The sequence below is a fragment of the Thalassotalea nanhaiensis genome, assembly GCF_031583575.1.
GTDB lineage: Bacteria > Pseudomonadota > Gammaproteobacteria > Enterobacterales > Alteromonadaceae > Thalassotalea_A > Thalassotalea_A nanhaiensis.
On record NZ_CP134146.1, the window covers coordinates 3,344,943 to 3,402,613 of the forward strand.

At 40.0% G+C, this 57,671-nt stretch carries 44 protein-coding genes and 1 other RNA gene (2 of these 45 cut by a window edge); 24 read left to right on the forward strand and 21 right to left on the reverse strand.

What is annotated here, in order from left to right:
* Positions 1-1,887 carry the 5' portion of a glycoside hydrolase gene (locus RI845_RS14475; RefSeq protein ID WP_348386878.1) on the reverse strand. The gene continues 672 nt to the left of window position 1, outside the view, so 1,887 of the gene's 2,559 nt are visible here — the first part of the coding sequence; the start codon lies at positions 1,885-1,887; its stop codon lies beyond the left edge, outside the window.
* A 409-nt stretch (positions 1,888-2,296) separates the two neighbouring features.
* On the opposite strand from RI845_RS14475, the gene RI845_RS14480 reads away from it, so the two are divergent.
* Together RI845_RS14480 and RI845_RS14485 are read left to right on the forward strand one after the other, a co-directional pair.
* Positions 2,297-5,134 carry a cadherin repeat domain-containing protein gene (locus RI845_RS14480; RefSeq protein ID WP_348386879.1) on the forward strand — a complete coding sequence of 946 codons (2,838 nt, stop codon included), beginning with the start codon at positions 2,297-2,299 and terminating at the stop codon, positions 5,132-5,134.
* A 75-nt stretch (positions 5,135-5,209) separates the two neighbouring features.
* The gene (locus RI845_RS14485; protein ID WP_348386880.1) at positions 5,210-8,011 is read left to right on the forward strand and encodes a TonB-dependent receptor; all 2,802 of its coding nucleotides are present in this window, start codon (positions 5,210-5,212) and stop codon (positions 8,009-8,011) included.
* An 85-nt stretch (positions 8,012-8,096) separates the two neighbouring features.
* On the opposite strand, the gene gcvA is transcribed toward RI845_RS14485, so the two are convergent.
* Positions 8,097-9,014: a transcriptional regulator GcvA gene (gene gcvA, locus RI845_RS14490; RefSeq protein ID WP_348386881.1), complete on the reverse strand. Its 918-nt coding sequence runs from the start codon at positions 9,012-9,014 to the stop codon at positions 8,097-8,099.
* Positions 9,015-9,123: 109 nt separating this feature from the next.
* Between gcvA and RI845_RS14495 the strand changes: the two genes are divergently transcribed.
* The 8 genes from RI845_RS14495 to RI845_RS14530 all read left to right on the forward strand — a co-directional run bounded on the left by RI845_RS14495 (position 9,124) and on the right by RI845_RS14530 (position 20,671).
* Positions 9,124-11,091, forward strand: a complete 1,968-nt coding sequence (locus tag RI845_RS14495) for a tetratricopeptide repeat-containing sulfotransferase family protein (RefSeq protein ID WP_348386882.1) — start codon at positions 9,124-9,126, stop codon at positions 11,089-11,091.
* A 254-nt stretch (positions 11,092-11,345) separates the two neighbouring features.
* Positions 11,346-13,718 carry a TonB-dependent receptor gene (locus RI845_RS14500; protein ID WP_348386883.1) on the forward strand — a complete coding sequence of 791 codons (2,373 nt, stop codon included), beginning with the start codon at positions 11,346-11,348 and terminating at the stop codon, positions 13,716-13,718.
* Positions 13,719-13,747: 29 nt separating this feature from the next.
* Positions 13,748-14,548: an SDR family oxidoreductase gene (locus tag RI845_RS14505; RefSeq protein WP_348386884.1), complete on the forward strand. Its 801-nt coding sequence runs from the start codon at positions 13,748-13,750 to the stop codon at positions 14,546-14,548.
* Positions 14,549-14,561: 13 nt separating this feature from the next.
* Positions 14,562-15,551 (forward strand): NADPH:quinone reductase, encoded by a 990-nt coding sequence (locus tag RI845_RS14510; RefSeq protein ID WP_348386885.1) that lies wholly within the window; start codon positions 14,562-14,564, stop codon positions 15,549-15,551.
* A 280-nt stretch (positions 15,552-15,831) separates the two neighbouring features.
* Positions 15,832-17,409, forward strand: a complete 1,578-nt coding sequence (locus tag RI845_RS14515; protein ID WP_348386886.1) for a BCCT family transporter — start codon at positions 15,832-15,834, stop codon at positions 17,407-17,409.
* 8 nt (positions 17,410-17,417) lie between these two features.
* Positions 17,418-19,286, forward strand: a complete 1,869-nt coding sequence (locus RI845_RS14520; RefSeq protein WP_348386887.1) for a CocE/NonD family hydrolase — start codon at positions 17,418-17,420, stop codon at positions 19,284-19,286.
* Between the two features lie 44 nt (positions 19,287-19,330).
* Positions 19,331-20,242 carry a BKACE family enzyme gene (locus RI845_RS14525; protein ID WP_348386888.1) on the forward strand — a complete coding sequence of 304 codons (912 nt, stop codon included), beginning with the start codon at positions 19,331-19,333 and terminating at the stop codon, positions 20,240-20,242.
* A 6-nt stretch (positions 20,243-20,248) separates the two neighbouring features.
* Complete coding sequence (locus RI845_RS14530; RefSeq protein ID WP_348386889.1) at positions 20,249-20,671, forward strand: acyl-CoA thioesterase; 423 nt, start codon at positions 20,249-20,251, stop codon at positions 20,669-20,671.
* Between the two features lie 192 nt (positions 20,672-20,863).
* Here the strand turns inward: RI845_RS14530 and RI845_RS14535 are convergent, their stop codons facing one another.
* The 8 genes from RI845_RS14535 to RI845_RS14570 form a co-directional block, all read right to left on the reverse strand.
* Complete coding sequence (locus RI845_RS14535) at positions 20,864-22,951, reverse strand: PKD domain-containing protein (RefSeq protein ID WP_348386890.1); 2,088 nt, start codon at positions 22,949-22,951, stop codon at positions 20,864-20,866.
* A 316-nt stretch (positions 22,952-23,267) separates the two neighbouring features.
* Positions 23,268-26,156: an aminomethyl-transferring glycine dehydrogenase gene (gcvP, locus tag RI845_RS14540; protein WP_348386891.1), complete on the reverse strand. Its 2,889-nt coding sequence runs from the start codon at positions 26,154-26,156 to the stop codon at positions 23,268-23,270.
* Between the two features lie 97 nt (positions 26,157-26,253).
* Positions 26,254-26,643: a glycine cleavage system protein GcvH gene (gcvH, locus tag RI845_RS14545; RefSeq protein ID WP_348386892.1), complete on the reverse strand. Its 390-nt coding sequence runs from the start codon at positions 26,641-26,643 to the stop codon at positions 26,254-26,256.
* A gap of 162 nt (positions 26,644-26,805) precedes the next feature.
* Positions 26,806-27,894 (reverse strand): glycine cleavage system aminomethyltransferase GcvT, encoded by a 1,089-nt coding sequence (gcvT, locus tag RI845_RS14550; RefSeq protein WP_348386893.1) that lies wholly within the window; start codon positions 27,892-27,894, stop codon positions 26,806-26,808.
* A 290-nt stretch (positions 27,895-28,184) separates the two neighbouring features.
* Complete coding sequence (locus RI845_RS14555) at positions 28,185-29,417, reverse strand: FAD-dependent monooxygenase (RefSeq protein WP_348386894.1); 1,233 nt, start codon at positions 29,415-29,417, stop codon at positions 28,185-28,187.
* Positions 29,418-29,505: 88 nt separating this feature from the next.
* Positions 29,506-30,708: a 2-octaprenyl-6-methoxyphenyl hydroxylase gene (gene ubiH, locus RI845_RS14560; RefSeq protein WP_348386895.1), complete on the reverse strand. Its 1,203-nt coding sequence runs from the start codon at positions 30,706-30,708 to the stop codon at positions 29,506-29,508.
* A 167-nt stretch (positions 30,709-30,875) separates the two neighbouring features.
* Positions 30,876-32,201, reverse strand: a complete 1,326-nt coding sequence (gene pepP / locus RI845_RS14565) for a Xaa-Pro aminopeptidase (RefSeq protein WP_348386896.1) — start codon at positions 32,199-32,201, stop codon at positions 30,876-30,878.
* 18 nt (positions 32,202-32,219) lie between these two features.
* Positions 32,220-32,789 carry a UPF0149 family protein gene (locus tag RI845_RS14570; RefSeq protein WP_348386897.1) on the reverse strand — a complete coding sequence of 190 codons (570 nt, stop codon included), beginning with the start codon at positions 32,787-32,789 and terminating at the stop codon, positions 32,220-32,222.
* A gap of 199 nt (positions 32,790-32,988) precedes the next feature.
* On the opposite strand from RI845_RS14570, the gene ssrS reads away from it, so the two are divergent.
* From ssrS to RI845_RS14615, 9 genes are all read left to right on the forward strand, one after another.
* A non-coding RNA gene (ssrS, locus tag RI845_RS14575) (6S RNA) lies at positions 32,989-33,171 on the forward strand.
* Between the two features lie 309 nt (positions 33,172-33,480).
* Positions 33,481-34,116: a 5-formyltetrahydrofolate cyclo-ligase gene (locus tag RI845_RS14580; protein ID WP_348386898.1), complete on the forward strand. Its 636-nt coding sequence runs from the start codon at positions 33,481-33,483 to the stop codon at positions 34,114-34,116.
* A 103-nt stretch (positions 34,117-34,219) separates the two neighbouring features.
* Positions 34,220-34,876, forward strand: a complete 657-nt coding sequence (gene rpiA, locus RI845_RS14585) for a ribose-5-phosphate isomerase RpiA (protein WP_348386899.1) — start codon at positions 34,220-34,222, stop codon at positions 34,874-34,876.
* 380 nt (positions 34,877-35,256) lie between these two features.
* Positions 35,257-36,486, forward strand: coding sequence for a phosphoglycerate dehydrogenase (gene serA / locus RI845_RS14590; RefSeq protein ID WP_348386900.1), 1,230 nt, complete (start codon positions 35,257-35,259; stop codon positions 36,484-36,486).
* 50 nt (positions 36,487-36,536) lie between these two features.
* On the forward strand, positions 36,537-37,121 hold the full coding sequence (locus RI845_RS14595; RefSeq protein WP_348386901.1) for a GNAT family N-acetyltransferase: 585 nt from the start codon (positions 36,537-36,539) through the stop codon (positions 37,119-37,121).
* A gap of 15 nt (positions 37,122-37,136) precedes the next feature.
* Entirely contained in the window at positions 37,137-37,961 is an 825-nt protein-coding gene (locus RI845_RS14600; RefSeq protein ID WP_348386902.1) for an SAM-dependent methyltransferase, read from the forward strand.
* Positions 37,962-38,091: 130 nt separating this feature from the next.
* Positions 38,092-38,349, forward strand: a complete 258-nt coding sequence (locus RI845_RS14605) for a hypothetical protein (RefSeq protein ID WP_348386903.1) — start codon at positions 38,092-38,094, stop codon at positions 38,347-38,349.
* Positions 38,350-38,390: 41 nt separating this feature from the next.
* Positions 38,391-40,307 (forward strand): tetratricopeptide repeat-containing diguanylate cyclase, encoded by a 1,917-nt coding sequence (locus RI845_RS14610; RefSeq protein WP_348386904.1) that lies wholly within the window; start codon positions 38,391-38,393, stop codon positions 40,305-40,307.
* Positions 40,308-40,339: 32 nt separating this feature from the next.
* The gene (locus tag RI845_RS14615; RefSeq protein WP_348386905.1) at positions 40,340-42,181 is read left to right on the forward strand and encodes a GGDEF domain-containing protein; all 1,842 of its coding nucleotides are present in this window, start codon (positions 40,340-40,342) and stop codon (positions 42,179-42,181) included.
* A 39-nt stretch (positions 42,182-42,220) separates the two neighbouring features.
* On the opposite strand, the gene ruvX is transcribed toward RI845_RS14615, so the two are convergent.
* From ruvX to RI845_RS14660, 9 genes are all read right to left on the reverse strand, one after another.
* The gene (gene ruvX / locus RI845_RS14620) at positions 42,221-42,655 is read right to left on the reverse strand and encodes a Holliday junction resolvase RuvX (RefSeq protein WP_348386906.1); all 435 of its coding nucleotides are present in this window, start codon (positions 42,653-42,655) and stop codon (positions 42,221-42,223) included.
* Between the two features lie 147 nt (positions 42,656-42,802).
* Positions 42,803-43,357: a YqgE/AlgH family protein gene (locus RI845_RS14625; protein WP_348386907.1), complete on the reverse strand. Its 555-nt coding sequence runs from the start codon at positions 43,355-43,357 to the stop codon at positions 42,803-42,805.
* 85 nt (positions 43,358-43,442) lie between these two features.
* The gene (gene gshB, locus RI845_RS14630) at positions 43,443-44,402 is read right to left on the reverse strand and encodes a glutathione synthase (RefSeq protein WP_348386908.1); all 960 of its coding nucleotides are present in this window, start codon (positions 44,400-44,402) and stop codon (positions 43,443-43,445) included.
* A gap of 57 nt (positions 44,403-44,459) precedes the next feature.
* A complete protein-coding gene (gene rsmE / locus RI845_RS14635) occupies positions 44,460-45,191 on the reverse strand; it encodes a 16S rRNA (uracil(1498)-N(3))-methyltransferase (RefSeq protein ID WP_348386909.1) in 732 nt (243 codons plus the stop codon).
* Positions 45,192-45,392: 201 nt separating this feature from the next.
* Positions 45,393-46,580, reverse strand: a complete 1,188-nt coding sequence (gene metK, locus RI845_RS14640; RefSeq protein WP_348386910.1) for a methionine adenosyltransferase — start codon at positions 46,578-46,580, stop codon at positions 45,393-45,395.
* 246 nt (positions 46,581-46,826) lie between these two features.
* Entirely contained in the window at positions 46,827-47,303 is a 477-nt protein-coding gene (locus RI845_RS14645; RefSeq protein ID WP_348386911.1) for an arginine repressor, read from the reverse strand.
* Between the two features lie 183 nt (positions 47,304-47,486).
* Positions 47,487-48,554: an ACP S-malonyltransferase gene (locus RI845_RS14650; RefSeq protein ID WP_348386912.1), complete on the reverse strand. Its 1,068-nt coding sequence runs from the start codon at positions 48,552-48,554 to the stop codon at positions 47,487-47,489.
* Between the two features lie 10 nt (positions 48,555-48,564).
* Entirely contained in the window at positions 48,565-50,784 is a 2,220-nt protein-coding gene (locus RI845_RS14655; RefSeq protein WP_348386913.1) for a dehydrogenase E1 component subunit alpha/beta, read from the reverse strand.
* A gap of 66 nt (positions 50,785-50,850) precedes the next feature.
* Entirely contained in the window at positions 50,851-52,038 is a 1,188-nt protein-coding gene (locus RI845_RS14660) for an acyl-CoA dehydrogenase (RefSeq protein ID WP_348386914.1), read from the reverse strand.
* A 153-nt stretch (positions 52,039-52,191) separates the two neighbouring features.
* Here RI845_RS14660 and RI845_RS14665 point away from each other — a divergent pair, with 153 nt between their 5' ends.
* Entirely contained in the window at positions 52,192-53,028 is an 837-nt protein-coding gene (locus RI845_RS14665) for a LysR family transcriptional regulator (protein ID WP_348386915.1), read from the forward strand.
* 15 nt (positions 53,029-53,043) lie between these two features.
* On the opposite strand, the gene RI845_RS14670 is transcribed toward RI845_RS14665, so the two are convergent.
* Entirely contained in the window at positions 53,044-54,156 is a 1,113-nt protein-coding gene (locus tag RI845_RS14670; protein WP_348386916.1) for a PilT/PilU family type 4a pilus ATPase, read from the reverse strand.
* Between the two features lie 13 nt (positions 54,157-54,169).
* Positions 54,170-55,213 carry a type IV pilus twitching motility protein PilT gene (locus tag RI845_RS14675; RefSeq protein ID WP_348386917.1) on the reverse strand — a complete coding sequence of 348 codons (1,044 nt, stop codon included), beginning with the start codon at positions 55,211-55,213 and terminating at the stop codon, positions 54,170-54,172.
* Between the two features lie 36 nt (positions 55,214-55,249).
* Here RI845_RS14675 and RI845_RS14680 point away from each other — a divergent pair, with 36 nt between their 5' ends.
* The 4 genes from RI845_RS14680 to RI845_RS14695 all read left to right on the forward strand — a co-directional run.
* Positions 55,250-55,933, forward strand: coding sequence for a YggS family pyridoxal phosphate-dependent enzyme (locus tag RI845_RS14680; protein WP_348386918.1), 684 nt, complete (start codon positions 55,250-55,252; stop codon positions 55,931-55,933).
* 71 nt (positions 55,934-56,004) lie between these two features.
* Complete coding sequence (gene proC, locus RI845_RS14685; protein WP_348386919.1) at positions 56,005-56,820, forward strand: pyrroline-5-carboxylate reductase; 816 nt, start codon at positions 56,005-56,007, stop codon at positions 56,818-56,820.
* Between the two features lie 74 nt (positions 56,821-56,894).
* On the forward strand, positions 56,895-57,443 hold the full coding sequence (locus RI845_RS14690) for a YggT family protein (RefSeq protein ID WP_348386920.1): 549 nt from the start codon (positions 56,895-56,897) through the stop codon (positions 57,441-57,443).
* A 92-nt stretch (positions 57,444-57,535) separates the two neighbouring features.
* A protein-coding gene (locus RI845_RS14695; RefSeq protein WP_348386921.1) for a DUF4426 domain-containing protein crosses the window boundary here: on the forward strand, positions 57,536-57,671 show its 5' end (the start). 308 nt of this gene lie beyond the right edge of the window; only the first 136 of its 444 coding nucleotides appear in the window; it begins with the start codon at positions 57,536-57,538; its stop codon lies beyond the right edge, outside the window.

A 57,671-nucleotide genomic window follows, 5' to 3' on the forward strand; every position in this document is an offset into this window, starting at 1 on the left:
TACCACATCAGTTAAGGTTTTAGTATCAGAGCCAAAAGCGTTTGTTGCTGTAAGTGACACGTTAAAAGTTCCAGAGTGTTCATACATCACTTCAGGTGCAGCTTCAGAACTTGTTTCAGGGGTACCTCCTTCAAATAGCCACTCAAAGGTTTCTGGGGAATTTGAAGTTAAGCTTAAAAAAGACACAGTTCCGCCTTCTTCAACTAACGTTTTATCTTGACTAAAACTCACCACAGGTGCGGTATCAACATCGACAATATCAGCCACAAAACTCACAATTGATTTTGCTGGTAAGCTATAGTCACTCGATATGAGCGTAGGTGTTTTTAAAACTAAATCATTCTCAGCGTTGGTAATATACGTTGAAAATGAACTGACCATTTTACCTTGCGGTAAATCAGCTAAGTCAAAAGATAAAGTTTCTGCGCTTGTGCTTGCATTGGCAGCCACAATAACTATTTTATTACCATCAGGGCTCTTATAAGCTGATGCCATAACCCCATTTAAATTATCAACGTTTGCTAGTCCAATACGCACATAGTCAGGCCTAATGAAACGGCTGTAGTGACCTAAAGTCCATAAAATTTTTGATGTTCGAATAGAGTCAGCGTCTAATTCACTGTTTACTTTTATTAAACCATCTTTGTAATTATATGGCGTTACTCCTAACCACCAATGCCAGGCACTTACATTAAGGCGAGTTAAATCTCGATGAATGACTTTAGCAATATGCATTGCATAATCCATATCATTGACATTCCAGCCGTTACCTTCAAAGTTACGCACATCACCTGTACCACCTAAAATGGAAAACTCACTCATCCAAATTTTAGCTTCTGGCGATGCAGCTTTTACATTTTCAAGTACCAAATTGCGCAATGTGCCCATCCGATCAGACCAAGCATCAGAATGGTAGCCGTGCAAAGATATTTTATTACTTATTTTTGTACGTATTGTTTCATTACCAAGTAACTCATCTATATAATTTTTATATAGACCCAAGCCCTTTCCATTCATGCCACTAGTGTAATTTGAACTGCCATTAGTAAAATCTTTATAATAACTATCACTAAGCGCTGCTGTATATTCCACAACTTCGCCAGCATCTATTTCTACTTTATCTGTAAGCTCTGCTCCTGCAAGTGCACTAAATAATTCGTTATAAACTGAAACTACATCGCTCATATTATAGCGGTTAGCTTCTTGACTCTTACCTTGCCATTCCCATGTGGGCTCATTGATAGGGCTTATGTAATTTACTGGAACATTAACATCTTCGCTCCTTAAGTACGTTAGAACATCGACCAAAAACGTCGCATATTCATCCGTCATATCAGGATCTAAATTAGTTGAATCGACACCTGTGCCATTATTAGGGTGAGCTAATCCATTTTTGGTCGCCCACACTGGTGGACTATTGGTGAAAGCGACAAAATTCTGCACTCCCCGCTCATGCGCTTCTTGCAAGAAACGAATTTGACCAAGTTGCTTAGTATTGTCGATTGGTGCACCCGGGCTAGGTTGCAATAATTCTGCCCGTCGATAAGGTTTCCCTAAGTTATCCAAAGAAATTAAACTATTATTGCCCTGTTCAGCACTACCCGCGCCAATATTAAAACGCCAAGCAGATAGTCCAATACCTGTTTCTGCAGAAAAAAGCGTATCGGCTAAAGACTCAATATCCGCTTGCTTACCTTCTGCTTCCCACTTATTAATCATAGGATTGAAAGTCCAAGCGTCCGATGCGCCAAATCCATCAATCACTTGAAAGGTTTGCCCATACTTAACAGATATTTGGGTTTGTGCACACAACGTAAAGGTTACGGGCAATACAGTTAGCCCCAATATAAAACCTTTTAAATGGCTATTCATTATTTTAACTTTCATAGTTTTTCCATTAACAAATCAACACAATGGGATTCAGGCAATAACCCAATGAAATACATTTAAGTATAGTTCTCATCAAGTTAGGAGATATAAATATGATATTAAAGAAAAAATAACAATAGTGTTTGGATAAAAACTAAACAGTATTTGAGAAAAAATCACCTATCAAAAATTGAACCTCTTTTCAGCTCAAAACATAAATAATCAGCCTTTCTCAACTGTTCAATAAATACGCTACCTGCGAGCTATTCTGACTAAAAAACAACCAATAAAATACCACTAATATTCGCTGTAAAATTGACTTAAAAATAAAAATCACTGGTTTGACAATAACTTAAGGATCTATCAGTGTCAGAAAAGAAAACTAAGGCTAAATAATTAAAATAATAGTAACTGAGGCTACATAACCATGAGAACAATATTAGGAAAATATACGTGGATACTGCTCTCCAGCATTCTTCTAATCGCATGCGGAGAGGGAGGGGATGACGTTTCTTTTAATTACGACGAAGATAAAGTTATCTCTGAAAACCAATCAAATGAATATGTAGAGGAAGCTAGAGCTCCTGATGGTTTTAAAGTTATCTATTACGTGGATGCTGGTGATGGTACTCCGAGTAAATTAGAAGTTCGGGAAACATTTGGTACACGCAGTAGTGTCGAAGATCAGGCCTATGGACCAGACTTAGTAACCGGTTACAGCTGGGGTTATACCTCGGAAACTGCGCAATATTACGCAGATGCTGATAACTACGGCAGTATTCGTGGTGACGAAAGAGATACTGCAGGTAAAGGGGTTGAATATGCCTTTGAATTAGACAGTGGCAGTTATACCGTGGTGTTTGGTTTTAACGACCCTTGGGACGCAGAAGGTACTCGCCACGTTGATATTATCGCAGAAGGTAATGCTCTCGAAGAAGGCTACTTCATTGCGGTAGACAATGATTACAGACGTTTTGACAATGTCGAGGTTACTGATGGTGTTTTAGAAGTTGCGGTTCAAAGAACAGCAACAAACTCTGATGGCGACGCAGACCCACAAATATCTTGGATAGAAATTTGGGGAGAAACAGATGAAGAAACGGCTACCCCGGTGCAAAAAATATGGATATCCGGTGAATTCCAAATCAATCATTGGGAACTTAGCCAAGCACCAATCATGACAGCACAAGCCGAAGGCTGGTACGAAACTACCGTACATTTTCAACAAGCAGGTATATTTAACTTCATCGACCAGAACTTCACATGGGATTCAGAATATTATGGTGTAGACGGCGAAGGAAATGTAGTTTATTCAACAGATGGCGGCTCGATGAGCGTTGATGCTGCGGGTTATTACACGATCCGCTTTAACATCGATACATTAGAATACAGCGCTACGGGAACAGACCTATCAGCACTTTCCGCTCAAGATAATATGTACATTTGGGGTAAAGGTTTTCCACAATATCCTGATCATGATTGGTGGGATGAAAGTACGTCGTACTACGATATAGCAGACGCGATTCCTTTAGAGAAGAATTTTAATGGCATGGGGGAGCATGTATTTGGCATAGCTGATTTAGAGTTTTCAGATGCGGTTGAACTTCAGTTTGTAAACTCTACTGATGATTCGATCGCTATGCAGTGGGGCTTCAGTAGCCTCGACGCCCTAAACAACAACTCGGGCGAATTTTATTGGCACAAAACAGTTCAAGAAGACTGGCAATACCTTTCGTATAACGAAGCAGCAGGCTTATACACAGTCATTTTTGACTATGCGGCTGGTAGAGCAACATTAATTAAACAAACAACTGGTATCTATATGGTTGGCGCTGGTACTTACGGCGATTGGGACGTTTCTCAAGCTGTAGCAATGACAGCCTCAGAAGAATGGCCCGGTTGGTATTACGTTGAAATCCAATTTAGCAACGAAGACTCAGGTGATGAAGTTAAACCTTATGGTGATTATAAATTCGTAAGCGATCGTAGCTGGGATAAAGATGATTATGGATTAGTCGATGCTTCAACAAGTGACTCTGGTTTAGTCTCCGAAGGAGAAAGTTTAGATGAAATGGTAAATGGAGGTGGCGATGCCATTCCTGCCCCACCGCCAGGTTATTATGAAGTTTGGTTTGCCCCAGAATCATTAAGCTATGTACTCTATGGAATCGATTCATCATCAACCAACGTTCGAACAGAAATGTACATAGTTGGTAAAGGCTTTGTCGACTACCCGGAACTTGACTGGTCACCAGACAACGCTATTCCAATGACGAGTAATTTCCAAGATCGTGGCGAATATGTTTTTGGCTATGAATGTTTGCAGTTGAGTGACGCCGTCGATATCAAATTCCTAGGTCAACAAGCTTGGGCAGAGACAGAGACAGACTTAGACGTTGGCTTTGTCATTGGCGGAGAACAAACCGCGCCAATCATTTGGACACAAGCCGATGTTGGTGATGGCAGTGCTGACCTCAAGTTAGTTGATCAAGCGGGATTCTACAATGTAAGTTTTGACTACTTAGCTAACCGCATTAATGTAGTGCCTAATAACGCTTGTGGAGGCACCGTTCAACAATACTACTATGTTGGTCATGGTGTGCCAGGTGACTGGGATGTATCTCAAGCGGAACCTATGCTTATAGATCCCAATTGGCCAACTTGGTACTACATAGATCTGCGCTATAGTGCTGACGATTCTGATTATAAGTTTGTCAGTGAGCAAAGCTGGAATGGTGAAAACTGGGGATTAATTCCTGGCTCCGACTCAACAACTTCACTAGAAAACTCAGCTAATAGCAATGCAATTCCTGTTGCTGGCGAAGGCTACTTTAACATTTGGTTTGAACCAAGCACCGGTACATTAGACATTTACGACCTAACTACAGATACCACTTATGCTGAAATGTATATCATCGGTAAGGGATTTGTCGATTACCCAGAACACGATTGGGACCCAACCACAGCGATTGCGATGGTGGCCAATTTCCAAAGTGGCGGTGATTATGTATTTGGTCTTGAATGCCTTGAACTCGGTGCTGCCGTAGACCTTAAATTTATAAGTGAAAAGTCTTGGGATGGACTTGATGCTGGTTTCGTTAACGGTGGAGAACAAACGGCCCCCATTACTTTCGCACAGATTAAAACGGGTGATGGTTCTTCCGACCTGAAACTCGTCGACCAAGCCGGGTTCTATGACGTGAGCTTCGACTATCTGCTCAACAGAGCTAGCGTCACTTTAAATGAATCAGGTACGTGTGATTAATCACCATTCTTAACCAAGATTAAGACATAAATTAGAATCATCGAATACTAGTTCGGTGATTCATAGGAGCAAATAATGATATTTAATAAAAACAATAATAAAAGTGTTAGTAGCCTGTTTTGTTTAAGCTTACTGACAATGAGCATTAATAGTGCTTTAGCACAAGAAGCTAACGACACAGAGCCAGAAGTAAATGATGACGTTGAAGTCATTGAAGTTACTGGTTACTTAAGCAGTGTAAAAAAATCAATATTATCTAAAAAAGCTGCTGACAGTATATTAGATTCAATTGAAGCTGAAGATTTAGGTAAATTCCCTGATACTAACATAGCGGAATCACTGCAAAGAATCACCGGTGTATCAATCGATCGAAACGGTGGCGAAGGAAGTAAAGTCAGTGTTCGTGGCTTAGGTCCTGAATTTAACGTAGTTACCTTTAATAACCGAATTATGCCAAACCCTGATGGTTCGCGCTCATTTAGCTTTGATATTCTTGCCTCTGAAATGGTCTCTCGTGTCGATGTTTACAAAACCTCAAAAGCCGAGCTTTCTGACGGTGGTATTGGTGCAGTAATCGATGTAAGGAGCTTAAGGCCACTTGATTTAGATGAAGGAATTACAGGTGCAGCATCGGTTAAGGCGATGCACGACGAATTATCTGAAGAGACAGACCCACAGTTTTCTGGCGTGATCAGCTTCAAAGATGATGATGGAAATTTTGGTATCTCTGCTTCAGTTGCTTCCCATAAACGAACGGCACGCTCTGACTATATGGGTACAAGCGGTTGGTGGCCAATGGAGTACGACCTAGATGGCAATGGTGCTAAAGAGCTTGTTGCGTGGGCTCCTCAAGGTATTTCTTATGGTTTAGAAGAAGCAGATCGAGAAAGAACAAGTGGTATGGTTGTTGCGCAGTATGCACTGTCAGACGACTTAGTTTTTACCCTTGATGGTTTATATTCAGAATATGATACACAAGCGGATTATAACCAAATAGCTCATTGGTGGGGCGGTATTAATAATAACAATGCTGGTCCTGGTAGCGTTAAAATTGATGAAGAAGGTACATTAGTTTATTGGGCAGGTCACGCTGCACCAACGGAGATGGTTCATTCAACCGGTAACCGACCAACAGAAACCTATATGGTCGGATTCAATGTTGAAAAGCTCTTTGCCGATGATTCCGTATTAACATTTGACATGTCTTACGCTAAATCTCAAAACACCGCTGGTGGTACGCAAAGTTTTGCCGTAAGTGGTTTTAGAAATACCACGGAAAGCTCTAGTTTATTTCAGTTAATTCCAGGCGATACAATACCGTCACTCACCTTCCCTGTTTATGATGAAGAAACAGGCGAATACACAGGTGAATATCAACAAAACCCGGCGGCACTAACCGATCCAATGTTATTGGCTAACCATTTTATGGTGGTTGAAGGCGATGATAATGAGGACACTATTAAAGACTTAAAGCTCGACTGGACCAAGTCACTTGAGTTTGGCGTAATATCGAGTGTAAAGGTTGGCGCATTTTATCATGAAAGAGAATTCCAGCGCACAAGGTTAAGAAGTGCTGATGAAGTAAATAATGGTACTTCAACGGGTTTTGGCGATGATATTCCTGATCATATTGGTATTTTAGTTAAACCAAGTGATTTCTTATCTGGCGCTGATGGCTCATTCCCTACCGCTTGGTTAGAAACAGATAACGATGCATTACGTGCTTATTATGAATCTGACGATTTTATTAAAAATGGCGAATATTACAACCAACGAGTGGATGAAAATGGTGACCCTATTCCTAACCTTGACTACACTCCACACGTTGAATTAGCGAATAGCCCAGGGGTAAAAGAAGAAAATATCGGGCTTTATATTCAGCTTGGCCTTGAAGGTGAAATTGCATCTATGCCTTGGTCGGGCAATATCGGTGTTCGAATGGTTGAAACAGAACAAACATCGACTGGTTGGGGTGAAGAAATCATTAGTATTACGCCTAACCCAGACGACCCGACAGTGAGCATACTAGAGACTACTGAAGCGAAACCACTTGAAGTAGTGAATGAATACGAAGAAGTGTTGCCTTCAATGAATTTAAAACTAGAGGTTAGAGAAGATGTTGATGTGCGATTATCTTTGTCAAAAACTATTACTCGACCTGAGCTAAACAAAATTGGCGTTGATGTAGGCTATAATACCAGACCAACCCAAGGCGGTTTCTTCGGTGCATCTGGTGGTAACCCTTACTTAGAACCTTATACAGCAACCAATTTCGACATTGCAGCAAACTGGTATATCAATGAGTCATCTTATCTAGGTGTCACCTACATGCACAAAGATATCGAAGACTTTATAGTTACCGCGGAAAAAGAAACCGTTATCTCAGGCTATGACTTTCTTGAAACCAGGCCATTTAACTTAGATGATGCATCAATTTCGTCGGTAGAAGTAGCAACCAACATAGTGTTTGATTTTTTACCTGGCGCATTTAGTGGCTTAGGCGTGCAGATGAATTACACCTTTGTTGATGATGATGACGCTTTTGTCGAGACAGATTCATATAGTTTCGGTATTGATGGTTTATCTGATACTGGTAACTTTATTCTTTTCTATGAATATGAAGCCGTGCAAATTCGTGCTTCATATAACTGGCGTGAAAAATACCTTTGGGGCTTTGAATATGAAGAATACACAACTGACTATGGCCAATGGGATGCCAGTGCAAGTTTTGATATAAATGAGAACTTTTCGATTTTTGCTGAAGGGGTTAACTTAACGGAAGAATCGGTCAGTAATTATCAAGGTTCGGAAAATCGTATAATCGACTACACCTATTATGGCAGAAGGTTTTCGCTTGGTGTACGAGCCTCATTCTAAGAACCTTATTTAATAACCAATAACAAAAGGAGCATCATTTAACAATGATGCTCCTTTTTATTTTAAAACAATTATTATTTAGCTATTATTCAGCTCTCAAACTAGCAAGTTCTGGTGAAGATTCAATTTGTTCAACTAACCACTCTTTAAAAATCTTTACCTTTTTTAAGTGGGATCTTTCTTTTCTACAAACAAAGTACCAACTATCTGGGTGTTTACAGCGGAGCTCTGGAAATGGCTCTATCAACATATTGTTGGTAAGTTCATTAGATACGTAAGGTTGCATTCCCATTGCTATTCCTAGCCCTTGTAATGCTGTTGTTAGAGCATGATCATAACTGTCAAACCTTAAACCTGCATCAGGTTCAACCCCTTGAACACCAGCTTGCTTTAACCATAATGACCAGTCAATACTTGAAGGGTAAACTTGCAGTATCGGTGCATCAGATAAATTTTCAGCAGTAGATAAGGTTGGAAAATTATCTAAAAATGATGGTGAACAAACAGGGAACAGTTCAGAGGTAAACAGATAACTAAATTCCAGCTCACTATTTGTTTTAGAGCCAATTTTGATACACGCATCAACATCACTATGATCAAAATCAACATCTTCATAAGAAGTATGAATACGAACATTAATTTCAGGATGCTGTTTATTAAATTTATTTAGCTTTGGAATTAACCAGCGAATAGCAATTGTTGAATAAAGTTGAATGGTTAGGGTATTACTGTCCTGAGGTTTCAATAAAGCTGAGGTGCCATCAGCGATACGTTCAAATGCATCTCGAAGTATTGGATAGTACTTTTTTCCTGCTTCAGTAAGCTCAATTGTACGAGTTTTTCGGTGAAAAACCTCTATATTCAAATAAGATTCTAATTGTTTAATTTGATGACTTATTGCCGAAACCGACACACATAATTCATCTGCAGCACCATTAAAGGAGCCATTTCTGGCAGCCGCTTCAAAGCATTTGAGCGAGTTTAGCGGCGGCATCTTTCTCATCTTTCAATATCCTTTGTTGAAAATAACTAAACGATTAGTTCATTAATTCAGTTTGTCAAATCAACATAACACTGTCAATATATTAAATAAAAACAAAGGGTAAGGCACAATGACTGACCATAAGCTGTTGAATTTAATTCAAAATGCTCAACAACAATTAGCGAAAAGCAATTACCATCAGGCATTAAAGCTGAGTCAGGATCTTTTAAACTTAAACCAAGATATATTTGATGGTTGGTTGATCAAAGCCATTGCATGTCAAAGCTTGTCACGGTTTTCAGAAGCATTAGAATCAATAAACCAAACCCTACAGATGAACCCAAAATTTGAAATGGGTTATTTGATTAAAGTGCAAGTGTTAAGGGCCTTAAAGCATAATAAACAAGCAATAAAAACCTGTGAATTTGGTCTAAAAACATTTAGAGCTAACGCTCAACTGTGGTTAGAATACAGTGAATTACTTTATGCAATAGCTGATAAACACAGTGCTGACAATGCGTTTAAACAGCATTTAATCTTCAGTGCAAGTAGCCCTAATTTACAACAAGCGTTAAGAGCATTTTTTAATAAAGACTTTTTTAATAGCGAAAAAGAAGTACGACAACATTTGAAACGTTTTCCATCCGATGCAAGTGCAATCAGGCTACTCGGTGAGGTAGCATTGAACTTAGGTGTTTATGAAGATGCGCAAAATTTATTTGAAAAATCGTTACAGCTTGCGCCAAATTATCACTTGGCAAGGCTCAATTATGCGCACACGTTAAATAAGCGAGAACAAAATAAGCTTGCCTTGGCGCAGATCAAACTGCTTGAAACGCATCAGCCAAACCACCCTCCTGTTCTTATTGTAAAAGCAGCAGTGTTAGTCAAACTAGGTCATTATCAACAAGCAATTGAGTTGTATCAGCACTTGTTGAAGCGACAAACAAACCAGGCCGAGTTATGGGCATCATTAGGCCACACATACAAAACCACTGGAGAAACAAGTAAAGCCATTGCCGCCTATATAAAAGCCACCGAGATCAACCCACAATACGGTGATGCTTATTGGAGTTTGGCAAATATGAAAACCTATGAGTTTACTGAAACTCAATTTAAACAAATGTCATTAGCCTACGAAGAACTAAAAGATAAGAAAGATGAAAACTTAACTCAAATTTGTTTCGCCCTAGGTAAGGCGTATGAAATTGCTAAAGAATTTGATCAATCTTTTTATTTCTATTCATTAGGAAATAATATCAAAAAACAAATAGAGCCATACTCTACTATTGACACTGAACAGCTTGTGGCCCGTAACAAACAATTTTTTGCAAACTTTAAACCCAAACATAAGTTTTCAAACAGCAATACGCCAGTCCCTATTTTTATCGTCGGATTACCCCGCTCTGGATCTACCCTACTTGAGCAAATATTATCTTCTCATAGTGCTATAGATGGTACTAAAGAGCTACCAGACATAATGGCTATCGCACGGAGATTAGGAAACAGAAAGAAAAAACAAGACAAGGATCTTTACCCTCATTCATTAGCAAACCTAACTGCTGAACAAGTTAAGGAGTTAGGCAATAGCTACTTAACCGCAAGTGAACATTTACGAAATGGTGCGCCATTCTTTATTGATAAAATGCCAAACAATTTTCTTCATATAGGATTGATCAAGACTATTTTACCGCAAGCAAAAATTATTGATGCTCGTCGCATTCCTGTTGCAAGCGGCTTTAGCTGCTTTAAACAACTCTTTGCTGTTGGCCAAAGCTTTAGCAACGATATTAATGATATTAAGCATTATTACCAAAACTATTTAGCGTTAATGTCATTTTGGCAGCAAACTTTTCCAGATGATATATACACAGTGAATTACGAAAATGTAGTAAACAATATTGAATCAGAAGTAAGGCAATTATTAACTTTTCTAAATTTAGATTTTGAAGAAAGTTGTTTATCCTTTTATAAAAATAAACGAGCTGTTGCTACCGCGAGCGCCGAACAAGTTCGTCAACCCATTAACAATAAAGGCTTAAATGCTTGGCAAGCTTACAGTAAACATTTAGAACCTCTAATTGAAATTAGCAGCTGATACCAATCCAAATAACGATCTGTTCATTGAGTAACTCATATATGAGTTACCCTTCGGCATGTATCCCCCCCAAAAAAAAGATAGTTTAGAAAATCTAAACATCCGTCAAATATTAATCGTTTGTAGCTTACTCCTTATCAGCCTAGGCTAGATAAAACTTTGTAAACAATGACTATTTTATTGGCTAACTTAGGTTTGTTGCTGTAGCCAAATAATAATAAAAATAATTTGTTATACCAACAATGGGAAGCAGCATGAAAGTAGAAAATAATAACAACAATATTTCATTAATATCTTGCGCAGTACGCAAGGCATTACTCGTACCAGTATTAACAAGTAGTGTCGCAGCAACTGTGTTTGTCTCACCTTTTTCTTTAGCTGAAGAAGCAACAAAAGAAGGAATTGAAGTCATTGAGGTGACTTCTCGTAAGCGCGTTGAAAATATTCAACATGTTCCTTCGAGTGTGCAAGCACTGTCTAGTAAAGATATTGAAGAACAAGGCATTACAAATTTTGAGGATTATGCACTGTTACTGCCTAGCCTATCATTTAATAGTGCGGGCCCTGGTTTAGCACAGGTATATATGCGTGGTGCCGCTGATGGTGGAGATGGAAATGCTTCCGGCTCTCAGCCAAGCGTTGCTATTTATCTAGATGAACAACCTGTCACTGCCATTGGCAGAAACTTAGATTTACATGTTTACGATATTGAAAGAATAGAAGCCCTTGCCGGCCCTCAAAGTACGTTATTCGGTGCCAGCTCTCAATCAGGAACTTTGCGTATTATCACCAACAAGCCTGATACAGAAGCATTTGAAGGTGGCGTTAGTGTAGATTTAAGTACGACTAACGAAGGCGAGCCCAACAATACATTTGAAGGTTTTGTAAATATTCCTGTTAGTGAGGACACCGCGATCCGACTTGTCGGTTGGAGTAAACATGATGGCGGATACATTGACAATATCGCCGGCACTCATACTTCAGCATTATTTACCAATGGTGGTGAATCATCGTTAGTAGAAAATAATAATGACGCTCATGTCGAAGAGGACTTTAATACTCTAGATAATACTGGCTTTCGCGCAGGGGTAAAAACACAAATCAGTGATAATTGGGATGCCTTGTTAACAACAATATATCAAAAACAAGAAACCAATGGTGTCTGGTACCATGATCCTGATGCGCCTAACGGTGAAGTTGGTGATTTAGAGGTTCAGCGTTTTAACCCAGAAGAAATGGACGATGAATTTACCCAAGCATCTGTAACAATCACCGGTGACTTAGGTGATGCTGAGCTTGTTTACGCCGGCTCATTTATGGAGCGCAACGTTGAATTTCATAATGATTACTCGGATTATACTGATTATTACTCAACCAGCTGGATCCAATATTATGGCTGTGAGTATTATGGCAGCGCGACCGAAGATTGTACCAATATGATGATCGCCTATAACGATGATAACGAATATAAGCGCGATACCCATGAGTTACGTTTACAAAGTACTGGTGACAGTTCAATACAGTATACTTTAGGTCTTTATCAAGAATCTTCTAGCCATGATTATCGTCAAGAATGGGTTATGGAGGGGCTTGCTAAAGGTCCTGATTTTGAACAGTTTGGTGAACCCGATTTATGGTACTTAACAGATCAAAATCGTGATGACGACCAAAGCGCTGTTTTTGGTGAACTAACGTATCAAGTCAATGATAAATTAGCCCTCACCTTAGGTGGCCGTTATTATTCTAACGAAAGCTCACTATCGGGCACATCGGGATACGGTGTTATTGCCCCAGGTTTCCCTATTATTGATGTTGACACCAGTGTCGATGATAGCGGTTCCATTTTTAAAGCCAATGCAAGCTATCAGCTAACTGATAATCGATTAGTTTATTTAACCTGGTCTGAAGGGTATCGCCCTGGTGGCATCAATCGCGATGAAACAGAAGTTGTACCTCGTACTTATAAAGCTGACTTTGTTGAAAATATGGAGTTTGGTTGGAAAATAATGTCTGAGGATCAAGATTTAAGATTCAACGGTGCTATTTATTCAATGAGTTGGGATGATATGCAGCTTACCCGTTATGACGCCTCTTTTGGTTCACCTGTGGGTTTAACAATCAATGTTAGTGAAGCGTCAATTACAGGCATCGAGTCCGATCTTACCTATATGCTGACATCCAATTTTAAACTCAGTGCTGCAGCTAGTTATAACCAAGCGGAATTATCTAAGGATTTAAGCGTTGGCAGCAAGTTTGCGCCAGACGGTACCGAGCTACCTAACGTACCAGAGTTTAAAGGTAATATCTCAGCCCGTTACTATCAGCCAATTTTTAGTTATGAAGGTTTTATTCAAGCGACATACTCCTATGTGGGAGAGCGCCAAAGTGACATTTTCAAACACTCAGGTGGTGACTTAGAAACAGATCAAAGAGAGGAACTTGCTTCTTATAGTATTGCCAATATATCGGCTGGAATTGAAGCCGACTCATGGACAGCAACGATTTATGTGAACAATCTAACTGACGAACGAGCTGAACTATCTAAAGGCACAGCAAGCTGGGACTCAACCATAACAGTTAATAGACCACGCACAATTGGTGTGTCATTAAGCTATCTTTTTGATTAATTTAATCGTTTTTTAACGAAGGGACAATAATGACAAAACCCATTATCACATTAGACGATAACTTTGTTGCCTTAATATCTGCCGGTGCCAGTGGCATCGGTAAGGTCATCGCTGAAAGCTTGATAGCCCTAGGCGCTAAGGTGCATATCTGTGATGTTAGTGAAACAGCAATTGCAGAGTTTATACGCTTGAACCCAACTGCTTCAGCAACACTTTGCGATGTATCTAATTTCGAGCAAGTAGAACAGGTATTTCGAGACCTTAAAAGTAAATACAATAAGCTTGATCTATTGGTAAATAACGCAGGAATTGCCGGACCTACAGATAAAGTAGAAAATATTGATCCACAAGAGTGGTGCAATACAATTAACATTGATTTAAACGCGCATTTTTATTTTGCTAAGCTTGCTATTCCGCTTTTAAGGACGAATAACAAAGGTGGCAGCATTATCAATATTTCTTCAAATGCAGCTTTTTTTGGTTTCCCGTTAAGGTCTCCTTATACGGCTTCAAAATGGGCGCTAATTGGATTAACAAAAACTTGGGCGATGGAACTTGGCCCTGATAACATCCGTGTGAACGCTCTTTGTCCAGGTAGTGTTAATGGTGACAGAATCAATGGTGTCATTGAGCGAGATGCTAAAGAGCGTGGTGTCAGCACGGAAGAAATAACAAATATCTATAAGATACAAAGCTCAATGAGACTCTTTGTTGACCCTGAAGACATCGCCAATATGGCCTGTTTTCTTGCCTCGCCACTTGGTGCAAGTATATCAGGACAAGCCATCGGTTTAGATGGACACACAGAAAGTCTCTCAAATAATTTATAACTATGGAGTATTTATGAAAGCTGTTTGGTTTGAAAACTTTGGTTCACCAAGCGACACGCTTATTTTTGGCGACCTTGCCAAGCCACAAGTGGCTGCTGGCGAAGTGTTAGTGAAAATGATGACGACAGGCATTAACCCATCAGATACCAAAAAACGTGCGGGTGCATTTCCTAATCTCTTAGATGCTGGTTTGGTAATACCACATAGCGATGGTGCAGGAGTTATTGAAGCTGTTGGTGAAGGTGTCGACTCGGCGCGAATAGGTGAGCGTGTTTGGGTATATCAAGCTCAATATGGTCGTCGTTTTGGGACCGCAGCACAGTACGTTGCAATTGACTCTTGCAGAGCTCCGGTACTGCCAGATGAAGCATCTTTTGAAGTAGGTGCAGTATTGGGTATTCCTGTCATGACAGCACATCGTTGTGTTTTCGCTGATGGTAGTGTCTGTGGTAAAACGGTGCTGATCACTGGCGGTGCTGGCCGTGTTGGCTTCTATGCTATTCAATGGGCAAAACGAGGCGGCGCAAAAGTGATAGCCACAGCGAGTAATGAAGCTGACCAAAAACTTTGCAAAGAATTAGGTGCGCAGCATGTTGTTAACCATAGAGAAGCCAACTGGGCTGAACAAATTCTTTCTCTTACTGGTGGTGATAAGGTTGATCGAGTGGTCGACGTTGAGTTTGGACAAAACTTACCACAAGTGCTCAAATGCCTGAACATTGGTGGCGTAATTGCAACCTACTCTTCAACCGTAGTGCCTGAGCCTAAATTGCCATTTAAAGACATGATGTTCATGGATATCACCCTTAGGATGGTTATTGTTTATGCAATGCCAGAACAGGCAAAATTGGATGCTATTGCAGATATTGAGCAAGTTCTAAAAAACAACTCTTTTTCTCATAGAATTGCTCATGCACTGCCATTTAATGAAATGGCAAAGTCACATCAACTTATTGAACAAGGTGGTTTTGGTGGTTGTGTAGTAGTAAACATCAATAACTAAGTTTAATTCTAACAAGTATGGGGTTAATCCCCATACAAAATAGCTTAGCTGCGCCTTTGTATAAGACATGCTCATCTGGTAATGTAAAAGTTACATTAATACTTTATTTATCAACACATTACCTTAAAGGGTTACATTGAAATCCTATAATGGCACTGAGGCCCTTATATTTGTTCAATGCTCCCCTTGGTTAAAAAGCAACCAAGCAGAATAATAAACAATATGTAAGTCACTTTGACCACATATTAGCAACGCTAAAATATCTACTAGGATAATAATAATGACAACCAGTAGTACCAAGCTTGATCGACCTATGTTCACTACAACCCTGTTGGTAATATTGGCGGTGACAATTCCTATTATCATGTTTAGTGATTCTGCAGGCCCCTACATAACTGATTTATACAATACTATTACTAGCCATTTGGGCTGGATTTATCAATGGTATGCAGTTTTTGCACTTGGTTTTCTGTTATGGCTTGCCTTTAGCAAGTATGGAAAAATCACATTATCCAGCGACGATCAACCTGCTGAATTTAAAACATTAACTTGGATCACAATGATTTTTTGTGCCGGGGTTGGAGCAGGTTTATTGTATTGGGCCGTTATTGAGTGGTCTTATTATTTAAAAACACCACCTTTAGGTATTGAAGCAGGCACCAGTAAAGCAAAGGAATGGGCAACTACCTTTCCACTATTTCACTGGGGAATAAGTGCTTGGGCCATTTATTGTTTACCCGCGGTTGCCATTGCCTACCCATTTTATGTACGTAAAGTGCCATTTTTAAGGTTAAGTACGTCTTGTAATCATTTTTATAGCCCTAAACAGGCCGCAGAATCTGGCGGTAAATTAGGCCGCTTTATTGACCTGTTTTATATGTTGAGCTTAATAGGAGGTGCAGGTACATCCTTAGGTTTATCAACACCAATGATTGCCGCTAGTATTGCCGAATTATTCAATACCAGCCACACCTTAATCCTTGAGTTGTCTGTGGTATTTTTCTGTGTGGCAATTTTTGGTGCCAGTGCATTTTTAGGTCTGGAAAAAGGCTTTAAAAAATTATCTGAATTCAATCTTATCATCACTTTTGCTTTATTATTTTTTATCTTAGCAGCTGGCCCTACGTTATTTATTCTAAAAGCAGGCACTAATAGTATTGGTTTGGTGTTACAAAACTTTTTCCAAATGAGCTTATGGACAGATCCAATCAACAATACTGGCTTTGTCGAAAGCTGGACAGTGTTTTACTGGGCTTGGTGGGTAGCATATGGGCCATTTGTTGGGTTATTTGTTACCCGAATATCACGCGGTAGAACAATTAAGCAACTTATTTTGGGTATGTTGTGTTTTGGTAGTCTTGGTGCTTGGATGTTTTTTATCGTTTTTGGAAATTATGCGATGAATCTTGAGATTTCTCAGTTGTTGAACATAGCTGAAATAATCAAACAATCCGGCGAAGCTACAGCTATTACGCAAATTATAATGACTCTACCTTTTGGTAAATTTCCTGTGCTGATGTTTGCCATTATTGCCATAGTATTTTTAGCTACTACCTATGACTCTGCATCCTATACGCTTGCATCCGTAACAACTCGCAACCTAAAAGAAGGCGACCACCCAGAACGTTGGAATCGACTATTTTGGGCGATTGCCCTAGCAATTGTGCCTGTTGCATTAATGTATGTTGATGGTGGTTTAAAGGTCATTTTATCAACAACAATCATTGTATCGCTGCCATTGATAATAATTGGTGGGTTTATGTCGTATTCATTAACTCAAATGTTGAAAAACGATCATGCATCTAGGGTTTCAGTTAGTCATAAACAATCTGATCAAATAAAGCATATAAGTGAGTGAACTTAACAATGTATTTTTTTAAAACAGACTTTAAAAGGTACTTAAAAAATAGCCATATAATTATTGTCGCTTTAACTTTGTTCGTGCATTTTGCCAGTCACTCAGCACCACTTAAAAGCCAAATGGTTAAAATGAGTGATGGCGTGCACTTATCTACCGATATTTATTTTAGTGGCAAGATAGATAAAGCAAGGCCAACGATTTTAATCAGAACCGTTTACAATAAAAACAATACTTATAATTGGAACCCCGTTTGGCAAGCATTGGTTGAACAAGACTATGCGGTAGTTATTCAAGATATTCGTGGCCGTTTTGAGTCTGAAGGTATTTATAACATTGCAAAAGGTCGACGCAAAGATGGCGTTGAAACGCTCGATTGGATAATAAAACAACCTTGGTCTAACGGTAAAGTGGGCCTTAGTGGCTGTTCATATTTAGGAGAAGCGCAAGTCGTACTTGAGGCAACCAACCACCCTGCCCTTATAGTCGGACAACCGCAGTCAGCAGCATCAGGGTATTATCGCCCAGGTCGTGCTTGGCAATCCTTCAGTGGCGGAGCCTTTGAATTAGGTCAAACTGCAGGCTGGTTTGCAAGTAACGGCACAAAAGTATTTTACGGGCCAAATTTAACCGGCGCTGAACGCAGTGAATGGTTTAATCAAAAAGAGGCTAACGAATATAAAATGAGCCCCGATTTTGACTTTAATAAATACCTAGAAAATATCAAAGCCTTACCAACTATTAATTTACTTAGTTTAAGTGGTGCTGCTCCCAGTGATTATAGTATTTGGCGAGATAATGCACCGGACGGCGAGTACTTTCACACACTCGACCTAGTCAATCAAAATGATAGCGTATCGGTTCCTAACCTGTTCTTTGATACCTGGTACGATTACGGTGCCAGAGAAACCTTAATGATGGCCGAACAATTTAGACAAACAGCGAAAACTAAAATAGCGCAGCAACACCAATACGTGATTATAGGCCCAGGAACTCATTGTAACTTTCCTCAAAAGCCGTCAGAGCTAAGCGCAGGCGAGCGTCCTTTAACAAATACAGAGTTGAATTATAAGCAGTTGCAAATAAGTTGGTTCAATAAATGGCTAAAGGAAGAGCGCAACGAAATAACCAAAAGGCCATTTCTGACTTACTATGTATTGGGTGAAAATAAATGGCGCTATGCTGACCAATGGCCATTGAAGAATACTCAATATACAAATTGGTATTTAGACAATAACAAAGGCGCTAACTCTATTGCTGGAGATGGTAAGTTATCCCTTAATAAACCGGCTTCCCTTAAAAGTGATAGCTTTATTTATGATCCTAGTGATCCTGTACCATCACTTGGTGGCCATACGTGCTGTACAGGCTCTGATACTGAGGCTGGAGGTTATGATCAAAGTAGTATTGAACAAAGAGATGATATTTTAGTTTACACCTCGGATAAATTAACTTCGGGTATTGAAGTAACAGGTTTATTAAAGGCTAAGTTATTTGTAAGCTCTTCAGCTAAAGATACAGACTTCACAGTGAAAATCATTGACGTTTACCCTGATGGTAAAGCCTACAATGTACAAGAAGGTGCTTTGCGTATGCGTTATAGAGACTCTCTTAAAGATGAATCGTTTATGGTTGAAGGAAAAGTTTACCCAATAGAAGTAGATCTTAATGCCACAAGTAATTATTTTGCACCGGGGCATAAAATTAGAATAGAAATTAGCAGCTCAAATTTCCCACGTATAGAACGAAACTTAAATACTGGCGAGCCTAACCATTTAGGCACAACATTTATAAAAGCAAATAATACTATTTTTCTTGGTGCAGAATATGCGTCTCATATTGAATTACCCGTAATACCCAGAAATCATTCAGATTAAGTGATACGATAACTTATTAGTTGTTACCCCAAGGAAACTATTTTTTGAATTATTCTGAAAACACGCTGAACCGCTCGGTCATTTTAACCTGTGCGGTTACTGGCTCTGGAAATTCAGCCGATAAAACCCCACACCTTCCAATAACACCTAAACAGATAGCAGATGCATCTATTGAGGCTGCTAAAGCGGGCGCTGCAATTGCACATATACATGTGCGTGACCCAAAAACAGGTGCAGCATCGAGAGACTCGGCACTCTACCGTGAAGTGGTTGATCGCATTCGTAGCAGTGATACTGATGTGATCATTAACTTAACGACAGGAATGGGCGGAGACCTATATCTTGGCCCTGGAGACAATCCGCTGAATTTTACTGATGATACAGACTGCGTAGGTCAAATAGAACGTATTGTTCATGTTGAAGAATTATTACCCGAAATATGTTCTCTCGATTGTGGTTCTTTTAATTGTGCACCAGATAATTATGTGTATGTCTCGAGTGCAGAAATGCTAAAAGTTGGCGCTCAACGTTTACAACAATTGGGGGTAAAACCTGAATTAGAAGTTTTTGAATTAGGCCATATTTGGTTTGCTAAACAATTATTAAAACAGGGCTTACTTGATGCGCCGCCATTATTTCAAATTTGCTTAAATGTTCCTTGGGCAGCTCAAGCAACAACCCGTAATTTTCAAGCTATGGTCGATAATATTCCAAACGGCGCTAATTGGGGTGGCTTTGCGCTAAGCCGTTTTCAAATGCCAATGGTTGCACAATCGGCTTTGCTAGGTGGTAACGTTAGGGTTGGCTTGGAAGATAACATTTTCCTAGAAAAGGGAGTACTAGCTACAAACGCCCAACTGGTAGATCGTGCTAGAACTATTCTTGATTTAATGGGGACTAGCTTGCAAACGCCAGCCGAGGCCCGTGAAACTCTACAACTTAAAAAGCAGCGGTAACTAAAAATGAACAATAAAGGCCTAATGGTTTACAAAGGCGTAGTACATCCAGAGCTTTGTGATGTGATGGGACATATGACAACGCGTCACTACGTTACTATGTTTGATGACGCCTCTTATCACTTTTTATATAGCTTATTTGGTTGGAGTGGTGAACATGCAAAAACACTTAATCGTGGTTGGGCTGATGTTAAGCATGTGATCGAATACCAGGATGAAGTGGCCGCTGGTGAGTTATTAGAAATACAAGCCAACTTAACTAAGCTGGGTACCAAATCTATAACCGTAACTTATACGATGCTTAACATAGGCAAGAATAAAGCGCAGGTAGCTACTTTAGAAAGTACTAGCGTATATTTTGATACGCTAAACCGCAAAGCTGTCCCTTTAACGAGTGAAATGAAAATAGCTGCAGGACCATATATTTAAGATTTATTTCGGCGAAGAAATTCTATACTTAAGCCAGTTAAGCGTCCTGGATAGACGTTATACAATAGTTACTCAACACCAACTATATTCAGGCGCATTAACAAGAATTTAAACTAACCGACTTATTTTCCACAATAAAAAGCCGGTGCTTTATAAATAAACACCGGCTAGCAGCAACATCTTAATTTTCTATCAGAGGCTAACTTCTACTTCAGCAGAGCAGCTACCTCCACCTGTTTCACATACTTGATATGTATAGGTACCACTTGACATATTAGTCGCAACATCTTTATATGCACCGTCATTAGGTGTTGTGGCAACTACACTGCCATTACGAAGAATGTCAACATTGCTACCAATGGCATTACTCCATGTTAGGTTAACGGTGAGGCGTCCTTTTCTATTTAACGAAGCAGAAGCAATACTGATGCTTAAGTCACCACCACTGGCTTCTGTTACAGTGACTGACTGATTCGTACTTGCGCTGTCACCATCATCGTCAGTAACAGTTAAATCGACATTGTACGATCCTGCGGTTGTATAAGTATGACTTGGACTCTCAGTATTAGCACTGTTGCCATCACCGAAGTTCCAGCTGTAACTAACAATGCTGCCATCGCTGTCTGAACTTGTATTGCTAAAGTCGGCAGTTAAATTATTGGTGCTAACTGTGAATGCTGCTGTAGGGGCTTGGTTAACTGGTGGTTGCCCTCCGCCAACAGTTAATACTACATCATCAAATTCAACGCTACCTTGCGAGGCAACTAGATAGTTAAACAACTGCCATACCCCCGCATCAGCTGTAAATGTATGGGTGTATTGCTGCCACTGTGTTGTAACATCAAACGTTGTAATTTGGTAATCATAAGGGCTGCCATCTTCGGTTTTATGTGTCCAGAGTTCTTGGCCTTGAAAGTGGGTTTCAACCTTAGCCTGAGCGCCTGCTGCTGTACCTCGAATTTGGGCCGTTAGCGTATACGTTTCACCGCCTTGGGTTGCACCTCGTAATAGATCACCGGTTGCATCAGTAGCTTGGTGAACAGCGCGAGGTTGACTGTCAGCAGTTAATCGTAAGTAGTAATTGCCATCTGCCGCTCCAGACGGATCGTATACACGTTCTACACCTGGGTCGTCATAATAACGCCAGCCATAACTTCCAAAGGGTGCAACGTCTTCAAAACTTCCATTAGCAACATTGCCGTCATCGGTGAAGGCATTGGCTATATCATTACTATTTTGAATCGACCAAGCAGCATTTAGTGAGGCTATGTGTTCAGCTAACATATGTGCTTGACCACTGTGATCCCACATAGAGCCGTGGTATTGCTCCCACATCCAAGGGAATAACATTACCGATAGATTGCCACCAACTTCATCCACCACTTCATGACTATAATTTGCCGGCTCGTTTAAATTCCAGCCATAAGCATTCATTAAAACAATATGTGGGGAATCACCATATACGGTACGTAAATCAGCGATCACATCTTTATAACGATTTTTAATTTCTACCTTACCAGCGCCAACATCGTTAGCTCCAGCATTGACCACAATCACGTGCGGGTCAAAACCACTGCGATAATTTAGATCTTGATCGATGTAATTTTCAGAAAATATGAAAGATCGTACGTCGTTATCACCACCTTGTCCCGCTTTATCAAGCGTTGCGCCACCTACCGCTTGTAGGTTCATTTCAGCATTTAACATGCGAGAAACCATGGCAGGGTATGCATAATATCCACCGGAATCGCCATTGTCTTGTTCGCTGTAGTTAGAGGTGCCATCCATATTTGAGTCGCCCAAAAACTCTATACGAAGAGCAGGTCTTGCAGGCGGCGTTAGTAAACTTCCGTCAATGATGACGCCATAAATTGTGCTAGCAGATTTATAAGAGTATGTGGTTTCTTTAAATAGCTCAATCGTATGATCGCCTAGCGGTAAGTTATTAGCCAATGTATAGGTCGCACGACCAGGTTCCATCTCGATTCGATTAGGACTAGCGACCCCGTCTATTATCACTCTATATTGTTCTTTCCATTGTGTACCGTAGGGACTGCGCGTGCCTGCGTCAATATCCACGCTCGCGCTGGTGCCGTTAAAACTAAATACAAGCTTTGAACCGTGCCAAGTTACTTTAGGAGTAGAAGGGTTGTCAAAATTCCAACGACCGGTATATTGAAGATTAGTATTTGCAGGATCAATAGTTGCAGCCTGGCTTAATAAACTGACGCAACACAGGATCGCAAAGAATGCACTTTGCCCTATCTTTTTTATTTTCATAGTATGCCTTTATAATTGTAATTATTTTATGCCGCCATACTGCTTGTTTTTGGCGAATGTAATGAGCTGTTCTCATTAATCATACAAATACCATGTGGTTATTTTTTGAACAACCGATATCCGGCTAAATTAAGGCTTTTTAGGGTGATATTTTTTCACTATCTGTTGAGTATTTTTTAACGGTCTAAGGGCAAGAGAATAGATTGGCTTGCAGCGCCAAATAAAGTACATAAAAAAAGACCTGAAGCTTACACTCCAAGTCTTTTATTTAAACTGTCAACCTATCTAAATACGAGGGACTTTTAGTATTTACATACTAGTCTTCGTAAGTCGATACCGCAGGACATGAACAAATCAAGTTACGATCGCCGTATACGTCATCGATACGGTTAACCGTTGGCCAGAACTTGTTCGCCGCTGCCGCTGCAACAGGGAATACCGCTTCTTGAATTGAGTAACCTCGATCCCAGTTAGCATCTGTAATATCAGCTAACGTATGTGGTGCGTTATGTAGCGGGTTGTCTTCAAGTGTCCACTCACCGTTTTCTACTTTTGCGATTTCGTTGCGAATGCTGGTCATTGCTTCAACAAAACGGTCAAGTTCAACTTTTGCTTCTGACTCAGTTGGCTCAATCATTAATGTACCCGCTACCGGGAATGACATTGTTGGTGCATGGAAACCGTAATCCATTAAACGCTTCGCTACATCCATTTCAGTAATGCCTGAAGCTTCTTTAAGTGGACGTAAATCAACAATACACTCATGCGCTACGCGACCATTGTTACCCGTATATAAAATAGGGAAATGTTCGCTTAACTTGTGCGCTAGGTAGTTAGCGTTAGTGATTGCGTATTTAGTAGAATCAGTAACACCTTGTTTGCCCAGCATGGCAACATACATGTAAGAAATACATAAAATACCAGCAGAGCCAAATGGTGCTGCCGAAACCGCGCCATTACCTTTGGTTGATTCATCAACCGTCACTAATGCGTGATCAGGTAAGAAAGGCGCAAGGTGTGCTTTAACACCAATAGGACCCATACCTGGACCACCACCACCGTGTGGAATAGCAAAGGTTTTGTGTAAGTTTAAGTGCGATACATCTGCGCCGATGAAACCAGGAGAAGTAATACCAACCTGAGCATTCATGTTAGCGCCATCAAGGTATACTTGACCGCCATTGTCGTGAATGATTTCACAGATTTCTTTAATAGTTGCTTCGTAAATACCGTGTGTCGATGGGTAAGTGATCATGATACAAGCAAGGTTTTCAGAATGCTCTTCTGCTTTTGCTTTTAAATCATCCATGTCAACGTTACCGTCTTTATCACAAGCAGTAACTACGATTTTCATACCAACCATTTGTGCAGAGGCAGGGTTAGTACCGTGCGCAGATGATGGGATCAAACAAATGTTACGGTGACTGTCGCCGCGGCTTTCATGGTATTTATGAATAGCGATTAAGCCAGCATACTCACCTTGAGCACCAGAATTTGGTTGCATAGAGATGTTATCGTAACCGGTAAGTTCAACTAACCAATCACCTAACTCGTCAATCATATGCTTGTAACCTTGCGCCTGATCAATTGGTGCAAATGGGTGCATATTAGCAAATTCAGGCCATGACACTGGGATCATCTGCGCTGTCGCATTAAGTTTCATCGTACATGAACCAAGAGAGATCATTGAATGGTTAAGCGCTAAATCTTTGTTTTCAAGCTTTTTGATGTAACGTAACATCTCAGTTTCGCTGTGGTACGAGTTAAATACCGGATGCGTTAAAATTGCAGACTCACGTACAAGGGATGCTGGAATTGAAGAATGACCACATGACAAGATATCAGCATCTAATTGTGCAACATCTAAACCATGGCCTTCACCAAGTAAGATATCAAATAAGCTAGCAATACCTTCACGAGTCGTAGTTTCATCTAAAGAAACACTTACCTGACCTTCTACGTCAGTTCGTAAGTTAACGCCATTAGCTAAAGCGCGAGCAACAATTTCGTCTTTGTTACTAACATTGAATGTTAACGTATCAAAGTAGTTGGCATGAACAGCTGTTAAGCCTTTTTGCGCCGTACCTAAACATAAAATATCAGCAAAACGGTGAATACGCTCAGCAATTACTTTTAAGCCTTTTGGTCCATGGTAAATCGCGTAAAACGCGGCCATGTTGGCTAATAATACTTGTGCGGTACAAATGTTTGAGTTGGCTTTTTCGCGGCGAATGTGTTGCTCACGAGTTTGCATAGCCATACGCAATGCGTCTTTACCGCGTGTATCTTTAGAAACACCAATAATACGACCTGGTAATGAACGTTTGTACTTGTCACTTGTTGTGAAGAATGCAGCGTGTGGTCCGCCGTAGCCCATTGGAACACCAAAGCGTTGGCTTGAACCAATGACTACATCAGCGCCCAGTTCGCCTGGAGCTTTTAAAAGTACCAATGACATAATGTCAGCAGCAACCGCTACAATACCTTTGTTGGCATGTACCGCTTCAATCAGTGGCGTAATGTCTGATACTTCACCAGATGCTGTTGGGTATTGTAATAACGCACCAAATACATTGTGGTTAACCACATCTTCAGCAGGGCCAAATACAAGATCAAAACCAAACATTTCTGCACGTTGCTTAACCACGTCAATAGTTTGTGGGTAAACACTGTCAGCAATAAAGAATAAGTTTGATTTTTTGTTTTTAGATACACGTTTGGCTAACGCCATAGCTTCTGCAGCTGCGGTACCTTCATCAAGTAGTGATGCCGATGCCAAGTCTAACCCAGTTAAGTCTAAACACATTTGTTGGTAGTTTAATAAAGACTCTAAACGACCTTGAGCAATTTCTGGTTGGTATGGCGTATATGCCGTGTACCAGCCTGGATTTTCAAGCACGTTGCGTAAAATAACGTTTGGTGTATGAGTTGGGTAATATCCTAAACCAATGTTTGATTGGTTTACTACGTTAAGGCTGGCAACCGCTTTTAAATCGCTTAAAGCTTTAACTTCAGTTTTGCTTTCACCAATAGCTGGTAATTGAGATAAACGAATATTGGTCGGGACAATTTCATCGATTAAGGCATCAACAGAATCAGCACCAATGTCATTTAACATTGCTTTTGTTTGTTCACTGTTCGGGCCAATATGGCGACGAATGAAATCTTGAGTTTGTTCTAACTGAGATAAAGTTTGAGTAGACATAACATCACTTACTTAAAAATTTGAAAAATATTTACATTCAATAAAACAATAAACCCCGAGTAATACTCAGGGTTTATAAGCTATTAATTAATATGACTTATTCGTCATCAATAGAATTGGCATAACCTTCAGCATCAAGTAATGCGTCAAGTTCAGCAGCGTCATCTAATTTAACTTTGAATAACCAACCGTCACCGAATGCGTCAGAGTTAACTAACTCAGGTGAATCTTCAAGGTCTTCGTTTACTTCAATAATTTCACCAGAAACAGGAGCGTAAATATCTGAAGCTGCTTTAACAGACTCAGCTACGGCTACGTCGTCACCAGTTGCTACTTCATCGCCAACATCTGGTAATTCTACAAATACCATGTCGCCTAAAAGACCTTGTGCGTGCTCAGTAATACCTACAGTAACAGTACCGTCACCTTCGTTACGTACCCACTCGTGAGAAGTTGCATATTTTAACTCAGAAGGAATGTTGCTCATTTTTTTGTTTCCTAATAATTTTAAATTTAAATCTGTTAATAAAACTGAAATTGTTTACTCAAATAAACTGTTGGCATTTCGCCAAGCTGCTTATATTCTAGCCAAACAATTTCATTTTGGAATTAGTTTTCTACTATTTACGCTAATATTTTTAAAAGGATATTAAAATACTTTTTTACCGTTTCTAACAAAGCTTGGTCTAATAACCTTTACATCAACCAATTTCTTACGCATTTCCACTTGTACAGTTTCTTCTAACTTAACCGCACGAGGTACTCTTGCCATTGCAATTGAGTGGCCTAACGTTGGTGAAAACGTACCTGAAGTAATAACGCCTTCGCCATGTTCAGTAATCACTTTTAAACCTGTACGCAATACACCTTTCGCTTCCATCACTAAACCAACAAGTTTGTGTTGATCGCCTGCGGCGCGTTGTGCAGCTAGTACGTCACGGCCAATAAAGTTACGATTTTCATCATCCCAAGCAATTGTCCAAGCCATGTTAGCAGCAAGTGGTGATACAGTTTCATCCATATCTAAACCGTAAAGGTTCATGCCAGCTTCTAAACGTAATGTGTCACGAGCACCTAAACCACATGGTGCTACGCCAGCGTCAACAAGCTGTTGCCAGAAGTCAGCAGCCATATCGGCAGGTAACGCAATTTCGTAACCGTTTTCGCCAGTGTAACCAGTAGTAGCAATAAATAAATCGCCAGCCTGTACACTAAAGAATGGTTTCATACCATCAACTGCAGCAGTTTGCTCAGCAGTTAAAAGAGTAGCAACTTTTGCTTTTGCCTGTGGGCCTTGAATAGCAATCATGGCAAATTCAGGACGTTCAGTAATAGTTACTGAATAACCTTCTGCTTGTTTGTTGATCCAAGCTAAGTCTTTCTCACGAGTTGCCGAGTTAACAACTAAACGGTATTCAGTGTCGCTGTAGAAGTAAACGATCAAATCATCAATTACGCCACCTTCTTCATTACACATACCAGTGTAAAGCGCTTTACCAGCAACCTCTAACTTTGCCACATCGTTAATCACTAAACGACGTAAGAAAGGTTTTGCATCACTACCTTGTATATCAACAATAGTCATGTGAGATACATCAAACATACCTGCATCGGTGCGAACTGCATGATGCTCTTCGATTTGAGAGCCATAGTTAATTGGCATTTCCCAGCCATAGAAATCAACCATTTTTGCGCCGCACTCTAGGTGTTTAGCGTGTAATACCGTTTTATTAGTCATTATGTTTTCACTTTTTAACTTGGGTTAGTTCAGGTTATGTTGCCCAAAGCTAACGCTTTGCCGAATTAGTAAGCAAAAAAGCGGCTAATTCGATACGAAAATTTGCCGCAGATTATACGCCGGAGTTTAGTTGCGATCAATTCAAAATAGTCATATTTAAAACAATAAACCGTCAATTTGATTCATTCAGCATTTAATTCTAAAACCAACTAACAATCCGAATTTAATTTCGCATGGTGAAATTTTTAAATCAATAATATTAAGACGTGTAAGTTTTTTATAACCCTAGGTTATAAAAGCGGATCTTTAACTTTTGACAGTTCTGGTAAGTTTGTTGTTTGCCCCATGGCTTGTTTGATCAACAACTGTTTAAGTGGTGAGATATTATTTAGTACTGACATACCGATGCCACGAATAAATTTGGGCAAAACCTGTTGCAGACTAAAGCCTTGTTTAATCGACTCCATTGCCGCGATCATCTCTGTCGCGTCACTCTTGCGCCAACGGCTAAAGTGACCAAGTAATTTATTATCGTTCAGCTCTTTACCATCGTTTAAAGTACTAACAATGGTTTGTGCCAATGCAGACGCATCAACCAAGCCTAGGTTAACACCCTGCCCGGCAAGTGGATGAATGGTATGCGCGGCATCGCCAATAAGTATCACTCGGTCTTTAACAAATTCTCGTGCAATTCGCATGGTTAATGGAAAGCTTACTCGTTCGCTTTGCAAGCTTACCTGACCAAGTTTGCCATCACTTGCTGCGGTAATTTCTTTATTAAAATCTTCTGCAGAAAGCGCTTTTACTCGCATCGCTTCAGCCGGAGGTAGTGACCACACTATTGAACAGGTGTTTTGCTGATAAAGCGGTAAAAACGCTAGCGGACCAGTATCTAAAAATACTTGCCACGCAGTTTTTTGATGGCCTTGGCTACAATCAACACTTGCTACAACCGCATGATGATCATAATCACGAAAGGTCATCGCCATATCAAGTTGCTTACGTACCCATGAATTAGCTCCGTCAGCACCAATCACCAGTTTAGCAATAATAGGTGTATGCTCGCTAAAGCTTAAAAACACTTCGCTTTCGCCAGTACCAATACTGGTGAGTGTTTGTTTGATCAAGGTGATATTGTCATGTTGTTCTACTGCCTGATAAAGCGCATTTCGAATGACATCATTTTCAATAATGGTGCCAAGGCAATCATCATTATTGGCCGAGTTGGGTAAATCACTAAGGTCGAAATCTAAATGACCAAAACCGTCTTTATCCCATACATGCATATTAGTATAGGCTTGACTGCGAACACTGGTGATTGCGTCCCACACACCTAAGTTAGTAAATAGTTGCTTACTTGCATCGTTAATAGCACTAACCCTTAAATGCGGAGCATCACCAATAGGGTTTAATGGCATGTTGTCGATAATGGCTACTTTTAATGGTGTTTGTTTACAAATAGCAAGCGCTGCGGTTAACCCTACCATGCCACCACCAACAATAACGATATCGTAACTTTGCATTTATTATTCTTTCCTACGTGTTTATGACTTTTTTCCTGAGTTCATTTCAGGAACTGCTCTTCGTTTCTAGTTTCTAGTCTCTAGTCTCTTAACGAGTATGCCCCATGGTCTTCTCAGCCAGTGCTTTTTTCAATGGCGCAATATAATTCAACACTTTCAAACCAATGCCGCGGCCCACCACTAGCGGAAAATGTTTATTCGAAAACAAATGCACTAACGAATCAGTTAAGGCAATCACCTGGCCATGATCCTCGCTCCTGTTATCAGCATAATGCCGCAAATATTTAAGCTTACCAATATCAGCATTATCACTTAGTGCCTGCGCTATTGTTTGTGTCATTTGCTTAACGTCGCGCATACCTAGGTTAAACCCTTGGCCGGCAATGGGGTGTAAGGTATGTGATGCATTGCCAATAAGCGCCATGCGGTGATGAATCTGCTCATCCGCTTGAATAAGTTTTAATGGAAAACTAAAACGTTTACCTACTTGGGTAAAACTGCCAAGCCAATGGCCAAAGGCATGTTCTAGTTGTTGTGCAAATTCATCATCTGACAACGCCATAAGAGGGGCGACTTGCTCCGGTGTTACCGTCCACACTAATGAACATCGGCCATCGGTCATCGGCAACATTGCTAGCGGCCCATACTCGGTAAATCGCTCAAACGCCCTGCTATTATGTGCTTTGCTTGGGCTAACATTGGCAATAATTGCCACTTGTTGATAATCAAACTCTTGGGATGAAATTTTCGCCTGCTGGCGACATACTGATTGTCCACCATCGCAGCCAAGTAATAATTCAGCGCTAAGCGAATGACCATCGGCTAAATCAACGGTCACATCACTTTTTTGCCAATTAATATTGGTAATGCTCTGCCCTTCGATAAAATGCACGTTGCTACATTGCTTTAATGGCGTTATTAAACAATTGCCAATGGCTTGCATTTCACTGACAAAACCTAATGCTGACACATTATAATCAATTGCATTAATGCGGGCCTTACCGTAATAACCACGATCCGATATATGAATATCAGCAATCGCCATCGCATCGGGCTTTAATGTTTGCCAAACGCCAAGCTCTTGCAAGTAAGTGGCAGTGCCATGTGACAAGGCAATCACTCTGGCATCATAACTTTTTGGTAAGTTATCGTTAATTGCAAACGCTTCAACAACGGCAATCGACAACTTACTGCCATCGGCTTTGTTCAGCTTTGACAAAGCTAACGCCATACTTGCACCAGCAAGGCCAGCACCAGATATGATTACGTCGTAATGTGTTGCTGTTGTCATTAATTAACCTTTATAAAAATAGTTACGAGATGCTAGAACCGAGAAACGAACAGAAGATCCTGAAACGAGTTCAGGAAATGGAGCAAGTGTAGATTCAATTAACATTACCAATACCCGCTCTTCGTTTCTAGTATCTATTAATCTCGTTTCTCGTCACTGCTCTGCTCTTAACCTTTCATCACAGCTTCAATGTCGCTAATGGTTTTAGGTGCATTAATCGTTAAGTTTTCATAGCCATCTTTGGTCACTAAAATATTGTCCTCGATACGAACACCTAACCCTTGCCACTTGTCGTCAACAGAAGCTTCAGCATCTATATATAAACCAGGTTCAATGGTCATTACCATGCCAGGTTCAAAGCTGCGTATTTGTTTGCGTTCTTCGTTCATCTGATAATCACCAACATCGTGCACATCTAAACCAAGCCAGTGGCCTAAGCCATGAATAAAGTATTTTTTACAGGCTGTTTCTTCTACAAGCGTGTCTAAATCACCCTCTAATAAACCAAGCTCTAATAACCCTTCAGTAAGAACAACATTAACAATGTCATTAAGCTGTGCAAAATTAGCGCCGGGTTTTATTGCTTCAATGGCAGCGATTTGCGACTTTAATACTAAATTATAAAGCGCAGCTTGTTCTTCATTAAACTTACCATTTACCGGAAACGTACGGGTAATATCGGCGGCGTAACCTGCCAGTTCAGCACCAGCATCAATTAATAATAAGTCATCATCAATTAAAACTTCATCATTATCGGTGTAATGCAAAATAGTTGCGTTTTCACCGCCGCCAACAATAGAACCATAAGCAGCAGTACGAGCACCATTTGAGGCAAACTCGTGCAGTATTTCAGCTTCAACCTGGTATTCAAACACGCCTTGTTTGGTAAATTCCATCGCGCGTTTGTGGGCATTACCCGAAATTATATTCGCTTCACGCATTACTTGAATTTCGGCGTCAGATTTTATTAAGCGCATTTCATGAATGGTTTCACGAATATCAATAATGGTATTTGGCGCAGTTAAACCTTGTTTAACCCCGCCGCGTAAAACGTCTAAACATGCAAATACTAAGCGATCAAATTCATCTTGCGCGCCTTGGGCAAACAATAATGTTTGCTTGGCATTAATGTACATCGGTAGAACCTGCTCTAGCTCATCCAAGGTATAGGTTAAATCAAAATTGTAATCCGTTTGGGCTTTTTCAGCGCCAACTCTACGGCCATGCCATACTTCTTGCTCAGGATCTTTATCACGGCAAAACAACACTGATTCAAATTCATCACCTTTAACTAATACCAATAAAGCATCAGGCTCATGAAAACCAGTTAGGTAATAAAAGTCTTTGTCTTGGCAAAATAAAAACTCTGTATCACGGGAACGAGTTACTTCTTTATTTGCAGGAATTAATGCCACTGAATTGTCAGGCATTTGGGCAAGGAGTTTTTCGCGGCGTGCTACAAATTCGCTCACGTCAATTTTGGTATGTTTCATAATAAATATTGTATTCGATTAATGTATTGTGTTTGCTGTGTTATTTGCGTCAGGCTTGGCACCTAATTCGGCAAAACATAATAATGCAGAGATGCGCACATATTCTAAAATTTCATAATAGGCATTTTCAGTTTCTTCATCTTCTTCTAATTCAGTTGAAAGATTAGCAATATCGGAGAAGTCATTAATAATTTCAGCGACATCTTCAGAAAATTTTGATTTGTCTTTTTGCTGTAAACCAAAACCCAAGTTGAAGCCTTGTACCCACAAGCTAAGCGCCGGGCCACGTTCATCCATAGCTTCATCGTCATCAGGTAATAACAACTGAAAACTAAAGTTGTCATCTAGCACTGCTTGCCAAATATCACCGTACAGTTGCTTTAGTAAGTCTTTCAGGTTTTTACCTAAGCCTTCACCATTATTGAAAAAGTCACTCACCAACGACAGGTAGCTGTCATCTTCAAAGTCAAAACCAGAACTAATAATACCGGTTAATAAACCATGGATCTCAGAGGCACTACCTTGAAAATTTTCGCCACCGAGGGCTGCTTGCACGCTAGCAAAACTTAAAGACGATTGTTCACTCATTTACTTATATTCACTGTATAAAATTATCTTGTAATCCTAACACTCAAAGCACAATTCGACCAGTTTTTATAGTAGAAGTGTTCATTAATTTAGCGGTAAGTGTTTATTATTTAACATATGTTTGATCAGCGATAAGTTATTCAAAAAATTTATACATTTTAATACAATTATCCTTACTAACTGGGTTATAATTAATTTATGTTCCCTGGGGTGTTCGGTTATTAACTATGTCCCTGAGCCGATAAGTTTTACCTAAGGGGGTCTATCGGTTGCTATTGAGCAGGCCCAACTTGTTTGGGAAGCCTACGGTAATTGTGCGATCTCCGCCTTGAACACACGGTTGTTCAAGGGCTGACGTTGGTAACGGCATTTTGGGGAACTGTCCTTTTCTTTTCATATTTCCTGTTTGTTAAATAAATCCTTGAACACACCCTCATATAATTGCGTCAAGAACTAAAGTTGATAACGGCACTTAAGCAACATCAGGGGAACTATCCTTTTCTTTTTTCACATTTCTTATTTGTTCAAAAGAACTTTGAACACACCCTCATATAATTGCGTCGAGAACTAAAGTTGATAACGGCACTTAAGCAACATCTGGGGAACTGTCCTTTTCTTTTTATTGTTTTTTGATCTTATCTAGCATTTAATTTAAATTAAGTTCAATACCAATAGCGACTATTTGTTCATTATGAACTCAAATGAAACCACAACATTGAAGACTTCCTCTACACGAGCACAAATTCGCGTTGATATTCGGGCGCTTCGTCAACAACTCACACAACCTGAACAGCAATATGCAAGCTCAGCCATTAGCGAAAAACTAGCTAAGCACTCACACATTATTAAAGCCAATAGCATTGCGGTATACCTTGCCAATGATGGTGAGTTAGATTTGGTTGATTTTATTGATTGGTGCTGGCAACAAAACAAGCAAGTTTACTTGCCGGTAATACATCCGTTTTGTAAGGGCCATTTGTTGTTTTTGCATTATCAGCCTACAACCAAGTTAGTAAGCAATAAATATGGCATTTTTGAACCTAAGTTAAATGTAGCTAATGTGCTGCCGGTAAATCAATTGGATGTGTTAATAACGCCACTGGTAGCATTTGACAACCAAGGTGATCGCATTGGTATGGGCGGTGGTTTTTATGATAGAACGTTAGCCAACTGGCACCATCAAACTAAGCGACAAACAAGGCTGCAACAGCTTGAAGCAAAACAGATAAAGCCTTTCCCTATCGGCGTAGCCCATCACTGTCAAAAAATAGCGAAAGTACCAGTTGAACCTTGGGACATCCGTTTACCAGAAATTTTAACGCCTTAAATCACAGCTATTTTCTAAATTAAATATTTAACCGCAACACATACAAGGTTATAATCTGTGCAATCAATATCTATATACATACAAACACCGAACAGGACTGATAATGACCCAAGATGAAATGAAAAAAGCCGCTGCAATAAAAGCATTAGAATTTGTTGAGCAAGACAGCATCGTTGGTGTGGGCACAGGCTCAACGGTAAATCATTTTATCGACGCTTTAGCCACAATAAAACACACGATAGTTGGCGCAGTATCAAGTTCAGAAGCATCTACCGAGCGATTAAAAGGCTACGGCATTGAAGTGTTCGACTTAAACTCGGTTGACGATTTATCGGTATATGTAGACGGCGCAGATGAAATTACCGAGCACATGCATATGATCAAAGGCGGCGGTGCAGCCCTAACCCGTGAGAAAATTGTTGCAGCTGTTGCTAAAAAATTCGTTTGTATTTGTGATGAAAGCAAACAAGTTGGCGTATTAGGCAATTTTCCATTACCGGTTGAAGTTATTCCAATGGCGCGCAGCTACGTTGCACGTGAATTAGTAAAACTTGGTGGCGACCCAGTCTACCGAGAAGGTGTTATTACCGATAACGGTAATGTCATTTTAGATGTGTATAACATGCAAATTTTAAATCCGGTAGAAATGGAAACTAAAATTAATGCCTTAGTTGGCGTAGTAACCAATGGTTTATTTGCTGATCGCGGTGCAGATGTATTGGTACTTGGTACGCCTAATGGCAGCAAGGTGATTAGTTAACCTAAGCTAAGTAAGCACCTTAATAAAAATAAAGGCAGTTTTACTGCCTTTATTTTTAACGGTAAATTAATCGTATAAAGCATCCCCCACCTAGCCTTCACCGAATAATATTCTAAACATACCTAATACACAGTATTAAAGTCACCTTGGATAAAAATTTCCGATTTAAATAAAAACCAGAAAAAACACAACTTTGCTCTGTTATAAAATAGAGTAAAATGCACTAAAATAGTTCTTTCGAGTTTTAACTCTATATGTTAGTTTATAACCTCATTCAGATATCTAGCCATCTAAAACCGTTAGATTTTACCAACCCAATTTGTTATTTAATATGCATGCTGAATAATATTCAGTGGCAGTACATAAAGAGTTAATCAGCTATGACCAGAAAATCTTTGCACAAAGACAAAATTAAAATCCTTCTTCTTGAAGGCGTACACCAATCAGCTTTAGAAGTACTAAAGACGAACGGTTATAGCAACATTGAATACGTAAAAAGCGCATTGGATGATGAAGAGCTGAAAGAAAAAATTAAAGACGTACACTTTATTGGTATTCGCTCACGCACCCAGTTAACTGACGATGTAATCGCTTGTGCTAACAAACTAGCCGCTATTGGCTGTTTTTGTATTGGTACTAACCAAGTAAATATTGAAGCTGCGCAAATTCGCGGTATTCCAGTATTTAACGCACCGTTTTCAAATACTCGTTCAGTGGCAGAATTAGTATTAGGCGAAACGTTGTTATTACTGCGTGGTATTCCAGAAAAAAGCGCCCTTGCCCATAGAGGTGTTTGGCAAAAATCTGCGGTTGGCTCTGTTGAAGCTCGTGGTAAAACCTTAGGTATTATTGGTTACGGTCACATTGGTACACAGTTAGGTATTTTAGCCGAGCATGTTGGCATGCGCGTTAAGTTTTACGACATTGAAACCAAACTTCCACTTGGTAACGCCAGCCAAGTAGATAGCATGACCGAATTATTAAACATTGCCGATGTTATTACCTTACACGTGCCAGAAACTGCTTCTACACAAAATATGATGGGTGTTGCAGAGTTTGATGCGATGAAACAAGGCGCCATATTTATTAATGCCGCGCGCGGTACTGTGGTTGACATTGATGCACTGGCCGAAGCGCTTGAGTCGAAAAAACTGGGCGGCGCGGCAATTGATGTATTCCCGGTAGAGCCGGGTTCAAATGATGAAGAGTTTGTTTCTCCACTGCGCGCCTTTGATAATGTTATTTTAACGCCGCACATTGGTGGGAGCACCAAAGAAGCACAAGAAAACATTGGCCGTGAAGTATCAGGTAAAATTGTTAAGTACTCAGACAATGGCTCAACGTTATCTGCGGTTAACTTCCCGGAAGTATCACTGCCAGCTCATACTGACCGTTCACGTTTGTTCCATATACATCACAACCAACCGGGTGTATTAACGCAAATTAACCAAGCGTTTGCCGAGCGTGACATCAACATTGCCGCGCAGTATTTACAAACTGACGATAAAATTGGTTACGTAGTTATCGATGTTGAATCACATTATTCTGAAACCGCATTAAAAGAATTAAAAGCGATTGATGGCACAATTCGCGCACGTTTAATTCACTAGTTGATTTATGACTTAGTAAAGATTAATTTAGGTAATATAAACAAACTTGAATGAATCAAATGCCAGAACAAGCTAAAGCCGACTGTAGTATTAATGCCACAGTCGGTTTTTTAATTAACACTACCAAGCTAACCATGTTACCGCTTTCAGCGGCAGACAAAACGCTATACCAACAACTGTATTGCAACGCTGAAGTGTGCAAGCATATTGGCGGCGTAATAAGTGCTGAACAGGCACAAGTAAGTTTTGAACGCAGCATCAAACAAAACCGAACTGGTAAACGTTTAACTTGGGTGATTAGGGATAAATACAGTCATCAACGTTTAGGTATTTGTGCCTGTGTTTGGCCAAAAGAGCCAGCTAAACAAAACCATGATAATAACAGCCCCACCATAAATACTGACAATACGGCTGAATTAGGATTACTACTGTTACCACAGTTTTGCGGTAACGGCATTGCGGTAGATGTGCTAAATGCGTTAACCACGTATGGTTTGTCTACATTACAGTTACAGCAGTTAACGTTACATTGTGGCGCGGAAAATATTGCCATGCAAAAAGTGATGGGCAAATTAAATGCTACCTATACAAGTAATAATGATTTAACGTATTGGACACTAGAGTCAATTAAATAAAAAACAAAACTAACCATGACCAACCATTCTACATTTAAAAAAGGCTCACTGGTGTGTGTCAGTACCGGTATGCAACTCGGCGCGCATATTAGCCCAATCAGCCAAAGCCATATTGAAAACGCCGACATTGTGTTTGCAGTAATGAGCGACGGCATAATGCAAAAGTGGGTAGAAGGAATGAACCCCAATGTATTTAATATGCAGCAGTTTTATCAAAAGGGTAAACCGCGCTCCGACACATACGAAGATATGATGCAGGCAATGCTAAGCGAGATGCGCAAAGGTAAAAACGTGGTTGGCGCCTTTTATGGCCATGCTGGTGTATTTGTTACGCCTTCACACAAAGCGATTGCCATTGCCAAAGCCGAAGGCTATTACGCCCATATGGAGCCTGGTATTTCAGCCGAAGATTGTTTATTTGCCGATTGTGGCATAAACCCTGGCGCGTTAGGTTGTGCAAACTATGAAGCCACACAACTGGTGTTTTATAAGCGCGCAATTGATGCCAGCGCTTATTTAATTTTATGGCAAGCCAATATTGTAGGCGATCGAACCTTAATTAAACGCGCCACCAATAAAAAATACCGACAATTGCTGGTTGATGTATTAAGCGATTATTACCCGCTTGAGCATGAAGTTATTTTATATGAAGCGCCAACACTAGCCATTGATAAACCCAGAGTGGAGTCGATAACGCTTGGCGACTTTGTTACTGCGCCATTAAAACCCCATACAACTTTGGTATTGCCACCATCTAAGCCCCTGCGCCGTAATGATGAAATTTTTGAAAGATATGAACAACTTGAAGCAAATGTTGCGCACCTTGTATTAGTGAAATAAAAGATTAATAATGAAGTGTGTGCAAGTTAATATTCATTGAATTTGGATTATTGCAGTTATCTATACACACAAAGATAGTAAAACCTTAACGACAAAAATTTAACAAAAACAACCGTATACAAGGACTTTTATGAAAAACGTAATTAAACTATTAGCCCAATTAGGGGCAGATGCCAATTTAAATGCCCATGCAGATTTAGATCAACAGGCTCGTATTAGTGCGATGATGAATGAATTAAATATTGACAAAGAGCAACAACAAGCCATTTTAGCCGGCGATGTTAGCGCCCTAAACAAGCTGCTTGATATTTGCCCTGACATTGTTTGTGATGTTAATCGACCGGATGAAGATGATGATGATGAAGAGCGGAAAATTAGCTTTGGTTAATTTTCACCTATGTTTTTAGCATTAAACATTAATACTGCTTTATGAGTATTGTTCGTCTAACCAATAAACAAGGCACTTGTCGGTTCACAAGTGCCTATTTTTTATGCTTCACTATTATGTTGTTATTGACTTTGTTACCAGTGAGCAGTTTTTCCGCGGAAAACCAAACGGTATCACCAAACAAAAACCTAGAACAAAGCAACTTACCGTTAAGTTTTGCCGACATTGATGCATTATTGGCACAAGCGCTTGAGATAAAAAGCTCAAACAAAAAAGAATCAGCACGCATCATCAAAAAATTAGCGGCAATAGAGCCACAGTTAAGTTATCGTCAACAAGGCGAGTTAACCTATTTAACCGCTTATAACGCTTATTTAACCGGTGATAGACATAAAGCTGTGGCGCTACATAAAGTCATGCAAGACTCAAAGTTACTTCTACATAGAGTTAGAGCAAGCAGTACCTTGTTAAACCTGTATTTAATTGAGCAAAATTATATTATGGGGGGAAAGTTAATTCCGCTACTGCTGGAAGAGACTGAAAAGGTAACTGATGCGAATTTAAAGGGTGATGTATTTGAAGTGGTTGCCTACTATTATACCGAATTAAATCAACCTGAAATTGCCCTTACATATTTAAGCTTGGTAAATACCGAGAGCTATTTACCCCGCGATTATTGTTATTATTATAATCGTAATAGTGCGGCAAAATTGCAACTTTATGGCTATTTAGCGGAGCAAAGCTTTATTAATAACGGTACTAAGGTATGTGAGCAAGCCGGCGAATTCCTCTCGGCGAATATTCTTATTAGTGAAATTGCACTGCACTTAATTGACCAACAAGAATACCAACTTGCACTTGATATATTATTGCCTAAATTAAGCAAAGCTGAAGCGATAAATTACAACAACTTATCACTTAATTTTTATAGCTATATTGCCACAGCGTATTTTCATTTAAATGATTTTGACCAGGCACTGCTGTTTGCCAATAAAGCTGAAAATATCAACATGCCAATAAAATATCACAAATCCTTCGCTTATTTGTATGCCACCTTATCTGATCTGCATTTTGAGCTTGGTAATAATGACAAGGCACTGGAGTATTTATACGTTTACCAAGATAAATTAGCGGTGGCATTAGATGTTGAGCAGCAAAGGCAATTAGCTCGAGCACAAGCAGATCATTATGCTTACGGGAAATATAGGGTAAGAGATAAACTTATTAAAGAAACCGATCAAGCCGAAGCCAAGTACAAAGCCGCCTTCGGTATCATGATGGGTTACATCAATAAGTTTGAAAATGGTCGAATATTGTTCGCCGTGCAAGTTTTTATCATAACTATATTATGTTGCAGCATTTTAGGGCTTCGCCATTTTCAAATAACTGCTAATGAAAAAAACCGCCTTGACCCGTTAACCAAATTATTTAATCGCCAGCGCTTTGTAGATTTAGCCGCAAACACTGTTTACCTACATAAAAAGTGGACTAGTACGTTAACGTTATTAGTAATAAATATTGATAACTTTAGAGGTTTTAACCAACAACACGGCTGTGAAAAAGGCGATGAATTACTAAAACTTATTGGTCAAATTCTACATAATTACGCGTTTAGAGTTGAAGATGTCGCCCGCTCTGGTGCCGATGAGTTTAGTTTACTGTTGCAAACTACTGATGCCCAGGAAGGGATAGAAGTTGCTAAACAAATTCAAATGGAGATAGCTCAGCTTAGTGATGAACTGAAGTTAAAAGATGACATTGTAAACGTCAGTATTGGTATTAGTGACACAGTTTTGAGTGAATCTTCATTAAAATATTTATTGTGCGACAGTTCAAGAGCATTGCGTGAAGCGAAAAAAAATGGTGGCAATAAAATATTCTGCTTTGACCGTACAATGACCGATCGTGAAAAATATAAAATTGAAGATGATGGCTTAAAGTACATTTTTGAAAAATGATGATATTAACGAAACAATGGATAAACATTAAGATGATTAAGCTAAGCTGTTTTTTACTTAAACGGTTTACCCAGTACCTAAAAACAGTATTGGCGCTTATGCTTGTCCTGACATTGAGTGTGCAGGCCAATAACGATGTAATCGACCTTAAAAAACTGCCTACAGATGAGTTAATTAAGCAAGGGTTAGCGGTAAAAAGCTACGATTCAAAATTAAGTCGACGTATTCTAGAGCGACTAACAGCTCGCACAAGAACGATGGACGGTTTGCAACTCAATCAGTACAAATATTTACTCGCCTATGAACAAATTTTGATGGGTAATTACCAACAAGCAATTAACTATAGTAAGTCAAACACAAATTCCAGATACATTAAATACAAGCTTGCAGCACTCAATAACATAATGTTTTTAAATGTCCTTCTTGGCCAATATTTAGAGGCATCAGAAGTAATAAAGCCTATCTTAATTGCATTAAAAAGGTTTGAGCCTGAACAGGAAACAACGGTAAACACTTATACTACCTTAGCGTATTTTTATAATGAATTAGACCAACCACAGCAGGCATTAAACTACATAGAGCATATATTAACTGCTGACAATATGCAGCTAACCGAAAGACAACAATGCTTTTTAGGTATGCAGCACATTTATGCATTACAAGGGTTAAATGAACTATCGACTAATGACCCGTACATCAGTCGATATTACAATTTATGTAAAACCATTAACGAACAACTTCTGGTTGAGGAAATTGCTGCAACCCAGGCTTTTCTACTACTTAAAAACCAACAACCACAGCAGGCTATAGAGCTGCTGTTAGCCAACTATGAAAGCATGGCTGCGCAAAAATACCCGCCAAATTACCTACGCTTTAATAGTTATTTAGCGAAAGCTCACTTTCAACTAAATAACCTAAGCAAGGCCAGTGAATTTGCCGACAAAGCGTTATCTATTAGCTTTGAAAACCAACTTCACCCGGCATTTTTGATTGCCTATGAAGTAAACTTTAATTTGGCCAAGCATAATAAAAATAAACAAGCTGAATTTAACACGTTGCGCAACAAAGTAAATTTACAGCATAAATTGGCGCTAAAAGCCAAAGAAAAAGCGCTAGCGTTGTCTGGTTTGGCGTACGACTTAGACGAGTTAGAAAGAGAACTTATAGGTTACTCATTAAGGATAAATAGCCACTTAAAAGAAGAGGAAATTAAATTAGAACACAATACTATATTTTCCCATTTTTTAATCAGTAACCGGATAATACAATTAATATTGTTTGGCTTTATTTTCTTTTTAACAAAATCAGTGATCGCCAATGTTAAACTGAAGAAACAGATAGTTGCCGACTTGATTATTGATAAAATGACCGATTGTTTACACCGTCATGCGTTTTTAGAGCAGGCACAGCAAGCGTTAGACAATGCCCCGCGAAAAGGCCCGCCCTTTAGTTTAGTGATCATGAATATTGATAACTTGCGAGATGTAAACGAAAACCAAGGAAACGACAGAGCTGACCGGTTAATAAAACTGGTACTTAGCAAGCACATTTTTGATCCGCAAACTTTAGTCGGTCGCTTGGGCGGTGATGAATTTGTATTTTTACTTAAAGACTGCTCAGCAAATCAAGCGATAGAGATATGCGAAGAATACCGCATACAAACAAACTTTTTAGATACTAAACCGATTTGTTATCAATTTGATGTAACCACCAGATTTGGGGTGAGTGATACACACATTAGTGGCTTTAATATCATGAATTTATTAATTGATACCGAGCAAGCAGTAACCCAAGCAACAGATGAATGTAAAAACTGCACTTGCTGCTTTGAAGGTGTTGCAATGCAGGAACTTAGTGAACCTCAGGTCAGGTAGTTGTCATTAGTTATCGTGTTGTAGAGGTGTTTAATACCGTTAATAGCCCATAAAACTTTCTAGAATAATTACGGCCGACTGGCAATCAACATTATCTTTTTGCAAATTTCGATAGCCGCCCTGCTCAAATAACTGCGCTTTTGCATCTGCCGTAGTTAAACGTTCGTCTTGCAAGTTGACTTCTAAACCAAAACGCCCTGATAAGCGTTTAGCAAACTTTTTTGCCCGCAGGGTTAATGGTTGCTCGCTGCCATCCATATTCAGCGGTAAGCCAACAACCAGCAGGTCGGGTTGCCATTCTTTGACGATTTTAGCCATGTCATCCCAATTTGGAATACCGTCTTTGGCTTTAATTGATTTTACCGGTGATGCACTGCAGGTGATTTCTTGACCAACGGCAATACCAATGTACTTGGTACCAAAATCAAACCCCAATAAGGTGCGTTGTCCTTGCGGTTTTATTGACTTTGCCATTAATGTTCCTTTGTTATTGTTTTATGCGTACTTAATAGGTAAATAGATCCTGAAACGAGTTCAGGAAATGTAGCTTTAATACCACTTCCTTAACTTGTTTGAGGATCTGCTGTTCGTTTCTAGTTTCTAGTTCCTAGCCCCTAATTTTTATGCATGCCCTACGTCACTGGATAAATGACCAAGGTCAATACCAAGCTTTTCTGCCGCTTTTTGCCAACGAAGCTCAACCGGTGTCTCAAATAAAATTTCTTTATCGGCTGGCGTCGTTAACCAAGAGTTTTCTTGTAGCTCTTTTTCTAACTGACCTGAGCCCCAACCTGCGTAACCTAAGGTAACGATAAATTGCTCGGGCGATTTGTCGGTCCCCAGGGCTTCAAGAATATCTTTACTGGTGGTGATCATGATGTCATTACCGAGTTCGAGCGAACTGTTCCAACCTGGTTGAGTATTGTGTAATACAAAGCCTCTGTCGGTTGAAACAGGGCCACCGGCTAATACGCGCTGGTTTAACTCATCGACTTCGATTTTATCTGCATCAATTTGAGCAAGTAACTCATTTAAGGTGATTCTTACTGGAATATTGATCACTAATCCCATAGCACCATCTTCGTTATGTTCACAAATATAGGTCACCGTTTTATGAAAATACGGATCCTTTAAGCTTGGCATAGCGATAAGCAATTGGTTTTCTAGACTTTCCATAGAGTATTCCATTATTTAATCACTTTATAAGTCGTCATACTTTATATAGACCGGTTAAACGCTCGTTTATTCAATATAAGCATGACTATTTATTATTCCGCTCAACTTGTTCTTCAATGGCATCCATCAACTTACCACTGATGTTAATTGGGTAAGCGGCCTCAATTTCACGGATACAGGTTGGGCTTGTCACATTAATCTCTGTCACTTTATCGCCAATAACATCTAAACCAACAAAGTATAAACCGCGTTTTTTCAACTCTGGCGCGATGGTTTCAGCAATTAACAAATCGCTTGCCGATAACGGTCTTGCTTCACCACGCCCTCCAGCAGCTAAATTGCCACGAGTTTCACCTTGTGCAGGTATACGCGCTAAACAATACGGCATTGGCTCGCCATTTACGATTAAGATGCGTTTATCGCCATCTAAAATCTCAGGCATGTACTCTTGTACCATGGCATACATACTGCCGTGGTTGGTTAGGGTTTCAATAATAACCCCAACGTTTGCCTCGCCAGGGCTCATTCTAAAAATAGATGAACCGCCCATTCCATCGAGAGGTTTGATGATCACATCGTTGTATTGTTGGTGAAACTCACGAATTTTTGCCGACGAACGAGTGACCAGTGTTCTTGGCGTTAGGTCGGCAAACCAGGCGGTAAATAGTTTTTCATTACAGTCGCGCAAGCTTTGTGGTTTATTTACCATTAATGTGCCTTGCTCTTCGGCACGTTCAAGCATGTAAGTTGCGTATATGTATTCGGTATCAAAAGGCGGATCTTTGCGCATTAATACGGCGTCTAAACTGGCCACTTCAATGTCTTCTGCATCGTCAAGCTCATACCACTTTTCAGCATTATCAAAGACAGTGACTTTAGCGGCATTAGCACGACAAACACCTTGATCTAAATACAGATCTTGCATTTCCATGTAATAAATTTCATAACCACGCTTTTGTGCTTCAAGCATCATTGCCATGCTAGAATCTTTTGCTACTTTAACCGTAGAAATTGGATCCATTACTATGCCAAGTTTAATTGTCATTTTTGTGTTCCTAACCTTTTGTTATTAAATAATGTAAATGGTGATTGTTAGTTTTAGCTAACTCAAATCGCCAAATTTACATTGTAAAGCCGTAATTGCTGTGAGTGCTGCTGTTTCAGTTCGCAACACTCTTGGACCAAGTAGTACTTCAGTATAGTTGGCATTACTGGCTTGTTGAATTTCTTCGTCAGTTAATCCACCTTCAGGGCCGATTAATAGTCGCACTCGATCACAACTTACTGGCAGCCCCATAATTGAATGCTCTGCTCTTGGGTGCAAGTTAATTGTTAATGCTTGTGTTGCCTGAGTGAGCCATTCTTGTAACGCCATTGGTTGCCTTACTTCGGGTACCACAGCTCGACCACTTTGTTCACAAGCGCTGATCACTATTTTTTGCCATTGTTGGCGTTTTTTTTCTAACCGCTCTGCGTTTAGTTTAACCCCACAGCGTTGAGTAAATAATGGCGTGATCGTATTCACTCCAAGCTCAACCGACTTTTGTAAAGTAAAATCCATTCGATCACCACGCGATATGCCCTGACCTAAATGGATATTAAGCGGTGACTCGTTATTACGAGCTACTTTATTAACAATATTTGCAGTGGCCTGTTTTTTACTCACATCGCTAAGGATTGCTTGATAGTCGCAACCATCGCCATTAAAAAACGTCACTTCATCGCCGGCTTTTAACCTAAGCACGCGTACCACATGACCAAACGCATCATCGGATAATGTTGCAGTACTATCGACCGAAAACGGTGTTGCTTGAAAAATTCTGGGATTGCTCATGACGCAAAAAATTACTCATATAAATCATTACTGTAAAGATAAGGGCTAAGGTGGGAATAAACAATAGGTGTCGAAAATTAAATAATTGGCTTATAAACTATTACGCTCGATAATTCACGCCAACTAAGTTCACGCCACTTTACAGTAGACACAAAAAGGCCAAGTAAAAACTTGGCCTTAGGGTATATGTTTTGGGTTAATTTATAAACCGGCAGCAATTCTTAATGTGGCTGCTTTATCAGTTTTTTCCCAACTAAACGCAGTAAAGGTGTCATCACCTACCGTCATTTCAAACGGGTCACGACCAAAATGGCCATACGCCGCAGTTTGTTGATACATTGGGTGTAATAAGTCTAACATTTTAGTAATGCCGTAAGGACGTAAGTCAAAGTTTTCACGCACCAACTTAATTAATGTATCTTCGTCTACTTTACCAGTACCAAATGTTTCGATAGAAATTGACGTTGGCTCTGCAACACCAATGGCATACGACACTTGAATTTCACAGCGTTCGGCTAAACCAGCTGCAACAATGTTTTTAGCAACATAACGGCCAGCGTAAGCTGCACTGCGATCAACTTTTGATGGATCTTTACCAGAGAATGCACCACCACCGTGACGAGCCATACCGCCATAAGTATCAACAATAATTTTACGGCCAGTTAAACCACAGTCACCTACTGGGCCACCAATAACAAAACGACCGGTTGGATTAATGAAGTATTTTGTCTCACTGGTAAGTAACTCTTCCGGCAAGGTATGTTTAATGATGTTTTCCATTACTGCAGCGTGTAAATCATCTTGAGAAATATCAGGATTGTGCTGAGTTGATAAGACTACGGCATCAATGGCAACAGGCTTGTTATCTTCATAGATAAAGGTTACCTGAGATTTAGCGTCTGGACGTAACCAAGGCAGTACACCTGACTTACGCATTTCAGCTTGGCGCTCAACTAAACGATGTGAATAATATAATGGTGCCGGCATTAATGAAGGTGTTTCATTGGTTGCATAGCCAAACATTAACCCTTGGTCGCCAGCACCCTGCTCTTCAGGTTTGCTACGATCTACGCCTTGGGCAATTTCAGGTGACTGCTGGCCAATTAAATTCATGATGCCACAAGTTTCACCGTCAAAACCAACGTCTGATGACGTGTAACCAATATCAGAAATCACTTTACGAGTTATGGTTTCAAGATCAACCCAAGCTTCAGTAGTTACTTCACCAGAGATAATAGCAACCCCAGTTTTAACCATAGTTTCACAGGCAACACGTGCGTGTTTATCTTTAGCAATAATGGCATCAAGGACTGCATCAGAAATTTGATCAGCAATTTTATCTGGGTGACCTTCAGATACTGACTCTGAAGTGAAGTAATGTTTAGTCATAATGTCTCTTAATCTTTAAATAACACGTAAATAGATTATGCTAAAAATTCAATTAGCGAAAAGTGAAATGGATCAAATAAAATCTATTTTTTACAATGAAGCGAATTCTACCTTGCTTTTAAAAATAAATCTACCTTTTTACGTCTAGATGGCTAAACGATAAATAAAGTAAAAAAAATAGAAGAATGTAGGGGGCGAGCAAATAAAGATAAAAAGCATCAATCGTTGGTTATATTTAGCAGAGCTCTACTGATTAAAATCTAACATGATGCTGATTGATTGCGCGATATTCTCAATTTGTTCAACATCAACTGGGGCAACAAAAATAGTATCATCGCCAGCTAATGTACCAAGTACACCAACAGACTCACCTTGTAAGTCCAACATTCTGGCGATCAGTGGTGCGCCGCCTATACCGGTTTTAATAATAATTTGCATATTATTATGTTTAATACTTAACACAACGGTATGAATGGCTTGTTTGGTTCTTGGCGCTGACAATTCATCTTGCAGTAAATAAACTATCTCGTTTCTAACATTACGTTTTTTAACCGCGCCCAGTTTAGTGAGCGTGCGGGAGATTTTTGCCTGGGTGATATTTTCGAATCCATATTTAACCAGCGCGGTAGCCAACTCGCCTTGCGAGCCATAACACTGTTCTCTGAGCAGTTTTTTAAATGCGATTAGGAAACTTTGCTCTTTGCTATTTCTGCTACTGGTCATATATTCAATTCGTTCTATCTGTTTTTTAATTTATACCAATTTGATTAAGTATGTGATCTACTTTTTCATAAGGAAAAACGGATAAATACAATGCATAAAATTTAGTGAGTAGTTATTCTTACTTATCAATTTTATAAAGCAGTAGTTATTCGTTTTAACTATTAAAAATGAGCAGATATTTAATCAACTTGGTATTACTACCTGTTTGCGTTGATCTGCCAAGCCCATAGCCAAAATAAATGGCTCAGTCTTTTGCAGACTTATAAAGTCTGCTTTACAGGTTAATTCCAGCCACTGCTGCTTGATTAAACTTTGCGCTACCGCACCGCCTAAGGTTGAACCCGGCCCTAAAATAATTAATTTATCAGGGGCAAACTCTTTCACCGCAACTTCAATGGCTTTGCTAAAATTATAAGGCGCAACGACTTGTGTGTCTAACGTATAATCATAAAGCTTGTCAGTATCTGCGCTGTAAGGCTGCCAAATTTGCCCTAAGCCATCGATAAGCGGAATGTCGGGCTTTGAAATTAAATCATTAGAAAGCAATGACTTGGCTTTAGCAGAAGTACCTTTTAACAAGGGCGTATGAAATGCCGCATGGTTAAATAAATTCATTGGGTATCTGTCTTGCACAACCGGCAGCTTAGCTTCCAACGCCGCCAAACCAGACTTATTACCGCCAAAAACAAGGTAGCCACCAAGATGAATAGAGATATGAACTTCATCTTCTACACTTTGATTCACTTCATCAAGCCATAGCTGTATTTGCTGAACTACGCTGCTGTCTTCTCGCCAGTTCTCATCGCTGATAGGGTAAATTAATTGACCACCAATAACCCCTTCAGTCATCATTGAGCCCATGGTATTGATTAACTCTATGGCAGCTTTAGGTTTTAACGCCCCAGCAACGGCCATAGCAATATACCAACCCATTGAGTTACCAGTAACGGCAACAATATCGTATTCGTCTTGATTAATGCTTTGGTAATCGGCCATTGCACAGGCATAAATAAGCGCAGATGCATTTTCCCCGGCGGTATGTTTACGCATGCTGTACTTTGTCATGGCATCCAGTTCACTAATGCCTTGCTGCCCTTGCTGCGTTCGATAGTCATCAATGATTTTAATAAGCTCGGGTTTATCTGCGTGTAGACGCTTTAGATAGCCAAGTTCTTCTTTATTGTACGTGCCTCGACCAGGGCAAATAACTACAGCTGTTTTTTTCTGTTTATTGATATTGTCTGTGCTCATAGATAGTCCCTTAGCTGTTTTTCATTATTGACGTTGCCGCAGCAACAATATCATCAAGAGCGGGGAGTACATGAAATGCAGCCAAGCCTAATGGAATAAAGCAATCACTGGCCGTTACTCGTACCAGTTCATTTTGTGTTGCAGGCCTAGCCGCTTGTTCATGAATCAAGGTAACCAGCGCTTCACTGATAGAACCAGTTTCTCGACATTCATCAACAATAAGCACATGCTTACATTGTTTAACCTGTTCAATAATTCCCTGCTCATCTAACGGTGCCAGCCAGCGTAAATCAACCACTCGACAACGAATACCTTGCTCAGCGAGGATCTTTTCAGCCTGACGAGAAAGAAAGTAGCCATTACCGTAAGATAAAATACAAATATCTTCACCTTCGCCATAAACACTGATTTGCTGATTAATTTCTGTGTCGTTTGCGTCTGGCAGTTGATAATTTGCGGTCCATAAACCATCGCCTTCCTGGTGCAAATCTTTGGTCATATACAATGCGATGGGCTCTAGAAATACCACAATACGTTGTTGCTCTTGTGCCAGTTTTACACAACTGCGCAACATTTCTACGCCGTCGCTGCCGTTGGATGGACAAGCAATAATTAATCCGGGAATATCTCGAAATACAGCAAATGAGTTGTCATTATGAAAATGGCCACCAAAGCCTTTTTGGTAGGCAAGCCCGGCAATGCGGATCACCATAGGATTGGTAAATTGACCATTTGAGAAAAACGGCAATGTGGCAGCCTCACCGCGAATTTGATCTTCAGCATTGTGTACATAAGCAAGAAATTGAATTTCAGCAATAGGTAAAAACCCATTATGAGCAAACCCTATCGCGCCGCCTAAAATTGATTGTTCATCAAGCAGTGTGTTGATCACTCGGTTATGACCGAAGCGATCAAACAACTTACTGGTAACATTGTACACCCCGCCTTTTTTACCAATATCTTCACCACACATAACGATGTTTTCATGCTCAGCCATTAAGTCCATTAACGTCCAGTTGAGTAACTTGGCTAAATGCTGCTTTTTGTTGAGGTTATGCTTTTCATGGGCGAACAATTGCTGGCGCTGTTCAGCACTAACTAACTGTTGATGAATATTTTCACGCGGCGGCGGGACAATGCTCATTGCGACTTGCTCTGCATTAGCTAGTTTTTCTTTACTGACCGCATGCTGAGAAATACTGGCAATGCGTTTGGCGCTGTCTTGATATAGTTTAATAATATCGGCACTTGATAAAATATTGTTTTCTATCAATATACGAGCACTATGCAATAGTGGGTCTTGGTACTCGGTTGCTTCAATATCAGCAACACTGCGATAAACAAATTCAGCATCAGAGCCCGCATGACCAAGTAATCGAACGGTTCTAACGTGTAAAAATACCGGTTTGCGCAGCTCGCGGGCAATTTTTTCTGCCTGCTTGGCTTTATGATATGTATCGACAATATCTAAACCATCACAATAAATATAATGCAGACCGGCTCGGTCTTTATAGTTAGCAGCAATCCAGCCCTCTGGGGTTGCGGTTGAAATACCTATACCATTGTCTTCACACACGAACACAATAGGCATTGGAATAGATTGATACGCTGCCCACGCTGTACAATTAAATGCACCTTGTGCCGTTGAGTGATTACTTGATGCATCACCAAAATTACAAATAACCACGCTGTCATCTGGCAATTCGCCGGTAAAGTTTAAGCGCTTTGCCAACGGTATACTGAATGCAGTGCCCATTGCTTTGGGTAAATGCGAGGCAATAGTGCTGGTTTGTGGTGGAATAGATAATGCTTTGCTGCCAAGTACTTTATGACGACCACCTGATATAGGATCATCTTTAGAGGCGGCAAAGGACAGTAACATATCGTAAAGTGACGTTTGCCCTGGCACTTGTTTCGCTCGTTGAATAACAAACGCACCACTGCGATAGTGCAAAAATGCCATATCGGTTGGCCGAAATGCTTTTGCATACGCCGCATTACCTTCATGACCGGCACTACCTATAGTGTAAAAACTTTGTCCTTGCTTTTGCATTACCCTAGATTGCAGGTCTAAATGACGACTCAGCACTTGGCTTTCAAAAATATCAATCACATCATTATCGCTTAATCCTACTTGCGACGGTGTGAGCTTGTTTGCTGTATTTGGAAAATTTTCAGTTTCAACAAGCCTGATAAAATTTTCTTTCACTATTTGATTACGATCTACCATGTATATTCCACGTTTTTAAGAGCTGTATTGTTTACTACTTTCCCCAAGTTGAGGTTGCTTTTGAGCTTAGAAAAACGCTTGAATACCAGTTTGTGCTCTACCTAAAATTAAGGCGTGTACATCGTGCGTACCTTCATAGGTATTTACTGCTTCAAGATTCATTACGTGTCGAATAATGTGGAATTCATCACTGATGCCGTTACCACCGTGCATATCGCGCGCCATGCGAGCAATATCTAATGCTTTACCACAAGAGTTGCGTTTCACCAGAGAAATCGCTTCCGGTGATAATGTACCAGCATCCATTAACCGGCCCACTTGCAAACAGGCAAATAAACCTGTGGTAATTTCAGTTTGCATGTCGGCGAGTTTCTTTTGAATAAGTTGGGTAGCCGCAAGAGGTTTGCCAAATTGGCTTCGGTCTAATGTATATTGACGCGCACCATGCCAACAAAACTCAGCGGCGCCTAAAGCGCCCCAAGAAATGCCGTATCTGGCTTTATTTAAACAGCCAAATGGTCCTGATAAGCCTTTTGCGTTTGGCAGCATATTTTCACTTGGCACAAACACTTCATCCATTACTATTTCACCCGTAATGGACGCTCTTAATGAAAACTTACCTTCAATTTTCGGCGCGCTTAAACCAGGCATGCCCTTTTCTAAAATAAAGCCGCGAATAACACCGTCAAGTTTGGCCCAAACAATAAAGATATCGGCAATTGGCGAGTTAGTGATCCACATCTTATTACCGGTTAATTGATAACCGCCTTCTACCGCTTCGGCGCGGGTAAGCATACTGGCAGGATCTGACCCTGAGTTTGGCTCGGTTAATCCAAAACAACCAATTAGCTCAGCCGTTGCCAATTTAGGCAGGTATTTCATTTTTTGCTCTTCACTACCGTAAGCGTAAATAGGATGCATCACTAGCGATGATTGCACACTCATGGCACTACGATAGCCACTGTCAACACGCTCTACTTCTCTGGCCACTAAGCCATAAGTAACATAATTAGCACCGGCACAGCCGTATTTTTCAGGGATAGTTGCACCGAGTAAACCAAGCTCACCCAGTTCTTTCATGATTTCAACATCGAATTTTTCGTGTCGGTTGGCTTCTAATATCCGCGGCATTAATTTGTCTTGGCAATACTGATGCGCAGCGTCACGAATTAATCGCTCTTCTTCAGACAATAATGAATCAAGCAGTAGTGGATCTTGCCAATTAAACGTTGGGCGATTAGTAGAACTAGACATGATAAAACCTCAAAAAATGTTAAAGAAATATTGCATATTGTTTGATAATAAACAAAACTAAGACAGAGTTAAAATATACATTTCCTTTACTAGGTATAGATAAAAGCTATATCTAAATATATGTTAAATACCCTAATTTTTTGATTGGTTGCTATGGATTTACGAAGTTTACAATACTATGTTGCAGTGTATGAAGAAGGCAGTTTTAGCGCCGCAGCTAAGCGCAGTTATGTGGCACAGCCGTCAATATCGGCAGCCGTTGCGCAATTAGAACAAACCCTAAGTTGCAATTTATTTGTCAGGCACGCACGCGGCGTTACCCCAACCGCGGCAGGTAACAAACTCTACCCATTAGCTAAAAAATTGCTCGGCCAAGCGAAAGCGATAAAGACCTTGTTTATTGAACAAGACAGTAAACAGCCATTCTATTTAGGGGTAACAAAAGGCTTAGGTGTGGCAAGGATGAGTGCCTTGTTGAAAGATTTTACCGCTTCAGTAGCATCAATGGAGCTTACTCTGGTACCGCATAATGAACAGTGTGATGCACGGGTCATTATTAAAGAAGAGCTGGCTGAAAATGAACATCATAAGTCGTTTTGGCAAGAAAACTACTTGCTCGCCGTACCGTACAATCATGTTTTATCTCTGCAAGACAATATTGCCTTGGCTGATTTTGATAATTTGGCTTTTATACAACGCTCACCTTGTAGCGCATGGCAATCATTACAAGATATTTTAACTCTGGAAGGGATCAGCGTAGATATTCGCGCCAACATTAAAACGATTGATTATGCGTTGGGTTTAGTAAGTGCCGGACTTGGTTGTGCTCTGGTACCAGCGCACCCGGAAATAGTCAGTAATTCAGAAATTGTATTTCGTCCTATTCAGGACTTGCAGTTAAAACGTGAAATTGTTTTAGCTTATCAGCAACCATCAAAGGTGATTAATAAACTAAAACAATTGGTCATGAAACATAGCAGCGTTACTTAGCCACTGAAGTACACACTAATCACCATCTAACGTAGCGCCTTTAAGGCCACCAATACCGGTTTGATCATTACTGCGAAGCTTGATCATTAAGCGTAAATCATTTGGTGAATCTGCATTATGCAAGGCATCGGTATAGCTGATCTCGCCAGCTTCGTATAAATCGAATAATGCCTGATCAAACGTTTGCATACCGAGTTCTCGCGACTTGGCCATCACTTGCTTAATATCACCGACTTCACCTTTTTTAATGAGCTCAGAAATGTATGGTGAATTAAGTAAAATTTCAATCGCAGCTTTACGACCTAAACCATCACGTGTTGGCACCAGTTGCTGAGCAACAATACCACGTAAATTCAAGGCTAAATCAAATTGCAGTTTTTCATGCTGCTCTGGCGGCACTAAATGCATGATACGGTCAATTGCTTGGTTCGCATTATTGGCATGCAGTGTGGCAATACATAAGTGACCAGTTTCAGCAAAGCTTAATGCGTGCTCCATAATATCCTGTGAGCGGATCTCACCAATAAGGATAACATCGGGCGCTTGACGTAATGAGCTTTTCAGCGCCGCATCAAAAGATTCAGTGTCCATGCCCACTTCGCGTTGTGTGATCATTGACTTGCCATGCTCATGTACAAATTCCACCGGATCTTCAATGGTAAGAATATGACCTCGAGCATTGCGGTTACGATAGCCGATAAGAGATGCCATTGATGTTGACTTACCAGTACCGGTACCACCAACAAACAATAACAAACCACGTTTTGACATCACCAGCTCTTTTAATACTGGTGGTAAGCCAAGCTTTTCAGTATCAGGAATGTCGGTAACAATTCGACGAATGACCATGCCAGGCATTTCACGTTGCCAAAATGCAGAAATACGAAAACGGCCAATGTCTTCCAGCGCAATGGCGTAGTTACACTCTTTGGTGTCAGTATATTCAGCAATATGTTTTTCGGTCATCGAACTATGTACCAGCTCTAATGCATCGTCAAAACTTAAGACCTTTTCATCAACCGGCTGTAATTCGCCATTAATTTTGGCACTGGCCGGAAGATTAACCGTGATAAACAAATCAGAGGCATCTTCCTTCACCATGGTTTTTAGTAATTGGTGTAAATACATCTAAATTTCCTACTTAGTAAACCTTAAACTGGTTTTTATCCGCTGCTTTATGCATTGCATCTTCACGGGTGATAAGGCCACGGCTTAATAAGTTTTGTAAACATTGATCCATGGTTTGCATGCCGTGTGACATGCCGGTTTGAATTGCAGAATACATTTGCGCAATTTTATCTTCACGAATTAAGTTACGAATGGCAGGTACACCGATCATGATTTCATGGGCAGCGACTCGACCACCGCCAACTTTTTTGATTAGCGTTTGCGATATTACCGCACGAAGTGATTCTGATAACATGGAGCGAACCATGTCTTTTTCTTCACCAGGGAATACATCAACAATACGGTCAATGGTTTTTGGTGCAGAGGTAGTATGTAGGGTACCAAATACTAAGTGACCAGTTTCTGCCGCGGTCATTGCCAGGCGAATGGTTTCCAAATCACGCATTTCACCAACAAGTATTACATCTGGATCTTCACGAAGCGCCGAGCGTAATGCGTTGTTAAAGCTTAATGTATCGCGATGTACTTCACGTTGGTTAATTAAACACTGTTTATTGTCATGAACAAATTCGATTGGATCTTCAATGGTTAGTATGTGATCGCGTTTTGATTCATTAATGTAATCGACCATCGCCGCCAACGTTGTTGATTTACCCGAACCTGTTGGACCGGTTACTAATACCAGTCCACGTGGGTTTTCTGATATTTGACGAAATATATCAGGACAGCCCAACTCATCAAGAGATAAAATCTTACTTGGGATGGTACGAAATACCGCCGCTGGGCCGCGATTTTGATTGAATGCGTTAACACGAAAACGAGCTAAGTTTGGTACTTCAAAAGAGAAATCCACTTCTAGGTTTTCTTCGTACTCTTTTCGTTGACGATCGGTCATAATGTCATACACTAAACCATTAACGTCTTTGTCTTCTAACGGCGGGATGTTAACCTTACGTACGTCACCATCAACACGAATGGCCGGTGGCATACCAGTAGATAAATGTAAATCGGAAGCATTGTGTTCAACACTAAATGCTAAAAGTTCGGTAATATCCATAAAATCCCTAATTTATAATTGTTATAGAAATAAAAAATGATCAATATCGCTGACAACCTTAAGGCAATACACCAAGATATAATTAACGCCAGCAATAATGCCAATCGCTCATCTGTTGCCGTGAGCTTGTTGGCTGTAAGTAAAACGAAACCTGTTAGTTTAATTCAACAGGCGTATGATGCCGGACAGCGCCATTTTGGTGAGAACTACGTGCAAGAAACCGTTGAAAAAGTACAGCAACTTGCCCATTTAACTGATATCACCTGGCATTTTATTGGCCCTATTCAGAGCAATAAAACCCGACAGATTGCTGAAAATGTTGATTGGGCCCATTCGATAGACCGGATAAAAACAGCAAAACGCCTTAATGAACAACGTGATAGTAACATTATCCCGTTAAACGTTTGTTTACAAGTGAATATTAGTGGTGAAGAAAGTAAATCGGGAGCAAAAATTAGTGAAGTTACCGAGTTAGCTGAATTTATAAACAATTGCCCCAATTTAGCCCTGCGCGGATTAATGGCGATACCGGCAAAAGGTGATGATGAAGTAACCAAGCAAAGCTTTATTAAGATGCAAACCTTGTTTAATCAATTGCAGCACCAATATCCTAGTGTAGATACCCTGTCAATGGGGATGAGTAATGATATGACCATCGCCATTGACTGCGGCAGTACGATGATACGCGTTGGTACTGCAATATTTGGTGCAAGAGAATAGAAGCTAGAAACGAAATAAACCGGCGCACTAGCGTCGTCCTGAACTCGTTTTAGGAGCTAAGAGGAAATAAAATGAAAAAAGTCGCATTTATTGGTGCAGGTAATATGAACAGCTGCATTTTGGTTGGCATGGTTAACCAAGGTTTTAATGCACAAGACATAATGGTCACTAACCCAAGTGCTCCTAAACGTGAAGCACTAGCTGAGCAATATGGTATACATCAAAGTTCAGACAATATCGCTGCTGCCAATTTTGCCGATGTTATTGTCTTAGGCGTAAAACCACACCTTATTAAGCAAGTTTGTGCTGAAATAGCCAGCCAAATAGACATTACCAATAAGTGTTTTATCTCGGTAGCTGCAGGTGTAAGCCTGGCGCAAATGCATTCTGTTTTAGGTAAATCTGCAACCATTATTCGCTGTATGCCGAATACACCTTCGCAACTTGGTTTAGGCATGACAGGTATGTTTGCCGATGCGTCAATAAAAAGCAATATTAAAGAATTTGCCGATCAACTTTTAGCCAGTGTCGGCAAGGTTCACTGGGTAGCTAATGAAGAGGAGATAGATAATCTCATCACCGTTTCAGGCTCAGGTCCGGCTTACTTTTTTGCGTTTATGGAAGCAATGCAGCGTCAAGCTATGGCGTTTGGCTTTAGTGAACAAACCGCCAGAGAATTGGTACAACAAACCGCTTTAGGCGCAGCACAAATGGTTGTGCAAAACCAGGATGATATATCAACACTGCGCGAAAATGTTACCTCAAAAGGTGGTACAACTCATGCGGCGCTGATGACATTTAAAGAAGGTGGTTTAGATACTCTGGTAAGCGATGCGATGAAAGCGTGTAAAGCAAGGGCGATCGAAATCACAGAAAGTAACAACTAGTTTTAACCACTTCAGTCATCTTAGTATATGATTGAACAGATTCATTTTTTTATAAGCTTTTTTATGGAGTATTCATGGAAGCATTAGTGTATTTGCTAAATTTTGTTTTTGATGCCTATTTAATGATTTTGGTATTAAGAGTTTGGCTACAAGCGGTGCGAGCCGATTTTTACAACCCATTTAGTCAATTTGTGGTGAAAGCAACCAACCCTGTTGTGATCCCATTTAGAAAAATTGTACCTGGTTTTGCCGGTATCGATATGGCGACATTATTGGTTGCCTTTATTATCGCTTGTTCAAAATATTCGGTGTTGGCGCTAATTGGCGGCCAAGCTATCGAAGTAGTGTCATTGCTGTTTATCAGCTTTCTATTTTTGATCAAACAAAGCGGTACGTTATTGTTTGTGATCATGTTGGTTATGGCATTAATGAGTTGGGTAGTACAAAGCCGCAGCCCAGCACAAATGGTGTTTCATCAGTTAACCGAACCATTCTTGCGCCCTATTCGCCGTATAATGCCTGATTTGGGCGGCATAGATTTGTCGGTCTTGGTGGCATTTTTGGCACTGAATGTGATCAATATTTTTATCGGTAGTTTGATCCCAATTTGGCACTACCTGTAAGCTAGTTGATAGTTAGTCGGTCTATTTCTATAGAGCGACTATAATTAACGTTGTTGGCACTTATTTAAGCCACAACCTACAAGAGAGGGGTTATGTTTAAATCCATCACAAATTATCTATTATTAATTTTTACAGTGCTAGGTGTTAGCAACGTTGCTAATGCTGAAAACATGAAAAAATTTGATGCCTTAGAAGTTCATTACATTGGTCTCCCAACGACAGTTTTAC

What these genes read in the sequence shown, in the direction of transcription:
- RI845_RS14480 (WP_348386879.1), top strand. Translation starts at nt 2,297, where the DNA reads ATGAGAACAATATTAGGAAAATATACGTGGATACTGCTCTCCAGCATT.
- RI845_RS14485 (WP_348386880.1), top strand. Translation starts at nt 5,210, where the DNA reads ATGATATTTAATAAAAACAATAATAAAAGTGTTAGTAGCCTGTTTTGT.
- gcvA (WP_348386881.1), bottom strand. Translation starts at nt 9,014, where the DNA reads ATGAGAAAGATGCCGCCGCTAAACTCGCTCAAATGCTTTGAAGCGGCT.
- RI845_RS14495 (WP_348386882.1), top strand. Translation starts at nt 9,124, where the DNA reads ATGACTGACCATAAGCTGTTGAATTTAATTCAAAATGCTCAACAACAA.
- RI845_RS14500 (WP_348386883.1), top strand. Translation starts at nt 11,346, where the DNA reads ATGAAAGTAGAAAATAATAACAACAATATTTCATTAATATCTTGCGCA.
- RI845_RS14505 (WP_348386884.1), top strand. Translation starts at nt 13,748, where the DNA reads ATGACAAAACCCATTATCACATTAGACGATAACTTTGTTGCCTTAATA.
- RI845_RS14510 (WP_348386885.1), top strand. Translation starts at nt 14,562, where the DNA reads ATGAAAGCTGTTTGGTTTGAAAACTTTGGTTCACCAAGCGACACGCTT.
- RI845_RS14515 (WP_348386886.1), top strand. Translation starts at nt 15,832, where the DNA reads ATGACAACCAGTAGTACCAAGCTTGATCGACCTATGTTCACTACAACC.
- RI845_RS14520 (WP_348386887.1), top strand. Translation starts at nt 17,418, where the DNA reads ATGTATTTTTTTAAAACAGACTTTAAAAGGTACTTAAAAAATAGCCAT.
- RI845_RS14530 (WP_348386889.1), top strand. Translation starts at nt 20,249, where the DNA reads ATGAACAATAAAGGCCTAATGGTTTACAAAGGCGTAGTACATCCAGAG.
- RI845_RS14535 (WP_348386890.1), bottom strand. Translation starts at nt 22,951, where the DNA reads ATGAAAATAAAAAAGATAGGGCAAAGTGCATTCTTTGCGATCCTGTGT.
- gcvP (WP_348386891.1), bottom strand. Translation starts at nt 26,156, where the DNA reads ATGTCTACTCAAACTTTATCTCAGTTAGAACAAACTCAAGATTTCATT.
- gcvH (WP_348386892.1), bottom strand. Translation starts at nt 26,643, where the DNA reads ATGAGCAACATTCCTTCTGAGTTAAAATATGCAACTTCTCACGAGTGG.
- gcvT (WP_348386893.1), bottom strand. Translation starts at nt 27,894, where the DNA reads ATGACTAATAAAACGGTATTACACGCTAAACACCTAGAGTGCGGCGCA.
- RI845_RS14555 (WP_348386894.1), bottom strand. Translation starts at nt 29,417, where the DNA reads ATGCAAAGTTACGATATCGTTATTGTTGGTGGTGGCATGGTAGGGTTA.
- ubiH (WP_348386895.1), bottom strand. Translation starts at nt 30,708, where the DNA reads ATGACAACAGCAACACATTACGACGTAATCATATCTGGTGCTGGCCTT.
- pepP (WP_348386896.1), bottom strand. Translation starts at nt 32,201, where the DNA reads ATGAAACATACCAAAATTGACGTGAGCGAATTTGTAGCACGCCGCGAA.
- RI845_RS14570 (WP_348386897.1), bottom strand. Translation starts at nt 32,789, where the DNA reads ATGAGTGAACAATCGTCTTTAAGTTTTGCTAGCGTGCAAGCAGCCCTC.
- RI845_RS14580 (WP_348386898.1), top strand. Translation starts at nt 33,481, where the DNA reads ATGAACTCAAATGAAACCACAACATTGAAGACTTCCTCTACACGAGCA.
- rpiA (WP_348386899.1), top strand. Translation starts at nt 34,220, where the DNA reads ATGACCCAAGATGAAATGAAAAAAGCCGCTGCAATAAAAGCATTAGAA.
- serA (WP_348386900.1), top strand. Translation starts at nt 35,257, where the DNA reads ATGACCAGAAAATCTTTGCACAAAGACAAAATTAAAATCCTTCTTCTT.
- RI845_RS14595 (WP_348386901.1), top strand. Translation starts at nt 36,537, where the DNA reads ATGAATCAAATGCCAGAACAAGCTAAAGCCGACTGTAGTATTAATGCC.
- RI845_RS14600 (WP_348386902.1), top strand. Translation starts at nt 37,137, where the DNA reads ATGACCAACCATTCTACATTTAAAAAAGGCTCACTGGTGTGTGTCAGT.
- RI845_RS14605 (WP_348386903.1), top strand. Translation starts at nt 38,092, where the DNA reads ATGAAAAACGTAATTAAACTATTAGCCCAATTAGGGGCAGATGCCAAT.
- RI845_RS14610 (WP_348386904.1), top strand. Translation starts at nt 38,391, where the DNA reads ATGAGTATTGTTCGTCTAACCAATAAACAAGGCACTTGTCGGTTCACA.
- RI845_RS14615 (WP_348386905.1), top strand. Translation starts at nt 40,340, where the DNA reads ATGATTAAGCTAAGCTGTTTTTTACTTAAACGGTTTACCCAGTACCTA.
- ruvX (WP_348386906.1), bottom strand. Translation starts at nt 42,655, where the DNA reads ATGGCAAAGTCAATAAAACCGCAAGGACAACGCACCTTATTGGGGTTT.
- RI845_RS14625 (WP_348386907.1), bottom strand. Translation starts at nt 43,357, where the DNA reads ATGGAAAGTCTAGAAAACCAATTGCTTATCGCTATGCCAAGCTTAAAG.
- gshB (WP_348386908.1), bottom strand. Translation starts at nt 44,402, where the DNA reads ATGACAATTAAACTTGGCATAGTAATGGATCCAATTTCTACGGTTAAA.
- rsmE (WP_348386909.1), bottom strand. Translation starts at nt 45,191, where the DNA reads ATGAGCAATCCCAGAATTTTTCAAGCAACACCGTTTTCGGTCGATAGT.
- metK (WP_348386910.1), bottom strand. Translation starts at nt 46,580, where the DNA reads ATGACTAAACATTACTTCACTTCAGAGTCAGTATCTGAAGGTCACCCA.
- RI845_RS14645 (WP_348386911.1), bottom strand. Translation starts at nt 47,303, where the DNA reads ATGACCAGTAGCAGAAATAGCAAAGAGCAAAGTTTCCTAATCGCATTT.
- RI845_RS14650 (WP_348386912.1), bottom strand. Translation starts at nt 48,554, where the DNA reads ATGAGCACAGACAATATCAATAAACAGAAAAAAACAGCTGTAGTTATT.
- RI845_RS14655 (WP_348386913.1), bottom strand. Translation starts at nt 50,784, where the DNA reads ATGGTAGATCGTAATCAAATAGTGAAAGAAAATTTTATCAGGCTTGTT.
- RI845_RS14660 (WP_348386914.1), bottom strand. Translation starts at nt 52,038, where the DNA reads ATGTCTAGTTCTACTAATCGCCCAACGTTTAATTGGCAAGATCCACTA.
- RI845_RS14665 (WP_348386915.1), top strand. Translation starts at nt 52,192, where the DNA reads ATGGATTTACGAAGTTTACAATACTATGTTGCAGTGTATGAAGAAGGC.
- RI845_RS14670 (WP_348386916.1), bottom strand. Translation starts at nt 54,156, where the DNA reads ATGTATTTACACCAATTACTAAAAACCATGGTGAAGGAAGATGCCTCT.
- RI845_RS14675 (WP_348386917.1), bottom strand. Translation starts at nt 55,213, where the DNA reads ATGGATATTACCGAACTTTTAGCATTTAGTGTTGAACACAATGCTTCC.
- RI845_RS14680 (WP_348386918.1), top strand. Translation starts at nt 55,250, where the DNA reads ATGATCAATATCGCTGACAACCTTAAGGCAATACACCAAGATATAATT.
- proC (WP_348386919.1), top strand. Translation starts at nt 56,005, where the DNA reads ATGAAAAAAGTCGCATTTATTGGTGCAGGTAATATGAACAGCTGCATT.
- RI845_RS14690 (WP_348386920.1), top strand. Translation starts at nt 56,895, where the DNA reads ATGGAAGCATTAGTGTATTTGCTAAATTTTGTTTTTGATGCCTATTTA.